This is a genomic window from Microcoleus sp. Pol7_B2, from assembly GCF_036701035.1.
In the GTDB taxonomy this organism is placed as follows: domain Bacteria; phylum Cyanobacteriota; class Cyanobacteriia; order Cyanobacteriales; family Microcoleaceae; genus Microcoleus.
The window spans coordinates 1-57,671 of record NZ_JAUBQB010000005.1; the positions used below are offsets into that span (position 1 = coordinate 1).

38 protein-coding genes, 20 tRNA genes and 1 pseudogene are annotated in these 57,671 nt (G+C 44.6%); 38 read left to right on the plus strand and 21 right to left on the minus strand.

Annotated elements, in window-relative coordinates; translation table 11 throughout:
- Nucleotides 1–126: 126 nt before the first annotated feature.
- The 5 genes from QUA57_RS03065 to recN all read right to left on the minus strand — a co-directional run bounded on the left by QUA57_RS03065 (nt 127) and on the right by recN (nt 9,793).
- Nucleotides 127–1,641: a serine/threonine-protein kinase gene (locus QUA57_RS03065; RefSeq protein ID WP_333059595.1), complete on the minus strand. Its 1,515-nt coding sequence runs from the start codon at nt 1,639–1,641 to the stop codon at nt 127–129.
- Nucleotides 1,642–1,784: 143 nt separating this feature from the next.
- Complete coding sequence (locus QUA57_RS03070) at nt 1,785–3,092, minus strand: serine/threonine-protein kinase (RefSeq protein ID WP_333059594.1); 1,308 nt, start codon at nt 3,090–3,092, stop codon at nt 1,785–1,787.
- Between the two features lie 158 nt (nt 3,093–3,250).
- Nucleotides 3,251–3,799: an inorganic pyrophosphatase gene (locus QUA57_RS03075; RefSeq protein ID WP_333040883.1), complete on the minus strand. Its 549-nt coding sequence runs from the start codon at nt 3,797–3,799 to the stop codon at nt 3,251–3,253.
- Nucleotides 3,800–4,252: 453 nt separating this feature from the next.
- A complete protein-coding gene (locus QUA57_RS03080; RefSeq protein WP_333059593.1) occupies nt 4,253–7,435 on the minus strand; it encodes a GAF domain-containing protein in 3,183 nt (1,060 codons plus the stop codon).
- Between the two features lie 600 nt (nt 7,436–8,035).
- Nucleotides 8,036–9,793, minus strand: a complete 1,758-nt coding sequence (recN, locus tag QUA57_RS03085; protein WP_333059600.1) for a DNA repair protein RecN — start codon at nt 9,791–9,793, stop codon at nt 8,036–8,038.
- A 186-nt stretch (nt 9,794–9,979) separates the two neighbouring features.
- Here recN and QUA57_RS03090 point away from each other — a divergent pair, with 186 nt between their 5' ends.
- Nucleotides 9,980–11,311 carry a TAXI family TRAP transporter solute-binding subunit gene (locus QUA57_RS03090; RefSeq protein WP_333059592.1) on the plus strand — a complete coding sequence of 444 codons (1,332 nt, stop codon included), beginning with the start codon at nt 9,980–9,982 and terminating at the stop codon, nt 11,309–11,311.
- A gap of 135 nt (nt 11,312–11,446) precedes the next feature.
- Here QUA57_RS03090 and ruvB read toward each other — a convergent pair whose 3' ends face one another.
- Complete coding sequence (ruvB, locus tag QUA57_RS03095; protein WP_333059590.1) at nt 11,447–12,544, minus strand: Holliday junction branch migration DNA helicase RuvB; 1,098 nt, start codon at nt 12,542–12,544, stop codon at nt 11,447–11,449.
- Nucleotides 12,545–12,615: 71 nt separating this feature from the next.
- Here ruvB and QUA57_RS03100 point away from each other — a divergent pair, with 71 nt between their 5' ends.
- From QUA57_RS03100 to QUA57_RS03130, 7 genes are all read left to right on the plus strand, one after another.
- On the plus strand, nt 12,616–13,155 hold the full coding sequence (locus tag QUA57_RS03100) for a hypothetical protein (RefSeq protein WP_333059589.1): 540 nt from the start codon (nt 12,616–12,618) through the stop codon (nt 13,153–13,155).
- A gap of 181 nt (nt 13,156–13,336) precedes the next feature.
- Nucleotides 13,337–14,188 carry an ABC transporter permease gene (locus QUA57_RS03105; protein WP_445304453.1) on the plus strand — a complete coding sequence of 284 codons (852 nt, stop codon included), beginning with the start codon at nt 13,337–13,339 and terminating at the stop codon, nt 14,186–14,188.
- A 179-nt stretch (nt 14,189–14,367) separates the two neighbouring features.
- Nucleotides 14,368–15,780 carry an ABC transporter ATP-binding protein gene (locus tag QUA57_RS03110; RefSeq protein ID WP_333059588.1) on the plus strand — a complete coding sequence of 471 codons (1,413 nt, stop codon included), beginning with the start codon at nt 14,368–14,370 and terminating at the stop codon, nt 15,778–15,780.
- Between the two features lie 15 nt (nt 15,781–15,795).
- A complete protein-coding gene (locus tag QUA57_RS03115; protein WP_333059587.1) occupies nt 15,796–17,295 on the plus strand; it encodes a methyltransferase in 1,500 nt (499 codons plus the stop codon).
- 48 nt (nt 17,296–17,343) lie between these two features.
- On the plus strand, nt 17,344–22,692 hold the full coding sequence (locus QUA57_RS03120) for a glycosyltransferase (protein WP_333059586.1): 5,349 nt from the start codon (nt 17,344–17,346) through the stop codon (nt 22,690–22,692).
- 27 nt (nt 22,693–22,719) lie between these two features.
- Complete coding sequence (locus QUA57_RS03125; RefSeq protein WP_333059585.1) at nt 22,720–24,372, plus strand: class I SAM-dependent methyltransferase; 1,653 nt, start codon at nt 22,720–22,722, stop codon at nt 24,370–24,372.
- A gap of 81 nt (nt 24,373–24,453) precedes the next feature.
- Nucleotides 24,454–25,734 (plus strand): glycosyltransferase family 4 protein, encoded by a 1,281-nt coding sequence (locus QUA57_RS03130; protein WP_333059584.1) that lies wholly within the window; start codon nt 24,454–24,456, stop codon nt 25,732–25,734.
- Nucleotides 25,735–26,070: 336 nt separating this feature from the next.
- Here QUA57_RS03130 and QUA57_RS03135 read toward each other — a convergent pair whose 3' ends face one another.
- Genes QUA57_RS03135 through QUA57_RS03145 form a run of 3 tightly spaced genes read right to left on the minus strand, consistent with a single transcriptional unit; the run spans nt 26,071 to nt 33,769 of the window.
- Entirely contained in the window at nt 26,071–26,259 is a 189-nt protein-coding gene (locus QUA57_RS03135) for a hypothetical protein (RefSeq protein WP_333059583.1), read from the minus strand.
- Nucleotides 26,260–26,298: 39 nt separating this feature from the next.
- On the minus strand, nt 26,299–27,843 hold the full coding sequence (locus QUA57_RS03140) for a response regulator (protein ID WP_333059582.1): 1,545 nt from the start codon (nt 27,841–27,843) through the stop codon (nt 26,299–26,301).
- Nucleotides 27,836–33,769, minus strand: a complete 5,934-nt coding sequence (locus QUA57_RS03145) for an AAA family ATPase (protein ID WP_333059581.1) — start codon at nt 33,767–33,769, stop codon at nt 27,836–27,838. The genes QUA57_RS03140 and QUA57_RS03145 overlap by 8 nt, the downstream gene beginning before the upstream one ends.
- 485 nt (nt 33,770–34,254) lie before the next feature.
- On the opposite strand from QUA57_RS03145, the gene QUA57_RS03150 reads away from it, so the two are divergent.
- Nucleotides 34,255–34,890: a DUF1802 family protein gene (locus QUA57_RS03150; RefSeq protein ID WP_333059580.1), complete on the plus strand. Its 636-nt coding sequence runs from the start codon at nt 34,255–34,257 to the stop codon at nt 34,888–34,890.
- Here the strand turns inward: QUA57_RS03150 and QUA57_RS03155 are convergent.
- The 3 genes from QUA57_RS03155 to QUA57_RS03165 form a co-directional block, all read right to left on the minus strand.
- A complete protein-coding gene (locus QUA57_RS03155) occupies nt 34,877–35,527 on the minus strand; it encodes an ABC transporter permease (RefSeq protein WP_333059579.1) in 651 nt (216 codons plus the stop codon). The two genes, QUA57_RS03150 and QUA57_RS03155, sit on opposite strands and share 14 nt — an antisense overlap.
- A 153-nt stretch (nt 35,528–35,680) precedes the next feature.
- Nucleotides 35,681–36,436, minus strand: a complete 756-nt coding sequence (locus tag QUA57_RS03160; RefSeq protein WP_333059577.1) for an ATP-binding cassette domain-containing protein — start codon at nt 36,434–36,436, stop codon at nt 35,681–35,683.
- Nucleotides 36,437–36,510: 74 nt separating this feature from the next.
- The gene (locus tag QUA57_RS03165; RefSeq protein WP_333059576.1) at nt 36,511–37,068 is read right to left on the minus strand and encodes an NUDIX hydrolase; all 558 of its coding nucleotides are present in this window, start codon (nt 37,066–37,068) and stop codon (nt 36,511–36,513) included.
- 255 nt (nt 37,069–37,323) lie between these two features.
- Here QUA57_RS03165 and QUA57_RS03170 point away from each other — a divergent pair, with 255 nt between their 5' ends.
- A complete protein-coding gene (locus tag QUA57_RS03170) occupies nt 37,324–37,596 on the plus strand; it encodes a hypothetical protein (RefSeq protein ID WP_333059574.1) in 273 nt (90 codons plus the stop codon).
- Between the two features lie 440 nt (nt 37,597–38,036).
- Here QUA57_RS03170 and QUA57_RS03175 read toward each other — a convergent pair whose 3' ends face one another.
- Nucleotides 38,037–38,468 carry a hypothetical protein gene (locus QUA57_RS03175; protein WP_333059573.1) on the minus strand — a complete coding sequence of 144 codons (432 nt, stop codon included), beginning with the start codon at nt 38,466–38,468 and terminating at the stop codon, nt 38,037–38,039.
- 509 nt (nt 38,469–38,977) lie between these two features.
- On the opposite strand from QUA57_RS03175, the gene era reads away from it, so the two are divergent.
- Nucleotides 38,978–39,889 (plus strand): GTPase Era, encoded by a 912-nt coding sequence (gene era, locus QUA57_RS03180; RefSeq protein ID WP_333059597.1) that lies wholly within the window; start codon nt 38,978–38,980, stop codon nt 39,887–39,889.
- 135 nt (nt 39,890–40,024) lie between these two features.
- Here era and QUA57_RS03185 read toward each other — a convergent pair whose 3' ends face one another.
- Entirely contained in the window at nt 40,025–40,279 is a 255-nt protein-coding gene (locus QUA57_RS03185) for a hypothetical protein (protein WP_333059571.1), read from the minus strand.
- Nucleotides 40,280–40,428: 149 nt separating this feature from the next.
- Nucleotides 40,429–40,962 carry a peptidoglycan-binding protein gene (locus QUA57_RS03190; RefSeq protein WP_333059570.1) on the minus strand — a complete coding sequence of 178 codons (534 nt, stop codon included), beginning with the start codon at nt 40,960–40,962 and terminating at the stop codon, nt 40,429–40,431.
- 149 nt (nt 40,963–41,111) lie between these two features.
- Here QUA57_RS03190 and QUA57_RS03195 point away from each other — a divergent pair.
- From QUA57_RS03195 to QUA57_RS03215, 5 genes and pseudogenes are all read left to right on the plus strand, one after another.
- Nucleotides 41,112–41,252: pseudogene (locus tag QUA57_RS03195) on the plus strand (GTPase Era); the annotation flags it as partial.
- Between the two features lie 182 nt (nt 41,253–41,434).
- Entirely contained in the window at nt 41,435–42,985 is a 1,551-nt protein-coding gene (locus tag QUA57_RS03200) for an ATP-binding protein (RefSeq protein WP_333059569.1), read from the plus strand.
- 337 nt (nt 42,986–43,322) lie between these two features.
- Nucleotides 43,323–43,844 (plus strand): HNH endonuclease signature motif containing protein, encoded by a 522-nt coding sequence (locus QUA57_RS03205; RefSeq protein WP_333059568.1) that lies wholly within the window; start codon nt 43,323–43,325, stop codon nt 43,842–43,844.
- 326 nt (nt 43,845–44,170) lie between these two features.
- The gene (locus tag QUA57_RS03210; protein WP_333059567.1) at nt 44,171–44,995 is read left to right on the plus strand and encodes a hypothetical protein; all 825 of its coding nucleotides are present in this window, start codon (nt 44,171–44,173) and stop codon (nt 44,993–44,995) included.
- Nucleotides 44,996–45,131: 136 nt separating this feature from the next.
- Nucleotides 45,132–45,392, plus strand: coding sequence for an ATP-binding protein (locus tag QUA57_RS03215; protein WP_333059565.1), 261 nt, complete (start codon nt 45,132–45,134; stop codon nt 45,390–45,392).
- 377 nt (nt 45,393–45,769) lie between these two features.
- Here QUA57_RS03215 and QUA57_RS03220 read toward each other — a convergent pair whose 3' ends face one another.
- From QUA57_RS03220 to petM, 3 genes are all read right to left on the minus strand, one after another.
- Complete coding sequence (locus tag QUA57_RS03220) at nt 45,770–46,687, minus strand: NAD(+) kinase (RefSeq protein ID WP_333059564.1); 918 nt, start codon at nt 46,685–46,687, stop codon at nt 45,770–45,772.
- 1 nt (nt 46,688) lies between these two features.
- Nucleotides 46,689–47,666, minus strand: a complete 978-nt coding sequence (locus tag QUA57_RS03225) for an NmrA family NAD(P)-binding protein (RefSeq protein WP_190657002.1) — start codon at nt 47,664–47,666, stop codon at nt 46,689–46,691.
- 197 nt (nt 47,667–47,863) lie between these two features.
- Complete coding sequence (gene petM, locus QUA57_RS03230; protein WP_015174328.1) at nt 47,864–47,998, minus strand: cytochrome b6-f complex subunit PetM; 135 nt, start codon at nt 47,996–47,998, stop codon at nt 47,864–47,866.
- Between the two features lie 40 nt (nt 47,999–48,038).
- Here petM and pdxA point away from each other — a divergent pair, with 40 nt between their 5' ends.
- Nucleotides 48,039–49,136, plus strand: coding sequence for a 4-hydroxythreonine-4-phosphate dehydrogenase PdxA (gene pdxA / locus QUA57_RS03235; RefSeq protein WP_333059563.1), 1,098 nt, complete (start codon nt 48,039–48,041; stop codon nt 49,134–49,136).
- A gap of 120 nt (nt 49,137–49,256) precedes the next feature.
- Nucleotides 49,257–52,868, plus strand: coding sequence for an OmpA family protein (locus QUA57_RS03240; protein ID WP_333059562.1), 3,612 nt, complete (start codon nt 49,257–49,259; stop codon nt 52,866–52,868).
- A gap of 315 nt (nt 52,869–53,183) precedes the next feature.
- Here QUA57_RS03240 and QUA57_RS03245 read toward each other — a convergent pair whose 3' ends face one another.
- The 3 genes from QUA57_RS03245 to QUA57_RS03255 form a co-directional block, all read right to left on the minus strand.
- The gene (locus QUA57_RS03245; protein ID WP_333059561.1) at nt 53,184–54,008 is read right to left on the minus strand and encodes a biotin--[acetyl-CoA-carboxylase] ligase; all 825 of its coding nucleotides are present in this window, start codon (nt 54,006–54,008) and stop codon (nt 53,184–53,186) included.
- Nucleotides 54,009–54,327: 319 nt separating this feature from the next.
- Nucleotides 54,328–54,990 (minus strand): glutathione S-transferase family protein, encoded by a 663-nt coding sequence (locus tag QUA57_RS03250; protein ID WP_333059560.1) that lies wholly within the window; start codon nt 54,988–54,990, stop codon nt 54,328–54,330.
- A gap of 254 nt (nt 54,991–55,244) precedes the next feature.
- The gene (locus tag QUA57_RS03255; protein ID WP_333059559.1) at nt 55,245–55,367 is read right to left on the minus strand and encodes a hypothetical protein; all 123 of its coding nucleotides are present in this window, start codon (nt 55,365–55,367) and stop codon (nt 55,245–55,247) included.
- A 6-nt stretch (nt 55,368–55,373) separates the two neighbouring features.
- Here QUA57_RS03255 and QUA57_RS03260 point away from each other — a divergent pair.
- From QUA57_RS03260 to QUA57_RS03355, 20 genes are all read left to right on the plus strand, one after another.
- Nucleotides 55,374–55,447 (plus strand) — tRNA-Asp (locus QUA57_RS03260).
- 132 nt (nt 55,448–55,579) lie between these two features.
- Nucleotides 55,580–55,654: transfer RNA gene (locus tag QUA57_RS03265), tRNA-Glu, on the plus strand.
- Nucleotides 55,655–55,728, plus strand: a tRNA-Cys gene (locus tag QUA57_RS03270). It abuts the tRNA gene before it with no gap.
- A 101-nt stretch (nt 55,729–55,829) separates the two neighbouring features.
- Nucleotides 55,830–55,904, plus strand: a tRNA-Met gene (locus QUA57_RS03275).
- A gap of 3 nt (nt 55,905–55,907) precedes the next feature.
- Nucleotides 55,908–55,982: transfer RNA gene (locus QUA57_RS03280), tRNA-Trp, on the plus strand.
- Nucleotides 55,983–55,988: 6 nt separating this feature from the next.
- Nucleotides 55,989–56,065: transfer RNA gene (locus tag QUA57_RS03285), tRNA-Glu, on the plus strand.
- An 8-nt stretch (nt 56,066–56,073) separates the two neighbouring features.
- A tRNA-Tyr gene (locus QUA57_RS03290) sits at nt 56,074–56,155 on the plus strand.
- A gap of 34 nt (nt 56,156–56,189) precedes the next feature.
- Nucleotides 56,190–56,263: transfer RNA gene (locus QUA57_RS03295), tRNA-Tyr, on the plus strand.
- A gap of 8 nt (nt 56,264–56,271) precedes the next feature.
- Nucleotides 56,272–56,358 (plus strand) — tRNA-Ser (locus QUA57_RS03300).
- 4 nt (nt 56,359–56,362) lie between these two features.
- A tRNA-Phe gene (locus QUA57_RS03305) sits at nt 56,363–56,435 on the plus strand.
- Between the two features lie 6 nt (nt 56,436–56,441).
- Nucleotides 56,442–56,513 (plus strand) — tRNA-Asn (locus tag QUA57_RS03310).
- Between the two features lie 13 nt (nt 56,514–56,526).
- A tRNA-Gln gene (locus QUA57_RS03315) sits at nt 56,527–56,605 on the plus strand.
- A gap of 5 nt (nt 56,606–56,610) precedes the next feature.
- Nucleotides 56,611–56,684, plus strand: a tRNA-Gln gene (locus QUA57_RS03320).
- A 29-nt stretch (nt 56,685–56,713) separates the two neighbouring features.
- Nucleotides 56,714–56,790 (plus strand) — tRNA-Leu (locus QUA57_RS03325).
- A gap of 23 nt (nt 56,791–56,813) precedes the next feature.
- Nucleotides 56,814–56,894, plus strand: a tRNA-Leu gene (locus QUA57_RS03330).
- A 4-nt stretch (nt 56,895–56,898) separates the two neighbouring features.
- A tRNA-Pro gene (locus tag QUA57_RS03335) sits at nt 56,899–56,971 on the plus strand.
- 131 nt (nt 56,972–57,102) lie between these two features.
- A tRNA-Leu gene (locus QUA57_RS03340) sits at nt 57,103–57,176 on the plus strand.
- A gap of 95 nt (nt 57,177–57,271) precedes the next feature.
- Nucleotides 57,272–57,343, plus strand: a tRNA-Thr gene (locus QUA57_RS03345).
- Nucleotides 57,344–57,349: 6 nt separating this feature from the next.
- Nucleotides 57,350–57,426: transfer RNA gene (locus QUA57_RS03350), tRNA-Thr, on the plus strand.
- Nucleotides 57,427–57,431: 5 nt separating this feature from the next.
- A tRNA-Gly gene (locus tag QUA57_RS03355) sits at nt 57,432–57,502 on the plus strand.
- Nucleotides 57,503–57,671: the final 169 nt, after the last annotated feature.

Here is a 57,671-nt window from a genome sequence, read left to right on the forward strand (position 1 = left end):
ATGGTCAAGCGGGATCCGCTAGGGGACGATCGCCCCTTCCATTATATAATCATCCGATCACAATAAATCCACCCTGCATCCCACAATTTGAGAGGGGAATGCTTTGTTTGGGCGAGGGAGATATTTTCACATCGCTCTCTTCTTTTGACCTTCTGTCAAAGTTCTTTGAATTTTCAATCTCAACCACTGGCTTAGTTCTGTTGCTAACCACTTGATTTCTGATTCACTTAGTCCCTCCTTCTCTCCTAACTGATATTTGTGCTTGCCTGCTTGAACTATCATCTGATAGACTTTCCCTAATTTCACTTCCGAGTGGCCCTCCTGCATAAGTAATGATGCCATTTGATATAACTCTCTAGGGATTGAAAAAGCAAAAATCATAACTTTTATAACTTTTATAACTTTTACACCAATACCGCTGTTTCTATATTCACGTTGTTGAATTTTCAACTGGCAAATCTCCTTCCTGGGAGATGGCTTGGCATGATTCCATCTCAACCCCAGCAGATTGCTTGTATGCGAGATTTGCAGCCGATCAATTCTGAGGCGCCTTTCCCTAAATAGTGCAAATATCAACTTTAGTCCTGCCATACATAACAAACTTCCTGATATTATTACAAAAAATTGGGGATTTATCTTTAACGCATCGCTCAACATATCCCTTGCTATAAATGAGACAGGACTCGCAGATACCACAGCCGAAAGCGTGGCAATTAAACCAAAACCGATGCCTGGTGGCGGAATTACAATTTCTATAAACTCCGAATTTTTTGTAAGTTTAATATCGCTGCCTTGTGGCTGCAGCACCACCATAGGACTTTTGTTGATAAGGCGGGGATTTTTAAGCCCTCGCCATGCTTCCCTAGCCGAAGATAACCGTTTGGACAAACTTGGTTCTGTCATCCACTCCAGCCAATCTATTAAATTAGGATTGACCTGCGGTACCAGATCGGAAAATTGAATTTTCAAATCCTGCTGCGACAGTTCGGTGGGATGCAAACCCGTTACCAAATAAATTAAAGTTGCACCTAAACCGTAGAGGTCAGAAGCCGGAACCGAGCGCCCGCCAAATTGTTCCGGTGCCATATATCCGTAAGTTCCCACTACTGTAATTGTGCCGCCAAATTTTGCAGCTTGGTTTTGCACCGAACCGAAATCAACTAAATAAACTTGTCCAACCGAGTTACCTGATCTGCTATGCAGTAAAATATTGCTAGGTTTAATATCGCGGTGAATAACAGGCGGATTTTGCTCGTGCAAATAATTCAAAATTGCTAACAGCGATTTAGTTAATTCTTTCACTTCGCTTTCGCTAAAAGTACGCCCCGATCGCAAATGCTCTTGCAAAGTTTTTCCCTCTACATAAGTCTGTACCAGGGCAAAGCTTTTACTGTTTAGTTCGTCAATTTCCAGGTAGTCGAGGTAGCGCGGAATTGCTGGGTGAGAAAGTGCTTTTAAAGTTTCCGCTTCCCGTTCAAATAGCTTGAGGTCTTGCCATTCAAAATCGCTGCCGAGGAATAGCTGTTTGATAACAACTAATTCGTGAGTTTGTAAGTCACGAGCTAGCAGCGTTTGGCGACCAGTTTGTTTTCCTAGTTGCCGCTGCACTTCGTAGCGTTCTGCTAATATTTTGCTAGTCATATTTTTTTACATGAATTTGAGTGTGAGGGGAACGTCGGGGTTCAGAAACCGGGTTTTTTAGCGAGTCTGGCGGTTCTAACGCGTCTTTTCGTAAAAACCCGGTTTCTAGGAGTCGGAGTGCGTCCAGAACTGTAAATTTTAGATTACAGTCCACTTTCTTTTTGATACCACCGGGCAATAGACTTGCTACTTGCCCCCATTGACAGTCCTGCAATTAGCGACGGTGCTAGCACGAAAATAATCTCAAAACTCAAATCGTTTAGCTTATTCCAATCCATTATCCGAAAGTAGACGATGCTTATCGAGGTACAGAGTACAATACTAATTGCAGTTAAAACCTGTCGGTGAAGTTTGGGATTAGTTAGGGGAAAAAACCACAAGCGGGTCACAATTCCTACGATTATTCCGTTCCCCAACCCCAGCAGCAAGCCCAGAAAAAGACCGATAAATCCTCCGAGAATTGTCGCCACTACCGGCAAAAGAAAGGTGCCGTAAATTGCTGCACAAGCTCCTACACCTAGAGTGCCCATCCAAGTGCTGCGCCCGATCGCATTCTTGAACAACCTAGAGGTATCTAGCGTTTTTCCCAGTCTCAATGTCTGGGAATATTTATTTATTTCCTGTGGTTTTTCTAGAACTTCTTTTGCTATTTGGACTGAGGCGGGACGGCATTCTAAACTCGAATGCGTCATCCACTTCAGCCAATTGGTAAAACCGGGACTGAGTTTGGTCAATTGCTCGAACTCGATCTGCAAATCTTGCTGTGGCAAGTCGGCAGGATGCTGCTTGGTAATTAAGGCGATTAATGTTGCTCCCACGCTGTACAAATCGGAAGCTGGAACTGCTCTGCCACCAAATTGTTCTGGTGGCATATAGCCATAAGTTCCGACAACGGTGACTGTTTTTCCTTGTTGGGTTGCTAGGGTTTGAACAGCACCGAAATCAACTAGGTAAACTTCCCCGACGCTGTTGCCCGATCGATTCTTGAGTAAAATATTGCTAGGTTTAATGTCGCGGTGAATCACCGGGGGCTGTCGCTGGTGCAGGTATGCGAGGATGTCTAATAATGCTGTTGCTAATTGTTTGACTTCGCTTTCGCTGAAGGTGCGGCCGTCTGAGAGATATTCTTGTAGGGATTTGGCTGCGATGTAAGTCTGAACTAGGGCGAATCCTTTGCGCTTGGGCGTGTCGATTTCAAAGGAGTCGAGATATCGGGGAATTGCGGGATGGGATAGGGATTTTAAGGTTTCGACTTCTCGCTGGAACAGTTTTAAGTCTTCCCAGTTAAAGTCGCTGCTGAATGACAGGAGTTTGACTACTACTTGCTTTTGGGTTTTTAAGTCGCGGGCGAGTAAGGTTTGCCTTCCTGCTTGCTTGCCGAGCCGCCGATCGCACTGATAGCGATCGGCTAATATTTCTTTTGACAAATCGCCGATGTTTTGTCCGCTCATGTTCTTTTGCCCTAGAACCGATTAAACCTAGTGTAGTTGACAAAAGCGCAATAATCGGAAATGTTCGGGCTACTGCAAAAAAAATTTTCTGTCACAGAGCAACCGCCTTTAAGAGCCAGCGATCGCACGATCAAGACCCGCCTGAGTTAAGCTTAAATTTAATTTTGGATTTGCTTGTAAAGTGACTGCACTACGTCGAGCAGACTCAAGACTTGCTGCCATTCGGGGGCATCGGGGTTGTAGCTTTTGGCGCGCTGAGTTTTCAAACTGTGGTGCAAGAGGGAAAGCAGCTCGTCTGGAGACTGTAAGGAATTTTCATCTTCATCTGCTGGGGTTTGGGCTGCATTTTCTTCGATATCTTCTTTAATTTTTTGTGCTCTATCGGCGAGGGCTAAAGATCTGCCTGCAAGGTTTTCCGGCATTTTTGGCTGTTCCGACAAAGACGCACTGGTTAGTTCTACCAATAGTTGACAGACTCGATCGACCCATTCGTGATCGTTTACTGAAAAGGAACCAGATTTGAACACTTGCCCGTCAGGTCTTTGCTGAATGCTTTGTACCTTCTGGATCAGAGGGATAGCCTTAACAGTGATGTTTTCCGGGATTCTGGGGATATCTGACAGGGAGCTCCGAGCAATCTCCAGCAATAGTTGGTAAACCTGATCTACCCACTCAACATCTCCCGATTGCGAATTCCAATTATTCATAACTGACGCTAGTGGTTTTCTATATCTAAGACTAGAACATTGATTATCTGCGAAGGAAGCTCTTTTTAGGAGCCACTAACGCTATTAAGACTTACGTGGGCGGGGTGAGAAACCCGGTTTTTGAGCGGATGTTTCGTCGGCTTTCTCCAAGATTTTTCTCAGAAACCGGGTAACGCTGCTGCCAGTCCTAACTATTTTTAAGCGCTTCAAATAATAGAAGTGCTAAGTTTGTTGCGGTAGGTAGTGCGACCGAAACACCTAGGGCGAAACCCCGGCATCTCGCTTGCAAATTCAAATCCGGTTATATAACCATAATACCTGTTGGAGCTTATTTACGATTACCTCAATAGGATATTTAGGTTAATTTGTGGTGGGATGGGAGGCGCACCCCCGATCGCGATCGCCCCCGCCCCGAACCCTGACGCCACGGCCAGCATTTGCTGTGGGCTACTGCTATTTTTCTGTGAGATTCCACACACCATCCCAGTTGAGTACGTCTGAAAACCCATGTTGAAATAACATACAGCGATCGATGTGCAATTTAGCTGCCTTGTTTTTCGGGTCAACTTTCAGAACGGCGTCAAATTCGCGTTCAGCGTCTTTAAAGGCTTGCTTGGCTTTTGGTTCTAAGGCTTTCTTAAACTCGCTCAGCAGTTTTTTCACCCGATCGAGTCCCAGGTTTTCAAATTCCTCATCTAACATTTCTGCAACTGTCTCGGAGGCCCGACTTTTAATTTTCGCCTGCAATAGCTGCCTGATCTCTGCAGGTTTCAGCCGCTTGATTTGGGGATTTGATGGTTCTAAGATGTCTGCTTCCAACAGCTTTTTGACTTCGCCTTCTTGCAAGTATTTAATATCGTCTGCTGATAGGGGCTTGATTTTTGCTTGCAGCAGCATTTTGGCTTCGTCTTCCGAGAGGTTTTTCATTCCTTCCAATTTCAGCAGTTGGATTTCTGGATGCAACAGTACGATGAGTTTGTCTGCTTCCGACAGGTTTTTCGGGTCATACTCTGACAGCTTTTTCAGTTGATATAACAGGTTCCTTAGTTCGTGTTCCAACTGTTGCTCTAGATTGTAGGACAGTTTCTTAATCTCTGCCTCTGGCATTTCGGCGACATCCTTTAAGATGTTTTTCACCTCACTTTCTGAGAGTCTTTGGGTGACTGGAGCTTTGTAATGTTCGCGCCCCTTGGTGTAATGTTCTATAATTTGTTGCTGTGTTTCGGTTAGTGACTTGCCCACTGGCGAGTATCCCTCGCGGATGCCGACGAGTTCGTAAACGATTACGGGTTCGCTTTTGCCTTTGACAGTAATAAAGTCGAGTTCTCGCACGTACAGCCGATCGGCATAATATCTGTAAGTATTGTCGCTGATGATCAAGTCGGTGCCGTACTGCTTGCTGGCGCCTTCTAAGCGAGAGGCGAGGTTTACGCCGTCTCCGATCGAAGTCAATTCCATGCGTTTGCTACTACCGATGTTGCCGCTGACAACTTCATCGGAATGTACGCCCATACCGATGCCGATCGGCAATTCCCCATGTGCCACGCGATCTCGATTAAACTCAGCCAGTTTTTCCCGCATTTTAACTGCCGTTTGCATGGCGCACCAAGCATGATCCTCTAAGGGTGCTGGAGAGCCAAAAACTGCCATCAGAGCGTCGCCGATGTATTTGTCGAGAGTCCCACCGTACTCGAATACGACATCTACCATCACTTCAAAATATTTGTTGAGCATCACTACCACTTCTTCGGCTTGCAATTTTTCCGTAAGTGTGGTATAGCTGCGAATGTCTGAGAACAGCACCGAAACGTTTTTGCGCTTACCGCCCAATCCAGTATCCCCTGAAGCTAACAAAGCTTCGGCTACTTCTGGAGTCATGTAACGGTACATCAAGTTTTTGATTTGCTTGGCGCTGCTAATATCTTCCATGACGACTAACGCGCCGTTGACCTTGTTGGGGTCGGTAGCATCAGTCATTGAATTAATTGAGAGATTGATACTCTGCGCTTCTCCTTCAAAGGAAAGCAAAACTTGATCTGGGTAATACTGCTGGCGGTCCTGATTGTCTTCGGGAGACAAAGACGCATCAAACCATTTGGCAAAATCGCCTTTTTCTAACTTAATTAACTCGCGCAAAGATTGACCTTCGGCTAATTCTGCATCGCTGACACCCAGTAATTTTTTGGCACTGGGATTGGTCGCTACTATATTGCCTTTTTTATCTGTAGAAATCACGCCGTTAGTCAGGGCGTGCAGCATATCTTTTTGTCTTTGTTCTTGCTGTTTGACTTCTGCAAACAGTTTGGCGTTTTGCAGCGCCACTCCTGCTTGGATGTTAAACGCCTTCATAAATTCCATGTCATTGCGATTGAAACTCGCTTTCCACTGATCGGGGGCGTGCGGCCAATCTTCCGGGTTGTAGGGCGGGAATTCTCCTTGTCGTTTTTTATTCACTAATTGGGTGACGCCAATCAATTTTTTGTCCGAGTTAAATACTGGCATACAAAGCATACTGCAAGTGCGGTAGCCAGTTTTTTTGTCTGTTTCTTTGGAAGTTTCGGCGCGGGGGTCGTCGTACACGTCAAAGGGAATCAGCAGCGGTTGGCCGGATTGGGCAACAATACCTGCAAAACCAGCCGTTCTGGGTATGTGAACGTCTTGAAGTTTACCCCCAATGAGCATTTTTGTCCAGAGTTGATTTCTGTCTTCATCGATCAGCCACAAGGTGCTGCGATCGGCTTGCATCAGTTCTTTAGCCTGATCCATCACCCGCTTGAGGGTATCTTCTAAGTCTAAACTGCTCTGAGAAAGAGCGTTGACGGCGTTCATCAGCGCTGTCGCGGCCCGCTGTCTTTGAGTTGCTGCGTAGAAAGATTTGGACGATTCTAGAATTAGGCGAATCGACGGGGCAAATTCTCGAAAAACTTGTTCGTCTTCTTGAGTAAATCCTGCCTTATCAATCTGTGATTCTAAAGTACCATAATGTTCGTGATTGGGTTTGAGTTTATTAATCAGTTGAACTACTGCTACTAACTCTCCTGTTTCTTCGTTGATCAGGGGCATCGCCAGCATTGTATAAGTGCGATATCCTGTTTCTTTGTCAGTTTTTTTTGCGTTAGTCGAGCGGGGGTCGTTATAAAAATCATAAGGAATGTTCACCACTTTTTTTTCAGTGGCTACTTCTCCCGCAATGCCCACATGGGCGGGAAATCGGAGCTCTAGACTTTTGCCATTTTCGTCTTTAGCGACGATCGCCCAGAGTTCATTCTTTTCTTCGTCTAATAAAAATATAGTGCTGCGAGCGGCATTCAGCAATTCCCCTGTTTTGAGGGTAATCGACTGCAACATCTCGTTGAGGATGGCATCAAATCCCTCGCTCTCCAGGATATTGTCGAGCATTCCCAGGGTTTGATTGACAACCTTAAGTTTGTCTTCTACTTCCTTAACTACTACTGTGAAACTTTGCTTATTTAGAAGGTCGAGAATGCCGGATAGGTTTCCTTGGCGGGGGATAATTGCATTGCTCCTAATTTCCGGGGCAGGATAGCGTTCCTGATGATGATTTTCACCGCCGACAACAGTGACATCAATCACGTTGTCCAGAGAAGAGTAATTGGTGGAAGATGCAGATTTCATAGACCTTTACAGAAGCTTAAGTGTAAGGGTTAGTCTCTAAGCGAAGAGAGTGGGGAAGTTGATTAGTGAGTCACCTGTCGCACAAGACTCAAGTATGTGTGAAAGTATTTCCCAGTTTACAGAACTCCGGCCACAAGGCAAGGGAAATTCAGTTGGCCTTGCTGCTTAACGGAGGGTGGGAGAGTAACAAGGCGGTGGGAGTGCTGCAATCTTTTTAGAGATCGCGAATCTTGTTTAAATGGTTTATTAACTGATTTTGACATTGTGTGTGCCTGGTTTAAGTAAGTTCTGCCGATCTTTGAGCCGATCGCCCGCAGGAACATGAAGGCGTACTGGCGGGAAAACTGCTGAAAGAGGGGTGGCCTTGTGGGACTAGCAGCAATTGTGACACTACCAGTTGCTAGTGATGTGTGCCCTTCTCTACACAATTGTGGTTTTTAACTAGAATTTCTCTCTATTGTGCTGCTCTTAGCTTTGAGCCCACTAAATTCACGGGGTTTTCAGCTTTTTTTTGTAAAATTTGCGGTTGATATTTTTAGTGTAACCTCCGACTCGGAAAAAACTCCGCCTTTTGGCCCCCCGATCGGCTTGAGGGTTCGATCAGGGTTGGGCCGACGACTGAGTTTGGCGCAATCCGGCGGCTTCGACAAGCAGGGATTCGGCGAAGGCGATGGCTTCTGTTGCCGAGCGGCCGCTGGCGAGTTGGGCGAGTTCTTCCCGCCGCTGCTCACTGTTGAGAGCGGCAACTCTGACTACTGTACGTTCCATTGGTTCGGAGTTGGCTGCGGGTTCGTCGATACTTGGTTCTGCTTCGATCGTCTGTTTGTTGACGCGAAAATGAAAATCAGCCATCGCGGCGATCAGCGGCTGGTGGGTGACGCAGAGAACTTGGTGTTTGTCGGAAAGTTGGTAGAGTTTTTTGGCGATCGCCCCGGCGACTCTCCCGGAGACTCCGGCGTCGATTTCGTCAAAAATCAGCGTACCCGCACTTTCTATTTGGGAAAAACAAGCTTTGATGGCGAGTAGAAAGCGGCTCATTTCTCCGCCGGAGGCGATCGCGCCCAGAGGTTGCAGGGGTTCGCCCGGATTGGGGCTGAAACAAAAGGCGATTTGGTCGGCACCGGTGGCGGTTGGGGTACAAGGCGAGATTTCGACTTGAAACTGCACTTTTTCCATTGCTAACGGCTTAAGTTCTCCTACGAGGTGCGTTTCTAGTTTGAGGGCTGCTTCGCGCCGCAGGGTGGTGAGGTGGCTGCAAGCGTCTTTTAATTGCTCTAAAGCGGTCTGATATGCGAGTTCTAAGGCTTCCATTGACTCGCCTCCTTCTAAAAGTTCGTTTAGTTCGTTTTGAATGCTTTGGTAGTAGGCGATCGCTTCTTTAAGTGGCCCGTATTTGCGGCAAATTTGTTTGAGTTCCCGAATCCGATCTTCTACTTCTTCGAGTCTTTCGGGATCTGCTTCTAATTGTTCGCCGTAGCTGCTAATTTGCCGGCTGGCTTCTGTGGCTTGAGCTAAAGCATCGCTGACCATTTCTAGGATTGGTTGCAACTGCACATCGTAAACCGCCATGTCGCTTAAAATTACTTCGGCTTTGCTCAACAAGTCGGCGGCTGATGCGCTGTCGCCGTCGTTTTGGTACAGGGCTTGGTGGACTTGGTAACTCTGCTGCTGCAATTCGACGACGTGGCCCAGCCGGATTGATTCTTGTTCTAGCTGTTCGAGTTCGTCGGCGTCTTCGATATGGGCTTCGCCGAGTTCTCGGACTTGGTATTCTAACAAATCAAGTCTTTGCAGTCGCTGCTGTTCCGACTGACGCCTGCGTTTGAGGGCTGTTTTGGCGTTGTTGGCTCCCAGCCACGCGGAGGCGATGATCGATCGCGCTTCAGTAAGCTTTTTGCCGCCGTATAAATCAAGCCATTCTCGCTGGAGGGTTTCTTGTCCGAGGTGGACGGTTTGGCCTTGGGCGGTAATTTCGACCAGCCGATCGCGCAGTTGATCCATTAACTGGCGGTTGACGAGAATTCCGTTCAAGCGCGATCTGGTGCGTAGAGCACCGCTTGATGCGTTAATTTCCCGGCTGCAAACGGCTAAATTTCCGTCTATGGGTTCGATTTCTTGCTCGCCCAGCCACAAAGCTGCGGCTTTGTCCAATTCAAAGGTAGCTTCCAATATTGCCCGCGCTGCTCCGGTGCGAATCGATCGGCGATCGACCTTGCCGCCCAACACTGCATCTATCGCATCTAGGATAATCGATTTGCCGGCCCCGGTTTCCCCTGTAAATACGTTCAAACTCGGGCCAAATTCTAGATCCAGGCAGTCAATTAAGGCAAAGTTTTCTATTCTGAGGGATATTAACATGGGAATTGGGAATTGGGAATTGGGAATTGGGAATTGGGAATTGGGAATTGGCCATCGGGCATTGGCCAAACAGGGCATCGGGCATTGGCTCCTCCACTATCGGGCGCGTCGAATTTCCCGAGTCCAATTTTCATTTTTAACTAGAATACTTTTGATTTTGCCATTATTGATGGAGTCTCAACCTTAATGCAAAATAAATTTCTGTTTCCCATTGCTCTATTAAGTGTTGTCTTGATTGGAGCTTTTGGGTGGAATCTGTACCAAGACAAGCAGCGAGTCCATGAATTAACCCTTGCGACTGGAACGAAAAGCGGGAATTATTATCCTTTCGGGCAGGCAATTGCTGAGGTAGTTACGCAACAAAATCCGCGTTTGCGAATTCGAGTTATTGAGAGTCAAGGTGCTGAGGAAAATATGGGCCTGCTTCAGGCAAATCAGGTGCAGTTAGCGATCGTGCAGAACAATACAGAGGGGGGACCCTCGGCGAGGGTAGTGGCTGCTTTGTTTAAGGAGGTTTTTCACTTAATTGTTTCGGAAAAGTCGGGTATTCAAAATGTTGCTGATTTGCAGGGAAAAAATATTGCGCTGATGGCTGAAGGCAGCGGTTCTTACACTTCTTTTTGGTTGGTAAGCAAACATTACGGTTTGAAAAAAAGCGATTTTAAATTTACTGCTGGCTCTTGGGATGATGCTACTAAGTTGTTTGCTAGCGGCGAGGTTGATGCTATTTTTAGGGTGCTACCTCCGGGGAGCGATGTTGTTAGGGATTTGTTGCAAAATACCCGGGGCAAGTTGGTGCCGATTGACCAAGGAGCTGCGATGAGAATTAAAGTACCTTATCTGGAAGCTGATGTGATTCCTAAAGGTACTTACAAGGCAGATCCTGCGGTTCCCGATGCGGATTTACCTAGCGTTGGAGTGCAGGCTAATCTGCTGGCTGGGGAGGATCTAGATCCGATAATCGTCAAGGAAATTACGCGAATTTTGTTCGAGCACCGCCGCAACTTGGTAGCTGCTAATTCCCTGGGAGCTATGATTAGTCAGCCGGGAGGCAGCGGGAGTTTGTCTTTGCCCGTTCATGAGGGGGCTCAGGCTTATTACGATCGCGAAAAGCCGGATTTTGTTGCTGCTAATTCTGATGCTATCGGTTTGTTTTTGTCTATCGGCACTCTTTTGGCTTCTTGGCTTTGGCAGTTGCGATCGCGCTTTTTGCAGAAACAAAAAAATCGAGCTGATAAATTTAATTTGGATATTTTAAGTTTAATCCAACAAATTCGCCAAGCGAAAGCTTTGGAAGAAATCGATCGGTTGCAGGCAGAGTTATTTGATATTTTTAATCAAGTGATTGTGGACTTGGATGAAGATCGGATTGATTCGGAATCTTTTCAATCTTTTACTTTTACTTGGGAAACTGCGATTAAGATTGCCAGCGAGCGAGAAAAAATGCTGCGGAATGTGCAGTTTGTTTCCAATAGTTTAGAATCTGAGGCCACTCTTATCAAAGATCGGGAGATTTAATTTATATTCCTCGTTCGCACTTGTGCTTGAGCGCCTGGAGGTTCGTAGTTGCGATCTTTGTGGCCCAAAGTTTGTAGTTGAGATTAAGTCCTAAAGCGCAACTACAAACGGAATGGCTGCGTAATTCAGCAATTTCTACTCCTTTGAGCCAATGAAGCCTAAGTGTTTCCAAGCAGCGGCTGTGGCAATTCGGCCCCGACTTGTGCGCTGCAAAAATCCAATTTGCATTAAGTACGGTTCGTATACATCCTCAATTGTTTGAGTGTCTTCTCCTGTGGAAGCTGCAAGAGTTTCTAAGCCAACCGGGCCGCCGTTAAAGTTTTCGATCATTGCTGTCAAAAGACATCGATCAGTCCAATCCAAACCTAGCGGATCGACGTTGAACAGTTCGAGGGCGACTGATGCAATTTCGGCATTAATTGGCTTTAAATTTTTGACTTCGCTGTAGTCTCTAACTCGCCGCAGCAAGCGGTTAGCTATCCGGGGGGTTCCGCGGGCTCGGCGAGCAATTTCTGTGGCTCCTTCTGGGGTGATTTGAGTGTCGAGAACTTGGGCACTTCTTTGGACAATTAGACTGAGTTCGTCTATTTCGTAGTAGCGCAATCTTTGGATCAAGCCGAAGCGATCGCGCAATGGAGATGTCAGCGATCCGACTTTTGTGGTTGCTCCTACTAAAGTAAAGGGTTTCAGGGGAATGCTGCGGATTTTGGCGCTTTTGCCTTGACCGATCGTAATATCTAACCGACAGTCTTCCATCGCCGGATAGAGGATTTCTTCTGTAACTTTAGATAAGCGGTGAATTTCGTCTATAAACAGCACGTCGCCTGCTTTGAGGTTGATCAGCAATCCGACAATATCTCGCGGTTTTTCTAAAGCTGGGGCGGTGGTGATTTTGCATTCAACTTCCATTTCTGCTGCTAGAATTAGCGACATTGTGGTTTTTCCCAACCCTGGAGGCCCGTAGAGTAACAGGTGATCCATAGGTTCGCCGCGAGATTTGGCTGCTGCAATTGCGATCGCCAAAACTTCTCTCAAGTCTTTTTGTCCGATGTATTCAGCTAAACGCTGGGGTCGGATTTTGTCGTCTTGTTTGCTGTTGATTTCGTCGGGTAGTTCTTGCGATTCTAGCAAAGATTCCGCCTGGGGTTTGGCGACTTTTTTGCGACGGGCTGGGGCTATGTCTTCGGGTAGATTTGGGTCGGGGGGCTGTTGTTTGGAGGAGATAATAGCCATATTTATTTGCGATCGGGCAGCGGGAAGTGTTTACAATTGTTAGCAGAATCTTTAAAATTATTGAGTTCGTTATGAGTATTCCATCTTCTTTATTAGCATCGGAAAGCATAACTTTTGAGGGGGCGATCGAGCTGACTCAATCTTTACTGTCGTTCATTGAGGCTAATCGACTTTTACAAGCCGACATCCAGCAAGCTGTTACATCTCTGGTGAAAACACAGAACGGTGCTAGGGGGTTTTTTGTCACCTATCTAACGGACGATCGACAGGAGGCAGATCACCCGTCACCCGGAGTAGTCGAGGCGCTGCGATCGGCTCCTGAGATCGTAGCAGAACTGCTGGTGAAAAATTTGGCGATGTCGGCGGCAATGGCTGTACATCATTCGCGCCAGCAAAAGGAGGAAATGGCGGCCGATTCTGCTAGAGTGCAGGAGCGATCGCGCAATTTAATTCAAATCCTGCAAATGCCAGCCTGTCAAACTATAGCGTCGCAAATGCTAGAAAGTTTGCACAGTGCCAATGGCGAGTATGAAAAATTTTTCCAGCGGTGGGGCTACGACGACGAGCAAAAACTAGCGATCGATTCGGCAGTTCGATCGGCGATCGGCTAAAATAACCTCCGAAGGAAGAGGAAAGAAGAAAGAAAGAAGAAGCCGAAGCTAGGGTGGCAGATCCTTGATCAAAGCGGCGGGGCTGTGGAATAATTGCGGTTTAACAAAAGCTGCACAATTGTAGCTTGAGTTGATTTAGGTGTGAAGCTAGTGAACGAGGGCGAAAAAATTGCTGAGAACGGTGAAAGGAGTTGCCCAAAAAGCCCGAAGGGTGGGCGGCAGGCTGCCCGCAATTACGCCCCGGCGGTGGGCGAAGCTGAATCTGCTGGCAACATTGGTGCGCCGGGACTTGGAAGCTCAATACAAAGGCTCGATTCTGGGCAATTTGTGGCCGCTGCTGAATCAGCTATCGCAATTGGTGATTTACACATACGTATTTTCGATCGTCCTCAAGGTAAAGCTCAGCCTTGCAGGCTTCCCGGAAAACAGCGACATTACATTTGGAGTCTGGCTGTTTGCAGGTTTGTTGCCTTGGAGTGCCTTCACCAGCGGTTTGATCAAGTCGGGAGTATCGGTGGTGGGGCAGCCGAATTTAGTGAAAAAAGTGGTATTTCCTCTCGGTTTGCTGCCGCTAGTGCCGATTTTTACAGCTTTTATTGAAAGTTCTCTGGGTTTAGCAGCTTTGATTGTGATAGTAGTAGTGTCGTCGCAAAAGCTCAACGCTACTTTATGCTTGCTACCGCTGGTGTGGGTGCCTCAGTTGCTAATCACAGCGGGTTTGGGGTATTTGACAGCGGGCTTGACTGTATTTTTGCGAGACATTCCTCAGACATTAGGTGTTATTCTAAATTTTTGGTTTTATTTGACGCCGATCGTCTACCCAGCATCAATAATCCCCCAAGAGTGGCGGGCGTGGATATTTTGGCTGAATCCAATGGCCGCCATCGCGGAGGTTTATCGAGACCTCATACTGCTTGGAGAAGTTAAGCATTGGGGCGAATGGGGTGTCGCCACGCTAATTTCTGCTGCTATATTTTGTGGAGGTTTGGCGGTTTACCGGCGTTTGCGTCCCGCTTTTGCTGACGTGCTGTAAATTTGTTTGAGATCTACAGTCAATCTAAAATCTAAAATCCAGGGTGCTGTAAGTTTGTTTGAGATCTACAATCAATCTAAAATCTAAAATCTAAAATCGATTGTGCTGTAAATATGTTTGAGATTTCAAGTCAATCTAAAATCTAAAATCTAAAATCTAAAATCGATTGACTGCCGCCAATGACAGAAAATGTAATTTCACTAAAAAATGTTTCCAAATGCTTTAAGCGGTACGATCGTCCAGGAGACCGCTTAAAGGAAATTATTTACCCCAGCAAAAAACTGGCTGACGAATTTTGGGCCCTACACGACATCAATCTGGAAATTCCTCAAGGACAAACTCTCGGAATCGTCGGTCGCAACGGTTCGGGAAAAAGCACTCTCCTGCAAATAATTGTGGGGACGCTAACGCCTACCGCAGGAAGCGTGGAGGTTAAAGGGCGAGTCTCCGCTTTGTTGGAACTCGGAAGCGGGTTTAACCCAGAATTTACCGGGCGGCAAAATGTGTTTTTTAACGCTCAGTTACTGGGATTCAATCAAAAACAAACTGAAGAAAAGTTTGACGATATAGCTGCTTTTGCTGATATTGGGGATTTCATCGAACAGCCAGTCAAAACTTATTCTAGCGGTATGTTTGTCAGGCTAGCTTTTGCTGTTGCGACTAGCGTCGAGCCAGATATTTTGGTGGTTGACGAGGCGCTTTCGGTGGGCGACGAAGCTTTTCAACGCAAGTGTTTTGCTCGCTTGCAAAGCATTCAGGAAGGTGGCGGAACGATTTTATTTGTTTCTCACGCTGCTACTTCTGTGGTGCAACTTTGTACGTCGGCTATTTTAATGGATAGCGGTGAATTGCTGCTGGCTCACACGCCGAAGGTGGTAATTTCTAAGTATCAAAAGCTGATTTATGCCGATCCGGATCAGGTGTTGGGGTTGAAGTCAGATATTCGAGCTCTGAACCAACTGACAAAACAGGAAAGTCAAGACCACCTTCAGGAGGCTAATTTAGAAAGCACAAAGAGGGAAGTTAAACCGGAGCAACATCTGTCTAAACCCAAGGAATATTACGATGAATTTTACGATCCGGGGATGGTACCGTCGAATACGGTAAGGTATCCGTCTCGCGGAGCGGAAATTATCAACCCCCACATCGAGACGCTGAAGGGAAATGTGGTAAATCACTTGATCGGTCGTCAAGATTATATTTATACTTACTCGGTCACTTTCTCCCGGTCCACTTCCAAAGTTAGGTTTGGAATGTTGATTAAAACGATTAGCGGTTTTGAGTTGGCGGGTGCTTCTTTGAAGGCTTCTACTCAGTCAGTTAGGTATGTAGAAGCGGGAACGAAAATTGTAGTGAAGTTTCATTTTAAATGTTTGCTGAATCCCGGTGTTTATTTTCTGAATGCTGGGGTTGTGGGAACGGTTGATGGAGATTTAACTTATCTGGATCGCTGCGTTGATGTGGCGATGTTTAGAGTTCAGTCTTGTACTGAGTCCTGCGGGAACGGCATCGTTGACTTGCTGATCGAACCGTGTTTAACTGTTGTTAATGCTGATTCTATAGTGAAAGAGCAGTCAACAGAGGTTATCTAAAATTCTGTAAAAACAATGAACGATATCAATTTAGATTTAGTTGAAAATCCCGTAATCAAAGCATTTATTCAAGATCAAACTAAGTTACCTGAAAAATTTAAACTGAATATCTGCCAAGACGATGAAATGTATTTGTTCAGTTTGAACAACGTCAAAGACGATCGCGATCGGGCTTTGGTGCGCTATTATTCGATCGGGCGTCGCATCTTGGATACGGTTAAACAAGTTGTGGAATGGCATTTTGGCAGTTTTGAAAATGTACCGTCTTTTCTAGATTTTGCCTGCGGTTACGGTAGATTTACGCGGTTTTTGATTCAGGAAATGCCGCCGGAACGAATTTGGGTTTCTGATATTTATGCTAACGCGGTCAAGTTTCAAACTGAATACTTGGGCGTCAGCGGTATTGTCTCGACGGGAAAACCAGAAAATTATTTAATTGACCGAAAGTTTGACTGCATTCTGGCTAATTCTTTTTTCAGCCATATGCCGGAAAGAACTTTTACGAGTTGGCTGCAAAACTTGTACAATTTGTTGACTGCTAAGGGCATTTTGATGTTTAGCGTTCACGATGAGTGTTTGCGGGCCCCTCATGTAGAAATGCCGGCCAACGGTATTTTGTTCAGGGCCAACAGCGAAAGCCAGTCTTTAGATAAGGAGGAATACGGCACAACTTATGTAACTGAAAAGTTTGTGAGAGAATGTGTCGAGCGAGTTAGCGGAGGCAAAGCTTTTGTTCACCGCATCAAAAAAGGCATCTGCAGATTTCAGGATTTGTATGTTGTCACAAATAAGCTAGTTAGAGATTTTTCGGAGTTGAAATTCACTCATCACCCGGAAGGATATATTGATGTTGCTGCTTTTACGAATAAGGAAAATTTGTATCTAGAAGGATGGGTAGCTGATGTGAATCTCGACGGTCGAGTTGAGGAGCTGCAAATGCTGGTAAACGGCGAGGTTGTACAGAGGTGCGAACCTTTTTACGATCGCCCGGATGTTGCTGGATATTTTCAAACTGATGGGGCTTTGCAGTCGGGTTGGAGGTGTTATTTACCAAAAAACACCGTGGCGCTGGAGGATGTGTTAATAGTTAAAGCTATCAATAAATACGGTTTGGAATGGATTCTGGAAACTTGCACTGTTAAATCGCTGGTTAACCAAAGGCAATCGCAGTCTTTGTTGGGGTCTACTCAGACAAAACTCAAATTACTCGAAACTCAGTTAGCTTCGGCTAAGATAGAATGGGAGCAAAGCCAAAGTAAGTTAATGATTACTCAAACGAAGTTGGAAGAAACTCAAACTGAATTAGTTTTAGCTCAAACGCAGTTGGAGCAAACTCAAAACCAGTTAGTATCTGTGCAAACACAGTTGGAGAAAACAGAAAATCAGCTAATTAATCTCCAGCAAGAACTAGAGCAAGCGAAGTGTCGGGTTTTGGCAATGGAAAGCAGCAAGTTCTGGAAGATCCGAAGCGCGTGGTTTCAAGTCAGGCGATCCCTGGGCTTAGCGGGAGAGTAGGGAGAGCAAGTAATTTGGGTGTGGGAATTAGGGCAAGGGAGAGAAATTGTGAGTACACATGACAGCAAACCGTCGGTTTTTATTGTTACCGGAATGCACCGTTCCGGTACGTCTTTAACAGCTTCTTTGTTTCAGAAAGTCGGGGTTGATATTGGCAAAAAGTTAGTGGGTCCGGCCGACGGAAATGTGAAAGGTCATTTCGAGAATGTTGATTTTGTGGAGTTTCACAAAAGTGTTTTGCGATCGCACGGTATTGATGAACTCGGATGTACGTTTGAAAAAACGATTCCGGTAGCAGCAGAATACGTAGAAATCGCCAAAAGGGCGATCGACCAAAATCAACAAACTCACAAACATTGGGGTTGGAAAGACCCGCGAACAGCCCTTTTTTGGGATTTTTGGCTGACGTTACTCCCCGAAGCTAATTTTATCTGTGTTTATCGATCGCCCTGGGAAGTAGTCGATTCCCTTTACCGCCGGGGAACCGATGTCAGCTTGCTGCAAAATCCCGAAAAGGCAGTAAAAATGTGGATTCACTACAATCAAAAAGTTTTAGAACTTTACGAACGTTTCCCCCATCGCTGTCTCCTCGCCAACGTTTACCCCATCGGCAACACTCCTGAACTTTTCCTCGATCGAGTCAACGAAAAATTTAATGTTAACTTAGGTGCGATACCGGGCGACAATTTTGAAGAATCTTTATTAGTCAACGATATTGTCAAAAGTCACAGACCGAGTTTAATAGAAAAATATTTTCCCGAAGCATTAGAACTATATGAACTTTTGGAAACCCAAGCTGGCAATCTGAGCAGCGAATCGAAAGATGCGATCGATCAAGTTATTCATTTCCCAGCATCTCCAGTCTGGCCATTTGAAGATTGGCTAAAAATCCGCTTGCTGGAAAAACAGCAAAAAACGAGTTCTTCCGAACTCAAACAGTGGCAAGAACAATTTCACCAGGCACAGGCGAAAGTGTTGGGATTAGAGACAGAATTAGGAGCAACTCAAGTACAGCTTGCAGGCAAAGAATCAAATTTTCAAGAAGCTTTAGCAAAACTCCTCGGATTAGAAACAGAATTAGGACAAACTCAGGTACAGCTTGCAGGCAAAGAATCGCAATTTCAAGAAGCTTTAACAAAAGTCTTAAAATTAGAAGCAGAATTAGGGCAAACTCAGGTACAGCTTGCAGGCAAAGAATCGCAATTTCAAGAAGCGTTAGCGAAACTCCTCGGATTAGAAACAGAATTAGGACAAACTCAGGTACAGCTTGCAGGCAAAGAATCGCAATTTCAAACAGCTTTAGCGAAAGTATTAGAGTTAGAATCAGAATTAGGGCAAACTCAGGTACAATTTGAAGAGACTGAATTTATATTGCAGCAAAAGTTAGCTGAATTACTTCAGTTAGAAACAGCACAAAGTCAAAATCAGGAAAGATTAAAGGATACTCAGGAAAAATTAGAACACTCCCGCCAGGAAAATGAAAATTTTCGGGCAGAACTCGCTCTAATCAAGTCTTCAATAGGGTGGCAAGTGAGAGAAAAGTTAGGGGAAGTTCAGCGCAAAATCCGCGACTTGTTCCCTAAATTTATTTTTTCGTTAGATCAACCCACAACTTGGCAAGTTTGTGATTCTAACCTGCTAATTGTGGGGTGGGTTTTTAACCAGAAAAGAGAGATTGCAGCAGTCCGCTGCAGAATTAAAGACCAGAGTTTTGCAGGCGTTTACGGCATAGATAGAAGTGATATAGCGCTCGCACACTCTAATATTCCGGATGCGAAGAAATCAGGTTTTACAATTCAATTGGAAGCGCCTGCCGGACGGCACGAAGTGCTACTGGAAGCGCAAGATGATCGAGGTAAATGGCATTTGTTGGCAGCTTATCCGTTGTTAGTTTCAACGATTCAAGCATCGTTAGATGTACCGGTGGTGTGGGAACAGCGTCAGGGCCAAATTTTGTTTGCAGGTTGGTGCTGCCACCACGATCGCAAAATTGCTAAATTAAGCTTGTTGTGCGGCGATACTTCTGTAGAATGCGCCTACGGTTTACGGCGAAAAGATGTCGGCGAAGTGTTTCCCGACTGGGTTAACAGTTCGGAAAGTGGTTTTGAGGCCCTTGTCGATTTGCCGCCAGGGGAATGGCACGTTTCTCTGCAAGCTGAGTTAGAAAGCGGGGAAATTTTGTCTTTTCAAGCGCCTAAAAAATTGACTGTGCGGCGCTACCATATTTGGCAACGAAGTGCTGATAAATTTGAGGAGTTATCAAGGTTTACAGCCGCAATCCAGCAGCGGGCGAGGGAAAGAAAACAGCGTCTGGGCAGGATTGTGCCGATGCCTTGGGAAATTGTGAAAGTGATCCGCCAGTTGGGGAAGATTTATCGGCAGCAAAAACAGTTTACTGCGCCGGGAGATTTGCTGCCGCCTGCGGGTTTTATCGTGCCTAAACCTATTGATAGGTATGACGCATGGCTGGAGGTGAATCAGTGGAACGATCGCGCGCGCGATTACTTGATTTCTCGGTTAAAATCGTGCCGGGAACCCCTGCCTAAAATTTCGGTAGTAATGCCAGTTTACAATCCGCAGATAGATTTTCTCGAAAGTGCGATCGACAGCGTAATCAATCAAGTTTATCCAAACTGGGAACTCTGCATTGCTGATGATTGCAGCACCGATTTCACTGTTGCTGAAAATTTGAAAAGCTGGGTTCAAAAGGACGATCGTATCCGCATCACATTTCGCACAGAAAACGGCAACATCAGCGCAGCAACTAACAGCGCCGCCGCCCTCGCAACAGGCCACATCATCCTGTTTTTAGACAACGACGACGAACTCACTCCCGATGCATTAGGCGAAGTCGCCTTATATTTTGCCTCGCATCCAGCCACCGATTTTCTATATTCCGACGACGACAAAATCGACACTAAAGGTCGCCGATTCGCCCCGCAATTCAAACCGGAATGGTCGCCGGAACTGCTGCTTTCCTATATGTATCTCGGTCATTTATGTGCCGTGAGAAGACACATTTTTGAACAAATAGGCGGTTTACGGATAGGTTTTGAAGGCTCCCAAGATTACGATTTTGCCTTGAGAGCCACCGAAATTTCTCGCCACGTTGCCCACCTGCCGTTAGTGCTGTATCACTGGCGAACCGCACCCGGTTCTACGGCCATATCTGGGGCCGCGAAACCCGCCAGTTTTTCCGCCGGTCAAAAAGCCATTCAAGATGCACTCAATCGCCGCCAAATTAACGGCAATGTCGCTCAGCACGCATGGGCGATCAAAGAAAATCTGGGCATATTTGCCCAGGATTTCCCGGATAACGGCCCATCAGTAACGATAATTATTCCTACTAAAAATCAGCTAAAGTTGCTGAAAGCCTGTCTGGATTCTCTAGAAACTACAACATACAAAAATTATCAAGTTGCCGTTATCGACAACGAAAGCGACGACCCTAAAACTTTGGAATACTTAAAGGAATTAAAGTGCAAAGTTTTGCCTATAAAAAATCCTGGGGGCAAGTTTAGTTTTGCAGCCATTAACAACCGTGCTGCCGAACAAGTTGACAGCGAATATGTGTTGTTTTTGAACAACGATACAGAAGTAATTAACCCGCGCTGGCTGAGTCAAATGGTGGGATACGCTCAAATTCCCGCTGTGGGTGCAGTCGGCGCGCGGCTGTTATATCCAGACGGCAGAATTCAGCACGCGGGCGTAATTCACGGTCTCCATCACGGTTTGGCGGGTCACGCTTTTAAGCTGATGAACAGCGAAAATCGAGGCTATCTTTCTCAAGCGATGGTAACGCGAAATTACTCTGCGGTAACAGCGGCTTGCATGATTACTCCACGTCAATTGTTCTTAGAATTGGGCGGTTTTGATGAGGAGAATTTTGCTGTTGCTTACAATGATGCAGATTACGGATACCGACTGTTAGAACGGGGTTATCGGTGCGTATATTGTCCCGATGCGGAATTGTTGCACAAAGAGGGAACTTCTAGGGGTTTTACCGACAATCCTCAAGAAGTGGCAGCTTTTAGGCGCAAGTATGCGGGTAAAAATGACAGTTTTTACAGTCCTCACTTGTCTTTAGAAGATGAGTATTTCCATATTCAACCTCGCCGGGTTTTTATGAAGGAAGAAGGTTCGGCAACGGATTTTGTAACGGATGTAACGGATGTAACCGAGAAGGAAAAACTAAAATTTAATGATTCTGGTTTGTTGGTAGCAGAAGCGGGGAATCTGATTCATCGTGTTAGGGTTTTGATGTGCAGCAATTCGCTGGATTTTACTGGGGCGCCGCTACATCAGTACGAAATTGCAGTGAAATTAGCGGCTGAGGGTGTGATTAAGCCGATCGTACTTTGCGTAACAGACGGGCCCCTACGTCAAGCTTACGAACAGCAGGGAATTGAAGTAATTGTGCGTGACAATCCTCTCGAACACATCTATCAGCGCGATGCTTATGATGAAGCCATCCGCAGTTTTAGCAAAGAAATTAGAAGTTTAAAAGTAGATGCAATTTATGCCAATACTTTAGAAAACTTTTTTGTAGTTGATGCGGCGCGGCAAATCGGAACTCCTACAGTGTGGAACGTGCACGAAAGCGAACCTTGGCAAACTTATTTTAACAGGTTTGGTTCGGAGATTGCGGCGAGAGCTTTAGAGTGTTTTCGCTTTCCTTACAAAGTTATTTTTGTGGCAGATGCAACGCGGGACAGGTATTTGCCTCTCAACAGCCACCACAATTTTACGGTGATTCACAACGGTTTAGATTTGAGCAAACTGGAAAATTCGGATCACTCTGAATTAGCTAGAAAAACTTTAGGTGTTGCAGCGGAAGATGTGGTAATTTTGCTGCTGGGAACGGTATGCGAACGCAAAGGACAGCAGGATTTAGTTAAAGCACTTTCTCTTTTACCTGACAAATGGCACAATAAGATTAGATGTTTTATTGTGGGCGATCGTCCGAGTATTTACAGCAATAAATTAGCCGATTTGGTGCAGGAATTGCCCAAAGAGTTGCGGCAAAGGGTGACTGTAGTCCCTGAAACTGGGGAGACGGGAAAATACTACAAAGCGGCTGATATTTTTGTTTGCACTTCTCGCGTCGAAAGTTTCCCAAGAGTGATTTTGGAGGCGATGACCTGCGATTTGCCAATTGTTACATCGCCGGTTTTTGGGATTAAAGAACAAGTGCGGCCGGGAATTAATGGTTTGTTTTATACGCCCGATCGCCCGGACGAATTAGTTGCAGCTTTGATTAGTTTATTGGATGATAAATCATTACGGCAGCAGTTAGCTGAAAACGCTAAATATGTGTTAAAGTCATTGAATACTTTTGAAGAAATGACTCAAGCTTACGGTCAAATTTTTCGCGAAGCTTATTTAACTAAAAAGTAACCGTTCAAGATTAAGGCGTGAAAAAGTATGGAGTCAAATTTCGAGTCTATGGAAGATAAATCCTTTGATATATTAACAGCTAAGAATTATTGGGAGAATAATCCAACTGCCGCAATTGCGAAGCAAGGCTACTGGTTGTCTAATCCAATTATTGAAAAAGCTATAAACCATCGGTTGTCAGGTGGTCAGACTAATGATTATTGGCTACAGTGGTTAGTCAAAAATTATTTCAAAAATCGACGGTTCGATCGTCTTTTGTCGATTGGTTGCGGTGTGGGGAATCACGAGATTGCGATGGCTAAATTAGGATTAGTTACTCAAATTGATGCCTTTGACTTTTCTGAAAGTTCTTTAGAAATTGCTAGAAAAGATGCCGCAGCAGCGGGAGTAGAGATTAATTTTTATCAAGATGACTTTAATTTGTTTACGATTGATGATAATAAAAAATACGATCTAGTTTTTTGCTCTGGTTCGCTGCATCACGTCAGAGAACTAGAACGATGTTTATCAATTATTCGGAAATGTTTAAAACCCGAGGGATATTTTATTGTAAATGAATATATAGGAGATTGCTACAATATATACAATCAAAATCAAGTAAATTTGATTAATAGCATTTACAAATGTTTTCACTACACGCTACGATCGGGAACAACTGAAATATTTGCTAGTCCAAGTATTGAGAGAGTATTGGCGAAAGACCCTTCAGAAGCAGTTCGGTCAAAGCTGATACTTCCGTTTTTAGAATTCTACTTTGATGTGGAAGTCTTGAATTCAGCCGGTGGGGGGTTGCTTCACGAACTTTACCCTTTGTTAGATCACTATCAACTTTCAGACGGAGAACCCAAGAGTGAAACGATCATCCAGTTATTGCTTGAGATTGAACAAATCTTAATGGCTGTGTCCGGAGGACTATCAAGCGATTTTTGTTTATGTATTCTGAGACAGAAAAAACCAAAAACAATGGAAATAATACCGCCTAAAATAGACTACGAAGGGGCTTGGGACAGCTACGCGCAAGAATGGAAAGACAATAATCCTGAACTCGCTTACTTGGGCGATGAATGGGTGGGGAAAGGTGCCGGTGCCGCTAACTCGCTAGCAGAATACGAAGCGCTGATAGAACAGCAATTTATTGCACCGTACATCAAAAAAGAACATACGGTTTTAGAAATCGGTATCGGCGGCGGAAAAACTGGTTCCCTGCTGCTGAAATATTGCGATCAACTAATTTGTGCCGACATTTCCAGTCAAATGCTGCAAGCGGCCCGATCGCGCTTGGGAACCGATCGCGTTTCTTACGTCAAGCTCGACGGTTTAACATTAGACGGCATTGCTCCAGATTCAGCCGATGTCTGCTTTTGTTACGATACAATGGTACACGTAGAGCCGGTAGATATATTTAACTACCTGACTCGAATTCCCAAACTGCTGCGGGGCGATCGAATTTGCGTCTTTCACCATGGGAATATTCTCAGCGAATTAGGGTGGCAAAAATTCGCCAGCGAGTGGGACAAAAACCTGCTCGGACGCAGAGACGGCACTGCATTTTCAGTTATGACTGATACAATTATGGAAAAATTTCTCCATCATTTAAACTATGAAATCATTCTGAAAAATACATCTTCTGTACCGCGAGATTGTGTCTGGATCTGCAAAGCGCCAACCCCCAATGAATAAAATCAAAGCTTTTTAGCCGCCTCACAATATTTTCTTCCAACTAACAACAGTCAACAGTCAACAGTCAACAGACAACTGACAATGAAAGCATTATTTCTCCATCCCAACTTCCCCGCCCAATACCGCCACATTATCACGGCTTTAGGCGCAGATCCCAAAAATCAAATTGTTTTCGGCACTAAAAACGAGCGCCCAGAGTGGAACATTCCCGGCGTTCGCAAAGCAGCATTTACCCCCAGCCGGGAACCCCACGCGCAGACTCACCAATACGTCCGCCCTTTAGAAAGTGCCGTCATCTACGGACAAGCCGTATTTAGAATGGCAGAACAACTCAAAGCAGACGGTTTCGTACCCGATATTATCTGCGGACATTCCGGTTGGGGGCCTACATTATTTGTCAAAGAAGCTTTTCCAAATACGCCGCTTTTGTGTTATTTCGAGTGGTTTTATCATGCTATTGGTTCCGACGCAGATTTTGACCCAGCGGAACCTTTAACAGTTGACGATATGGCCAGAATTAGAATCAAAAATGCGCCGATTCTGATCGATTTATATTCTTGCGATTGGGGTTTATCACCAACTTATTGGCAGCGATCGCAATTTCCGCCAGAATTACAACAAAAATTATCCACACTCCACGACGGTGTAGATACCGATTACTTCAAACCAGACCCCGGTGCTAAACTGGTTTTGCCTAACTTAGACTTGTCTGGGGTTGATGAAATTGTCACCTACGTATCGCGGGGAATGGAACCTTACCGGGGTTTTCCCGAATTCATTGAGTCGATCGCCTATGTACAAGAACGCCGCCCCAACTGTCACGTCGTAATCGTTGGTTCCGAAAGAGTTTGTTACGGGCGTTCTTTACCCAACGGCGAGTCTTACAAAGACTATATGCTCAAAAAAGTACCCCTAGATTTGTCGCGAGTTCACTTTGTCGGGCCGCTACCTTACGGACTGTATTTAAAAGTAATTCAAGCATCCGACGTACACGTTTATTTGACCAGACCTTTTGTGTTGTCTTGGTCTATGATTGAATCTCTATCAACCGGATGTTTAGTAATCGGTTCCGACACAGGGCCAGTCAGAGAAGTTATCCGCGACGGAGAAAACGGTTTGCTAGTCGATTACTTCTCACCCAAACAAGTAGCCGATCGCATTGATGAAGTTTTAGACCATCCTACCCGCATGGCAGAAGTTCGCATCAAAGCCCGTCAAACTGCCCTCGAACGCTACAGTTTAGCTAAAATGCTGCCTCAACATTTACAACTGATCGAGCAAGTAGCCAATCGTTCCATGCCGCCTACAGTTGGTATGGAACCCGAACGGGAATTAGCAGCATCTTTTGCAGTGAGAATTTAGCAATAAAGTTGGTCAGCACTAAACCTCTGATCATAAGCTCTCCTGTGCGACTACACCGCACAGGAGACTCCACCCACTAGAGAATAAACATCGGAACATCTGGACGTTTTAGTTGCCAAATTAAATAGTTTGATAGCAGTCCGTTAATCCCTTCTAGGCTAGTCGCAAACTAGCTTCGAGAGCAATAATTTAGGCGTTGCATAATAGCGGGATGATTGGGATTTTTTTGTGGGATGGGCGTCCCGCCCGTCCCGTGTATTTTCGGGCGTTGCATAATGGAAATATGAACTGTCCTAAATGTGAATCTGCCTCCATCAGCAATAGCAATGGAGCATCTCATATTTGTAAAAATACTTCTTCTCCTTCCTTCGTTTCTTCCTTCCTTCTGCCTCCTGCCTCAAAACTCCAATTTCTAGCTTGGCTGCAAAAGTGAGATGCTACCGAAGGCTTCTCTCCGTTTCTTACTTCATTACCTAAAGTATGGGAATATCCCCCTGCCCGATCGATTTTGATATAGTTGTGCAACCCTTAAAATTTCTTGAACTCCCCTTCAGTTAAAATCAACTAAGAAATACCCAAAGCTCTTTCAGACATCGTAATTAAATTATTAGCAAAAATTTTCTGGTGAATAGGAATATCAATAATAAAGATTGCCCCCTGATTAGGAGCTGAAATACAATTGAGCTGGCCGCCGTGTTTATCCACTACAATCTGATGGGAAATTGACAGCCCAATACCAGTACCCTTCCCGATAGGCTTAGTAGTAAAAAATGGCTCAAATAGGTGTTGGCTAATTTCTTCGGTCATCCCAGGGCCGTTATCCTTAATATGAATTAACACCCGATTAGATTCCGTGACCTCAGTGCGAATGAAAATCTTAGGAGGATTAGCTTTCATTTCACTTAACGATCGCGTCGTATTATAATCATCTATGGCATCAATAGCATTAGCAACAAGATTCATAAACACCTGGTTAAGCTGACCCGCATAACACTCTACCAGAGGCAGATTGCCGAATTCTTTGACCACCTCAATTGCAGGTCGATCGCCCCTTCCTTTAACGCGGTTATGCAAAATTAACAGAGTGCTATCAATACCCTGGTGAATATCCACTGGTTTCATCTCAGATTCATCCAATCGCGAGAAGATTCGCAGCGACTGAACAATTTCGCGAATCCGGTCTACACCTACCTTCATTGAAGTTAGCAATTTAGGTAAGTCTTCAACCAAAAAATCTAGTTCTATTTCGTCTATTTTATCTTCAATTATTTGCTTAGTCGCCGGGAATTCTTGGTGATAAAGATTGACTAGCTCAATCAAATTTTTGGTATAATCATGGGCATAAGAAAGATTCCCAAAAATAAAATTAACGGGATTATTGATTTCATGGGCTACACCTGCAACAAGCTGACCGAGAGAAGACATTTTTTCGCTCTGCACAAGTTTAGTTTGGGTCAATTGCAATTCACGAAAAGCTTTTTCTAAACATTGAGCTTGGGTTCGCAATTGAGCTTCCGATTCTTGCAATCCCGCCTCTGCTTGCAGACGCTCTTGAATCTCCTGTTTGAGCAATTGATTGGATAGAAAAAGTTCAGCCGTCCTTTCGTCAACTCGCCTTTCCAACTCCGATGCTAGCTTCAAGAGCGAAGATTCCGCTTTGACACGCTGTTCGATTTCTGCTTCCAAGCACACATTTTTCTCTAGGAGCTTTTTCGACAGGTTGCGGAGCTTCATGTGGACATTAACACGAGCTAAAACCTCTTCATGCTGAAGAGGCTTAGTGATATAATCCACTGCACCCAGACTCAAACCTTTAACCTTATCCACCGTATCAGCAAGAGCCGTCATAAAAATCACGGGAATGTCTCTCGTTAAATCATTCGCTTTCAAACGACGACAAGTTTCAAACCCATCTATTCCCGGCATAAGCACATCCAACAGGATCAGGTCGGGCGCAGCATATGCGACCTTCTGGAGAGCACTTTGACCATCCCTAGCTACCAATACTTTAAAGCCAAAATCAGCCAAAAAATCGAACAGGACACCTAAATTAGTCGGGGTGTCATCTACGATTAAAATGGTGCTTGGTTCGGCAAGTTCACTACTCATTGGCTGTCGTCCTATATTGTTTAATAAACTCTAGGATTTGTTGTTCTTCAAATCCTTTCGCTAACTGGCGCAGATGGGTAGCAAAGGGAACCCATTGCTCATTGAGTTGTTCGAGTTTTGCAGCTCGCTCCGCAATCCCTCGGAGATCGCCCATCATCGCTAGATCGAATAGAACGGCGATTTCCTCATCGGGGGGAGCTACAATTTCAGAACTTAGAGATTTTTTTTCTCCTTCTGCTTTCCTAATCTCTTCTTGGTTTTCTTCATAAATCCATTCTAACCCTAAATGAGTACGTAATTTTTCTAAAAGCTCCTCGATTCGTATGGGTTTGGGAATAAAATCATTGCAACCTACCTCGACACTTTGTTGTCGATCGAAATCAAAAACGCTGGCAGAAGTAGCAATCACCACTAACTTAGTCTGACCTAGTGATTTGCGAATCCGGCGCGTTGCTTCTAAGCCACTCATTACTGGCATCATCAAGTCCATTAAAATACAGTCGGGTTTAAACTCTGCCACCTTGTTTAAACAGTCCTGACCCTCCGTTGCTTCCACAATTTCAAATCCTAACGGCTGAAGCATTCCTGCCATGATCGAGCGATTCTGCCACTTGTCGTCAGCTATGAGAATTTTTCGTTTTCCGCCTTTGAAACCAACGATTGTGTGGGCATTGGCTTTGGCTGCATTAGTCGCCCATTCCGATACCTCTGGCAAATCTAAATCGAAGAAGAAAATGCTCCCTTGTCCTAATGTACTCTTCACCTTTATTTCACCGCCCATCATCTGGACTAATTGGCGGCTAATTGCCAGTCCCAACCCGGTTCCTTCAACCTTGCGGTTGGCATCCCCTACTTGGTGAAAAGGCAAAAATATATCTTGCAATTGCTCTGGTGCCATACCAACTCCGGTATCTTCCACTTGAAACCGGATTTTGCCATCCTGATATCCTACTTTGAATGCCACCCCACCTTTTTCGGTAAACTTAATCGCATTGCCGAGTAAGTTGATTAAAACTTGCCGCAACCTTTTTTCATCACCTTGGACGGCAACAGGTAGTTCGGTAATTGCCTCGTAAATCAGGGAGATTCCCTTTTGTTCTGCCCGAATCTTGCAAATTTCAGCCAGGCCTTCCAAAAATTCTGATAAATGGAAATTACTCAGGTGGATTTCCATTTTTCGGGCTTCGATTTTAGAGAGGTCTAAAATATCGTTAATCAGGGTTAAGAGGTGATCGCCGCACTGACTAATGACGTTCAAACCATCTTTTTGCTGGTCAGCCAAGTTTTTTTGTCGTTTGAGGATTTGCGTGTAACCCAAAATGCCATTAAGTGGGGTTCGGAGCTCGTGGCTCATATTAGCAAGAAACTCACTCTTGGCAGAGTTGGCGGCTTTCGCTGATTTTTCTGCTTTTTGTAAATGGATATTTTTTTCTTGTAACTGTTGCGTTCTTTCTGCCACCTTCGCTTCTAAAGTAGCGTTGGCTGCTTCTAAATCGTTATAAAGACGGGCATTTTCAATCGAGATAGCTGCTTGAGAAGATAAAAGCTGTAAAACTTCTAAACGCTCGGGAGTAAAAGCACCAGTTGTGAGATTATTTTCTAAATACAGAATCCCAGTAAGTTTTCCTTGATGAACGATTGGAGTACATAATACTGACTTTGGTTTTTGGTTTACGATATAAGTATCCGCTGTGAAGGTTCCCTCACAACTCGCATCGCTTAATACAACATTTTCCTGAGTTCGGGCAACATAGTTAATCAAAGATATGGGTAGTTGCTGACTATTTTCCACTGGTATTGTTTGCAGCACTTCTACATCGCTATCTACGGTTCCATAGGCTTCTATTAGTAAACTTCCCGCTTTGTCTAAAATAAAAATGCCACTTTGAGCGCCCGCATTCTCGATCGCAATTTTCATCAATTTTGCCAACAGCTTACTCAGTACAATTTCACCAGAAAGAGCTTGGGATGCTTTGATCACAGTAGCTAAATCTAGAGATCCTGCACTTCCTCCACTCGTCGAGCTAGTGAGCATCGTGACCGGGCTACCTTGACTTTCGGGCTTGGCTATCCGGGAAAATATTTGAGGATATCTGGCTTCCAAATCTTTGACTATAGCTTTAGCTCCCCAGCGAATATATCCGTAGCGAGCATCGGTTAAATAAATCCGAGCAATTTTATCTTTAGAACGGGAAAAATAAAAGTCTCCTGCTAATTCGTTGGCTAATGCTTCTTCTTGGATATATCCCTGTTCTTTGGCTCCGGCTATGGCGCGATCGTAATAATCACCCGCTTCTAAAGGTTGTCCCAAAATCCGCGCTTTTTCTGCTTCTACTAACTCATACTTGTGCTGAAAATTGCACGGCGCATGGAACGCCCAAATCTTCATTCTTTCTTGGTTAGCTGCTACTACACTTAGATATTTTTCTTTCTCTTTTGGCGAGGCTTTTGGATACAATGCTAGGAGGGAAAGAGAATGGTAAAAGTTGTCGATACTCATGTGCATTAATCCTGCACCCATGCTGGCGTATTTTAATGCTAAATGAGCAATTATCACTGTTTGATTAAACTCTTTAAATAAATAAAATAGCATCATTTTGCCGGCATAATAGGCATAGAGCAAAGTCCCATTGTTAGAAGCTATAATTCCTGGCAGTAGTTCTTCTTCATTAAAACTTGCACCTAGTAAATGGTATTTGTCTGAGGTTTTGTCCAGTAAATTGTCAACTATTTGCTGGTGAACTTTCACAAATAAAGTATCATATTCTTGTTTGAGCTGAATAGTCATAGCAACATATTTTGCCTGTTCTTGCTCAACTTTTTGTAGTTCTCCCCCGCTAAGAAATAAGTGATTGCAATAATTTGCTATACTGTGACAAGCATATTCTATATCTCCCGTTTCTATACCACTTTGAATTGCATCAATCAAGGATTCTAGCGTTGCATTAAGCGGATCTTTCCAAAACCTAGCCAGACAATTAAATATACAAATAATTTTTGACTTAAGGGTAATAGCGTTAAATTTGTCTAGTAAAAAAATCGCTAATTTACCAAATCGATATCCAGAATCTATGTCTCCTAATCCTCCACAGAGTAACACTCCATACCAAACATAAGCAAAAGCCGATTCAGGCGAATTCCCATACTTAATAGACAAGGCTATTTTTGTATAAAGAATTTGCGGAAACATCGCAGGATTTACAATAAAAGCTGGTGTTATAATAAGATTTAATATTCGCATAGCTGCGAGTTGATCTGGAGCTGTCATTGTCGGCAAGTTAGCTAAATCATCAACTATCAGTTCTTGAGGTGCTTCTTGCTCTAGGCTAATCCCGAACATTTCCAGAACGGCGAGTCCATTATCTATAGCTGATATTCTCCGATTTTGAGACATCTCTAATTGAATTCTAAGTTCGTAGACCTTGCCTTTTTCCAGAAGGGTTTTCGCTTGTGTCAGGCTCGTCTCACAAAGCTGTTGAGATCGCTCATAATTAGTGTTTATATATTCAGTTTCTGCTGCTTCCAGATGCAGGTTAAACGTCAGCTCATATTGACTCTCCCAGCTATTCTCCGCGAGTAATCCTAAACCCACATTCAAATATTTGACAGCCGACTCATAAGCTGTGGCAGCTTTGGCTTTCTGTCCGGCGATCAGATTCAGTTCTGCCAACTCATATCTTTCCCACTCTAAAGTGATTAAATCCGTTCCATAATTTAGTTGGTTAACCAGTCCAAAAATATTTTCTTTTCGTTCTTCAGGGGTTGTGGAATTCAGCAGTAGTTGACCAATTTTTCGGTGAGTTTCTTTTTTCTGATCGTCGGGTATCAGAGAATAAGACGCCTGTTGCACTCGGTCATGCAAAAACTTGTAGGTGACATTAAACTGCTCCGTTGAGTTTTCTGTAGATATTTCCGATTCAAATAGCAGGGGGATTTTGTAGGAATTATTTAGTGGTAGAACGAAACCAGCTTGTAGCGCTTCCCATAAATCCCTTGCCGTCTCTGACTGAGATTTTTTATTAGCAATTGCCAAAACGTCTAAACTAAATTTATCTCCTATACAGGCAGCTAATTTTAAGACATTCTGCGTCGGGGAGGATAGCTTTTGAATTTGGCTGACCATCAATTCGACGACATTATCGCTGATATCAATGCCTTGAAGCAGTTGGATATCCCATTGCCAACAAACTAGATCGAAATCAAAGGATAGAAGTTTGTCTAGATAAAGGGATTTGAGCAGTTGAGTTAAGAAGAAGGGATTTCCCTGGGTTTTCTTAAAAACTAACTCAGCCAGGGATAAAACTTCGGAAATGTGACTGCGAAGAGTTTCGCTCACTAATTGGTTAACATGAGAGAGTTCTAAAGATTGGAGGATAATATTATTTACTCTTGCCCTGGTATTTTGAATTTGCTCTAACGTATAAATTAAGGGATGAGTGGCACTGACTTCATTATCTCGATAAGCCCCAATTAATAGCAGATATTTACTATCTGGAGCGGTCATAATTAGCTGGATAAGCTTGAGGGAAGCCGAATCTGCCCACTGCAAGTCATCCAAAAATATGACTAGGGGGTGTTCGGGTTTACTAAACACCTGTATAAATTTTTGAAACACTCGATTAAATCGGTTTTGAGATTCAGTGGGTCCCAAAGTCGGAACCGCAGGCTGTGGATCAATAATCTTTTCTACTTCGGGAATAACCTCAATAATAATTGACCCATTGGCACCAAGTGCTTCGAGAATTTTAGCTTTCCAAATTGCTATTTGAGCAGAATTTTCAGTGAGCAGTTGCCGCATCAATCCTTGAAATGCTTGAATTAAAGCAGCATAAGGAATATTCCGCTTAAATTGGTCAAATTTACCCGAAATAAAATACCCTCGTGCTCCGACTATAGGTTTATCAACTTCGTTAACTAAGGAAGATTTGCCAATACCTGAATAACCGGAAACTAGCATCATTTCCGTTGTCCCACCACTGACGCGAGCGAAGGCTTCTAGCAAACTAGCAACTTCTCTTTCCCGTCCATAGAGTTTTTGCGGAATCATAAATTGGCTGTAGGAATCTAGTTGACCTATCATAAAGGGGAAAATCTCTCCAGCAGAAAGCATCTGCTGGCAGGTTTCCAAGTCAATTTTTATTCCGAAAGCACTTTGATATCTATCTTCAGCAGTTTTAGATAATAATTTCATTACAATTTCAGAAACTGCATCCGGGATTTCTGGATTCAGCTTTTTAGGTGGTATGGGTGCTTTAGCTATATGGCAATGAACGAGTTCTAGGGGGTCTTTTGCGGAAAAAGGTAGCTTACCCGTCAGCATTTCATAAAATGTAATACCAAGGGAGTAAAAGTCGGTACGGTAGTCCACTGACCGGTTCATTCTGCCGGTTTGTTCCGGCGACATATAAGCAAGAGTTCCTTCTAATAAGTTTGGATTTGTGACAGTTTGATTTTCTCGCTCTAAAAGAGAAGCAATGCTAAAATCAATAATTTTTACTTCTTTTGTCTCTGAATTAATTAGGATATTTGAGGGTTTAATGTCTTTATGAATTACATTCCTGTGATGAATTTCTCCCAACGTTTTTGTCAACTGAATTCCGATTTTTAGAAAGGTGTTTATCGCCAAGGGTTGATTGTTAAGAAAATCTTTCAAAGATTGACCGCTAAAATTTTCTACTATCAGGGCTAAACCGTTATGATAGTTTTCTAAGGCTATGGGTTTGACTATTCCTTGACTGTCTAAATGTCGGAGTATTTTATGTTCGTGTCTTAATCGGGAAATTTCTTCGATTGTCGGATGCTCATCTTTGAATGTTTTGATAATTGCTGAGGTTCTATCACTCTCTTTGATGCCGCGATAAATAATAGTATTGACACTTTCGTAAATAGCTGCGCTTAGGTTGTAACCCAAAATAGTAATGCTCATGTGCGTAATTTCACTAATAACAAGTTGAAGAGCAGGCGGTATTTCAGTAGGTCTACTGATATTTATGACCGAACAGAATTAATAAAGAATTTTCAATGCACTATCAATAAGTATAATCAAAACTTTTTGAATAATATTTAAATTTTAACAAATCTCAATATGGTTGTTTGCTAGCTAATATGCGAGAATATTAAAATTTTATTAAATGTTTAAGTAAAGTCCTGAAAAAATTAACGACAAAATTGCTGAATATACCGATGTGATAGTACAGGATAGCTGGGACACAGAAGAGACGATTATTTTATCGGCTAGAGTAATAAAGAAAACAGCAGTTGGCTCACGATGTAGTCCAACCAATTATTGTCTTTATCAAAATAAGGTAGTCCAACATAGTCACGACTACCTTATTTTAACAGGAAAAAATGGCTGTACTTGCTTGAAACTACCGATTTTTGTTATTATTGTTAAAACTCAACTAAATTCCTATGAAATCAACTACTAGGGCGCTGAAAGAATGGAATGTAGCAGTTAATGCTTTGGAACAAGGTCAAACGATTGTGCTGTTGCGGAAGGGAGGAATTCGCGAGCAAGCAGGACAGTTCAATGTCACTGACAAACAGGTTTTGCTGTATCCAACTTTTGAACACCAACAGCCGGATTTATTAAAGCCGGAGTTTGCACATCAAGTCAAGACTGTCGAATCTGGTTGGCATCCAGAAGTTATTAGAATTGGCAGTTGGGCTGAGATTACTGATGTTTTTTTGGTAGCTTGGGAACCGGCAATTACTGCGCTATTTCCGTACCATATTTGGAATGAACATTTTGTCAGCGATCGCCTGAAATGGAAACAAACTCAGCCAATTTATATTTTATTGCTGCGGGCTTATCGCCTTGCAGAAAGCCGCGAAATTCCCTACATTCCTGAATACGGCGGTTGTCGTTCTTGGATCGATTTGGCAGAGGCTATTTCGCTGGAGGGAAGCCAAGCTGTTTTGAGCGATCGCGAGTACATTGAACGCTCAAATGAAATCCGCAATCTGATAGCAAATCCTGCGAATGCTTCTGGTTCGCAGAGAGTGACAACGCTGACGGAAGGTAGCCAGGATTTTAGTCGTCATTAATAGTTTTTAAGGTACTTTTAGAGAGGCGCGCTTCTACCAAACCCAGCCCAAAATCCGCAGCTAATGCCATTAAAGCGGCCGGAATTGCCCCAGCCAAAAGTAACTGATTGTTGACGGTAGCAACGCCGCGAAAAATAAACACCCCCAAGCCACCCGCGCCAATTGCAGCGGCGATTGTAGCAAGTCCGATCGCAATTACTGCGGCAACTCGCACGCCCGCCAGAATCACGCCCAGTGCCAGGGGAATTTCCACTTGCCATAACAGTTGCATATCCGTCATCCCCATGCCTCTTCCGGCTTCCGTAATCGCTGGATCGACGCCGACAATACCAGTATAAGTATTGCGGATAATTGGCAGTAAAGAATACAGAGTGAGGGCGATAATTGCCGTGTGATCGCCTATTCCACCCACTACTGGCACCGGGATTAGCAAGCCAAACAAAGCTAAACTGGGAATTGTTTGCATAATATTAGCAAATCCCAAAATTGGCTTTTTCAATTTTGGTTTTCTGGTGACTAAAATTCCTAGGGGAATCCCTACAATAATAGCGATAAAAATTGCCACAGTTACTAAATATAAGTGTTCACTGGCGCGCTTAATTATCTCAGCGCCATACCGATTGATAAATTGCATCATGTGGAAATTAGTAATTAGGAATTCAGAATTGTAAATTTTACTATAATAGAATATCTCGTAGGAGTCGGTTCACCAATATCTTTAATTTCCCGCCATCAGCTTCAAAAACCGATCGATAGCCATAAACGAATGATGCGATCGCACATCATATTATTACCCAGTCCCGGGTAATTGCAAACATTCAAGAAATGCCCGAGCTTCTGGATGGTGAGATTTCAGAAAATCATCGGGGTATGCCAATTCAATCAACCGCCCATCTTGCATCAAACCTATTCTAGAAGCTAACAAAAAAGCTTCTTGAATGCCGTGAGTCACAAAAATCACAGTTTTACCCAGTTGCTGCTGCAATTGACCGAATTCCCGCTGCAATTCCAGACGAGTAATCGGGTCTAAAGCACCAAACGGTTCGTCCATTAACAATATTGGAGGGTCAGCCGCCAGTGCTCTAGCGACGCCTACCCGCTGCCGCTGTCCGCCGGATAACTGATGGGGATAGCGTTTGGCGAAGTGCTGGGGGTCGAGGTTGACTAATTCTAACAGTTGCCGGACGCGAGATTTAATACGATCGCCCTCCCAACCTTCTAATTTTGGCACTAAACCGACGTTTTGCTCGACGGTAAAATGGGGAAACAAACCAATTTCTTGAATCACATAGCCAATTTTTCGGCGTAGTTGAATTGGGTTCCACTGAGTTGTCGGTTTTCCCATGACAAGAACTTCGCCGCTGCTTGGCGTTAGTAAATTGTTAATCAATTTCATGGTAGTAGTTTTGCCGCTCCCGCTGCGTCCCAGCAATACTAAAACTTCTCCTTGCAGCACTTTGAAATTGAGTTTGTCTACTAAATGCCTGCGGTTGAGGCGATATGTCACGTCGAGGCATTCGACAGCAACTTCATTATTGAGAGGCATGATTAGTCTGGGTGATTTGGGTTTTCAGCAACTTAAAAGTGGCGAGGATCGGAAAAAATTTCCTCATCTCAAATCTAAACTCTCAAATTCACTTGATTTTGCCATTCTAGCAGTAAGGCTCGACATTGGAGGCAAGTTAATTTTTTGAGTAAGTCGCGAATTCCGTCTGGGGTGACAGGATATTCAGCACCGATCAGTTCGGGGTTTACTGTTGCTGTAGGGTGTAATTCTGCAACAAAACCGTAGAGTTTTTGATTGGAGAAGGAACTGTTTATTTCCCAGCCGACGGTGTTAATCGGTTCGATGCGGGCGATCACGCTTTCTGTTACGCCTAGCTCTTTTTTGAGTATCGCTGAAACTTCCGCTGCTGGTGTGGCTTCCGCTTCTACGCGACCGCCGGGAAAATCCAGGGTTGCTTCTGCCACGCCGGGGCGATACATCGGTGGGGGAAACAGCAATTTGTCAGCTTGAATGGTCAAGATTACAACTGAATCTGCTCTTTCTACTCGCCAATATTCTACTGTTTTTCCTTCTGTTGTTTCGAGATGTTCCGCGATTAGTTTTACCCAACGAGAGTTGATTTCTACAAAGCGGTCTAGAGTTTTCCACTGGGATTTTGCAGTTTGGTTCATGTCGGAATTTTTTAAATAAATCAGATGTTGCTTGCTATGGTAGGCGATCGTTGCCGAGCGCAACAATAGCCGATCGACCTTTTCAGCTTTGAACCAGTTTTTTCCTCTCGATTGTAAATTTTTGCTACAACCTTACACATTCGCCTAGATAATTCGGTAACATAGACTACAGAATCAGAAAAGTTTATCTGCGCCTTCGCTCTGCGTTGTTTCAACCGCGCCCTGGTGCAGACTCTTAGCTAAAAAGGAGTAGTTATGCAACTGCAAACAGATATTCGTACTTGGCAATCCCAAGCAACGCCAGGAAACTTCGCCAGTGCCCGCGACTGGGAAAAATTTGGCTGCGCCGTACCTGCACCAAAATTGGCTCCTTCTATGTGGGTTAAATTGTTCAATCCGCCAACAGCATTCAGCTTTGACGAAGCGTGGCTGTTGTGTGAATGTTCTGATGACAAGTGGCTAGCTTGGATTCCTGATTATGGCGAAATTTTACTGAGTACACATGAATTTTGCGCTACTAAATCCTGAATTACGCAGACAAACTTTCATAAACCAGGTGTTAAAATTTATATCCCTCGGGTTCCACGGGATTTTTTGGAAAAAAGCTGGTTTCTGCGTAATTATGTCGTTTGCAGTGAGGAATGCAAGTCCTCAGACTTTGATAAGGACTTGCATTCCTCACTACAAACCTCTTATATGATCTCGTTCCAGCCGAGTTCATATAAGTCCTAATAGATATTAATTTAAATTTTGCCAACAAAAAGAGCAATAGGTTTTCTATTGCTCTTTTTGTTCAAAAACACTCTCTAGTTTTTATCTGTAGATAGCGGAACTTATATCAAGTGGTCTCGATTGACCCCAATATCGCTGCGGTGACGGGTTTACTGTATCGATGCTTGCATGGGAGATATTGGTGAACCCGCCCTTACAGCAATTACGGTCAATTTAGCCGTCATGATATTGCTGGTTTATTTGCAAACTGCACGGTTATTTACGTTTCTAACAATCGTGCCTACTCTGCCATTAATCCGAACCGGGTTCTTAGTGCTGGCTCGAATCAAGAGAGGCTGTTTGGCGAGACATTCTCTGATTGATGTTGCCCAGGCGGTGAGAGCTCCGGTGTATTCTGTACGACCCGCTGGGGCGCGAAACTGATCGGTAATTAGGAAATCCGAGGTGATGCTAGTGTCAGTACCAACATTGGTAACAATTGGAAAGTCAAAGGCTCTGGGCAATGTTCTGTCCTGGATTCTGCCCGGTAGCAACTGGTATTTCATTGAGCCACCCTTGTAGTCAAACTCTGCTTGAGGGCTTGTAGGAGGGCTTGTTTGAGCCAACACAGGAACAGGCAGGCTGGCTACCAAAACGGTGCAGCAACTCCAAAATAATTTCGATTTCATCTGATTCATCTCCTCAACTTTATGACGATTAGCACTAATTTAGGTATGCTCAAAAGACACTAGCTTTTATTGAGAAAGCGCCTGATGATATTGAGCTTTTGAGTTCGAGTTCAACTTACCTAATTTATTACCAAACATCTTCAAAAATGTTAAAACTGGTTGGCCTGACAAACTGTAGAAAAGTTTCAGTTGAGTTACATATTTACACATCTGAAGTTGTTACAGCATTGGGGAGTCGGTTTTACCAGAATGATTCATTTTTGAGCGATGTCATTGGAACTTTATCAAATTTTGTCTCACATATCAAGTTTTGCCGATCGCGTATCACGTTTTAACACTCGTTTGCGGCTCGATCGAGCTTTGACTGTTGCAAGGTATACCAAAGCGAGAAAGATGCTAGAGTGCACCAATGGGCGTTTGAGTATTTTCAGGCGACAATAGACAGAGAAGGGGCTTGAAAATAGGTGATTTTGGTGGAAGATAGTAAATTTATCGACGTATCCGACATTATGGGGGTTCCCGCAGCTCCGGCGGGTTACAAATCGGGCTTTGTGGGTATTGTCGGACGCCCGAATGTCGGCAAATCAACGCTGATGAATCAGTTGGTGGGGCAGAAAATTGCGATTACTTCGCCGGTATCTCAGACGACTCGCAACAGGCTGCGGGGCATCCTAACGACACCGGAAGCACAAATTATTTTTGTAGATACTCCCGGAATTCACAAGCCACATCACGAATTGGGCAAGGTTTTGGTGCAGAATGCCCGCACAGCGATTCAGTCGGTGGATGTGGTGCTGTTTGTGGTGGATGGTTCGGTGGAATCGGGAGGGGGCGATCGATATATTGTCGAAATTCTCAGCAATATCGGCATTCCGGTGATTTTTGGGATGAATAAGTTGGACGAACAACCGGAGGATTCCGTGTTGATCGATCGCACTTACGAGCAAATTGTCAATCCTGAGTGGCCTGTAGTGAAATTTTCGGCTCTCACGGGCGAGGGCGTCGAGCCGCTGCAACAATTGTTAATCGAACATTTGGACGTTGGGCCTTATTATTATCCGCCAGATTTGGTGACTGACCAGCCGGAACGCTTTATTATGGGCGAATTGATTCGGGAACAGATTTTGCTGCTGACGCGGGAAGAAGTGCCGCATTCCGTAGCAATCGCGATCGATATAGTTCAAGAAGAAGCAAAAATTACCCGCATTCTGGCGACAATTCACGTCGAACGGGATTCCCAAAAAGGTATTTTAATCGGTAAAAGCGGCAGTATGCTCAAGTCGATCGGCAGTGCGGCCCGGGAACAGATTCAAAAGTTAATTGAAGGCAAAGTGTATTTGGAGTTATTTGTCAAGGTGCAGCCGAAGTGGCGGCAGTCGCGTACTCGTTTGGCGGAATTGGGCTATCGCGTGGAAGAATAAAGCGAACTGATGGAGCAAATAAGGGCGATCGTTGAGAGATTTTACAACTGAACTTCCCCTCGTAGGCAGAAGTTCAGTTTAAATAATTGTCCTAAAAACTCCGCCCGCAACTGTCAACTGTCAACTGTCAACTCTTTAAGGACGTTCTGCAAATTTTTGAACAGCTTTTGGTGCAAAAGCAGCAACTAAAAAAGAAGTTGTAATGTATTTGCCATCAGCATTCTTGCTAGTTATTGTGATTGTGCCAAACACAATTGCTGCAATCAGTGCAATAAAACTCATCGCTCGCATTGCCGAGTAGTGTCCATTATCTTCCTGCAAAAATTCAGCCAGCTCTTGTCCGTGTTCTGCAGAATTTGCTGTAGCTTCAAGGATAGCAGAATGTGTCATTTGATTAACCTCATAAATGATTAAAGCTTAACTAACAGGACTTACGCAATAACTGAGAAACTACACTATCTGTAGTTTTAAGGTGCGCGTTTCGCACCCTACAATTAGAGTCGGCACGTAAGTCCTATACCAGTGAGATATACCGTTGTTTAGTGCGGTAACTTGCTCAAAGCGTGCCAAGTTCTCGGCCCGACAATTCCATCGGCTGGTAAACCCTTAATCGTTTGGAACTGGATCGCCGCTACTTTGGTCATAACCCCGAAGTATCCGTCAACAAAACCGAAATAGTATCCATTCAATTTCAAGACATTCTGAACAATTTTGACAGCATTACCTGAACTACCAATCATTAGAGTCGGCATATTCACAGGTGCACCAGAGTATAGTGCTTGCCAGGTTAGAGGACTGACAATCCCATCTTCAGGTAAAAAGACGCGGTGTTGATAGTCTTTTACGGCGTCTTCAACATAGGTGTCGAAAATACCATCGATCGAAAAACCGTAATAATATCCCCAATGATATAAAAGCTGTTGCAGTTCTTTGACGGCTTGACCAGTAGAACCCCGTTTTAAAGTGGGTTTCATGAGTCCAGACGCTTCAGCAACTGCAAGAGTTGATTGAGAAGTAGTATCGGCGACGACAGCGATAGCTTGATTATTGAGAGTTTTTTCTTCTGTAAACATGATGGGAATCCTCTGTGCATTCGAGTGTTTTCATTTGATATTTCAGGTATAACTGCTGTCTTCGGTGGCTTCACAGTCGCTTTTTATAGTGACGCTTTTGTGAGTTCACACATTGGAGTGTCACTCATTTGAGTTATATGTTTCCGCTTACAGTCGGCAGTGCGGCGCGAGAACAGATTCAAAAGTTAATTGAGGGCAAAGTATATTTGGAGTTATTTGTCAAAGTGCAGCCGAAATGGTGGCAGTCTCGCACTCGTTTAGCGGAATTGGGCTATCGCGTGGAAGAGTGAAACTTTGGCAGTTGGCAGTTGGGGTTCTTCCGTTCTATGAATCAAGAATCGAGCACGACTTTCGCTCTGAGAGAGTTTCATCGGGGCCGGAGAGTCGATACAAACCCCCGCTTAACAACTAGAACGCCATTCCAACAACAGTACACTAAACTGAGAGCAGCCCCATTCGCCCCAGTTGACCTATGCCGCGTTGGTTCAATACTGCCGGCCCTTGCCGCGATGACATCCACTATCAGCTTCCTGCCACCCGTCGCCTCCCAAATTTAGAGCGACTGATTGCTCAGCAAAGCTATTTCGTCATCCATGCACCCCGGCAAGTGGGGAAAACCACCGCTATGCTGGCGTTAGCCAAACAACTCACCGAAAGCGGACAATACACCGCCGTCATGGTTTCGGCTGAAGTCGGCGCACCCTTCAGTCAAGATATCGGCGGTGCAGAAGAGGCCATTCTGGGCGCTTGGCGAGACAACATTTCCTTCCGCCTCCCACCCGAACTGCAACCGCCAGACTGGACAAGCATACAGTCGGGACAGAAAATTCGGGCTGCTTTACAAGCTTGGGCACAATTTTCATCTCGTCCTTTGGTTATTTTTATCGACGAAATTGACGCATTGCAAGACCAAGCGTTGATTTCTATTTTGCGCCAACTGCGCGATGGTTATCCCAATCGCCCGACAGCGTTTCCTCAGTCTATTGGCTTAATTGGTTTGCGGGATGTTCGCGATTACAAAGTGGCTGCGGGGGGAAGCGATCGACTCCATACATCCAGTCCGTTTAATATTAAAGTGCGATCGATTACTCTCAGAGATTTTAATGCCTCAGAAGTCGGGGAACTCTACGGGCAACATACCCAAGATACCGGACAAGTTTTTAAACCTGAAGCCGTAGCCTTAGCTTTTGAACTCACTCAGGGACAACCTTGGTTAGTGAATGCTTTAGCTAAGGAAATTGTAGAAGAATTAGTGACAGATGAATCTATAGAAATTACCACAGAACATATTTTATCAGCTAAAGAAATTCTCATCAAACGACAAGATACCCATTTGGATAGTTTGGCAGAACGGCTTAGAGAAAATCGAGTCAAAGCCATTATCGAACCGATGTTGGCGGGTTTGGAATTGGGAAATATCCCCAATGATGATATTCAGTTTTTAATCGATTTGGGTTTGTGTAAGATGGATGTTCAGGGTGGATTGACGATCGCCAACCCAATTTATCGCGAAGTTTTGCCGCGCGTGCTCACCGTAACGCCAATGGCTTCTCTGCCACAAATTGCACCGAGTTGGTTAACGGCCCAGGGGACATTAGACACCCAAGCGTTACTCAAAACTTTTCTCGTGTTTTGGCTACAGCATGGCGAACCGTTACTCAAAAGTGCGTCTTATCCCGAAATTGCCCCTCATTTAGTGTTGATGGCGTTTCTGCATCGGGTGATTAATGGTGGGGGAACGTTGGAGCGAGAATATGCCATCGGACGCGACAGAATGGATTTATGCCTGCGTTATGGTGAGGTAACATTGGGAATTGAACTGAAGGTTTGGCGAACTCGGAAAGTCGATCCGTTGAGTAAAGGTTTGGAACAGTTAGATGGGTATTTGGCTCGATTGGGAGAAGATGAAGGGTGGTTGGTGATATTCGATCGGCGCGAGAATGCGCTCGAATTAGAAGAACGACTGAATACTGAAATTCATCTGACACCAATGGGGCGAACCGTTACAGTTATTCGTGCGTGAAGAAGTTCTGATGAATGTCTTGATTTTTGCGATAGCCGAAAGTGTGCGATCGACTCTAAATGCTCTCTAATCTAAAATCTAATAAAGATAGCTTTTTTCAGTGCAACGGCTTAAGTGATTGAGTCGAATCGTGCGACGAACTCGATCGAGGAAAGGAGATTCCGATAGGGAGTAAGAACGGGTTGACATACATCCTTGAGCTGCGGTATTATTCGACTATATCCAGTATTGTACCGCAACTGCGATACAATTATAAGTTAGCCCGTCGCGCGCAGCTTTGCTTGTGGCAAAAAGCCGATTTTCGTATCATTATTGGTATGGAGTTGTGGAGAAGCAAATGCAACGAAATTCTGTTCCTGCCGCAATCAAACGCGCTGTCTTAGTGGAAGCTGGGCATCGTTGTGCTATCCCAACGTGCAGAGCAACTACTACAGAAATCGCACACATCGTTCCTTGGGCAGAGTCGCAGGACGATTCATTTGAGAATTTAATAGCGCTTTGCCCCAATTGCCACACGCGGTTCGATCAGAAGAAGGAAATTGATCGACTATCAATCAAGATGTACAAGCATAACTTGGGCGTTTTGAACAATCGCTATGGTGAGTTCGAGAGACGCCTCTTTGAGATACTTGCCAAGTCAGGAGAAAGGGTTTTTGTCTTGGGAGCAGCCGGCGACCTGCTTGTCGCAAATGCAGTGAAAGACGGTTTCTTCGAGGACAAACACGTTGAAGGAATAGGGCTGGAAGTGCGCGGTAGCAACGGGTTTTCTAAGAATTTCCCAATGACATTTACCTTCTGGGTTACGGATGCTGGGGTTGAGTTCATCAAACGCTATGCGGAAGGAGCCGATATTGCGTAGGAGAACGAATTAACAGTCAATAACAACGGGCTAACAAGGCGCTGCACCCGATCGCCTACAGCCTGCGCTCGTTCCTCGCTTCGGCTTCCGGCGGGTGATCTTAGTCGTTATCTCGCAAACGCTGTCTGACTTTGGAGATGATTCGGAAGCTCGATCGAGAGCTTTACCGAAAGAAAATTGGTAGAATAAATAGATACGCTTCATCGCGCACCATACAACAAGCTCGTAAATCCAATCTTTTCACCAAACCTCAAACTAGGAGATTCTCAAAAATTCCAACTATGAACTACCGAAACTACAGATGCCATGTGAGGGAAACTATATAAATGCCCAATAAATTAAGAAATACCCGATCTGGTACTGCTGGCGAAATGAATGTCATAGCAGTTTTGTCGCGATGCGGATTCAATATTGATAAACCTGTACAAATTGATGACGAGATTGATGTAAACTTCAGAGTAAAAATTGGAAAACTTAATATTACAATTCCTATACAAGTTAAATCGGTTCAATTTCCAGAAAAAATAAATATAAAACATAATTTTATTCAGGGATTAAAGAAAAAATATTTAGAACGTCAACCACACTTATGTCTTGCCATTTACCGTCCTGAAACAAATGAAATATGGTTTATAAACGGCAGCAAAAAAATACAAGAAGTCTATCATTCACAAGAATCTTGGAACGCAAAGCATCGTCCATATAATAACTTGTCTTTGGATGCTGACATACGCATTGCTCTACCTTGCAAAGATATATTATTTAATCAAAAATGGAAAATTCCTGCTGATCCTTGCAATTATCTAAACAGTCGTTTTCAAGAATTAATATCTGAGATTGAAAAAAATATTGTTCCCTCAGACGAAATTATTTCATCTATCACTACCATTGAAAGTAAATGTGCAGTAGTAGTAGAAGTATTGGACATTAGCGGTCAAGTCGTTATGAAGAAATATCGACTTGAAGATACAATAGAGGAATTAATATCCTCAGCAATTTCTATATTAGAAGAGTTTATTATTCCTAATTTCTCACCTCTGATTCACCAAGAGCGCATCTCTATCATGCTGCTTCGCGAATTATTAGTAAATGCGATAGTACATCGCGCATACGATCGAGCTAATGATGTAGTTATTAAGAGGATGTTTTAAAAGTCGGCGAAGGTATAATTTAGCCCTTCTGATTGGGCTTAGCTGAGACGATAAATCAAGGTTTGGGCCCCTACTTAGATGTTTCTTTGTGCCCACTATGAGGTAAAACGACGCTTTTAAAACATCCTCTAAGGTTATGCCAACTTCGATTCAGGTAAAAAATCCTGGAAGGTTATTGCCTCCTCTAAGTCTTAGTAACAATCAAATTTCGGGAGGATACGTTGTAATAAGGAATGAAGAATTAGCATTGCAGCTTCGACAAAAAGGGCTTGTTGAGTTAGTTGGTAGTGGGTTGTTATGGGTAAAAAAAATGCTAAAGCATCAAAATCTTTCTCCAGCAATTTTTACGCAAGATGCAACATCATTCTCAGTGACAATAAGCTATGAGAATGTCTAGGTGACCTTGATGCCTAACAACGCCCATGCACACCGACTGTCGAAAGGTAATTTGTTATGATAGAAAGGTTGTTGGCGGCGGGTGATGGGCAACGTTATCTCGCAAACGCTGCCTGACCTTGGAGATGATTCGGAAGCTCGATCGAGAATTAAAGATTCCGGTGGATAAATGTCGCTCTACATTACCAACACTAATTGCTGCTTTATTCTAGGATTTATCAACAGATAAAGAAATCAAAATCCCTTCAATCGGTGAAAAACGGGAACGGGAATTGCGCTCTCCTACAGCTAGGACTTGATATGATATCTACGAGCAAGCCAACTGGTTGAGCCAACAATCCCCGTACCTTGATAGTCGGGGAGTGTCAACAACAACTATCAAGGCAACTCAACGGAACTCGGTTTAGCAATGTGAGGCAAACCCCAGCCCAATTTTTCCCGCAAAATGTGGAAAAACTCAAAAGATTGCACCCGAATAAAGCGGGCTGGGTACGGAGCTCGCTCGACTTGCACCCAATCCTCCGGCAGAACATAACATCCGCCGTTCCCGTCTACCACCATTACCAGGCGGTTGGGACTCGCCGGCAAAATCTTGACCGGCTCAGTGTTGGAAAACACCAAAGCCCGCGAAGCCATTGAATGCGGGCAAATAGGCAGCAACTGCAGCACCGGCACTCCGGGAATGATGACAGCGCCACCTGCAGAAAGGGCGTAAGCTGTCGATCCTGTGGGAGTTGCGATGATGACTCCATCTGCAGCAATGTCAATAGAGGCGTGCTGACCGATCGCCACTTCAAAATGACACATACAAGTCAGCGGTTCCCGGTGCAGCACCATTTCATTGAGACAAAGGGCTTCCCAGAGGCAGTCGTTTTCTCGAAACAGCCGCACCGCCAGCATCGATCTTTCTTCTATTTCGTATTCTCCGGCGATTACCTTTTCCAAAGCTTGCGGCAGCAAGTTCAGGTAAGTTTCTGTTAAAAAGCCCATGTGACCGGTATTGACAGTCAGCAGCGGCACTCCAATCGGAGCGACTTGGCGAAATGCCGACAGCACCGTACCGTCGCCGCCCAAAACCACTGCAAACTCCATGTCGCTGTCAAAACCGGGGGGGACGAGTTGTTCGATCGGATTGTGGCACATCGGGCGATCGGGGCTAGAATAGCCCAGAATTCCTCCGGAACCAGAAACCGAGCAAACCTCCCAGCCGCGGGCAGTCAGCTTGTCTTCCAACTCTGCGGCGATGCGACAAGCCACAGGTTTAACGTCGTTGTATATAATCCCAGCTTTCGGCACTTTAAAAAGTAAAGGGCATTTTTTGTTTACTCCGTTTTTTAGTTTTAAGCTGCTCGTACTCTATTTCCTTGAGCTTCTTCATAATCAGATTAAAGTATTCTTCGAGATAAGACTCCAAAGTAGTAGTTTCTTTGGGGTCGATTCCGAAGACACTGTAAACATCATCCATCGGAGCTTTCAAGGGTTTTCCGGCTGCCAAAACTTCTGAAAAAGCCAATCTGTCAGCTACGTTCCAACTCCACTGAAAGAACTTAGCAAATTGACGAGTAGCCTTCAACAAGGCGTCTGGGGTGCGCGTAATTTTGGCTTGCTTCCCTGACAGCCGTTCGCACAACCGCACGATTTCGTCAGCATCCCAAGCGCGATTTCCCACCACCGGAAAGCTTTTTTTCTCGGTTTCAGGAACTGAAAGGGCCCGGACGGCAAATTTAGCAACGTCCTGAGTGTTCATGTAGGCAAGGGCCGATGGCTTGTTGGGCAGCCAGACTGCCTGATTGTCCAAAATCGGCATTGCATACAGGCTCAGCAGTCCTTGCAAAAAGCCGCAAGGTCTCAAGATTGTGTAGTCTAGACCGGATTCTGCTAAAAACAGTTCGGTACAGCGCTTGATTTCCAACAAGGGGACTTGGGGATATTTCTCAGCGTCGAGAAAGGAAAAGAATATGTAACGCTTGATGCCTGCTGCTGCTGCTGCTTGGATCAGCGATACTTTTCCGTCCCAGTCCACTCTTTTAATGCTGACAGAATCGGCTGCACTGGCTGTTGCTGCATCGATAATAGCACTGACGCCTTCTAGGGCCGGAGGCAGACTGTCTGGCTGGCAAAGGTTCCCCGGTACGAGTTCAGCGCCCCATTCTTTCAAAAATGCAGCTTTTCTGTAACTTCTGACTAAACAGCGCACCTGGTAGCCCTCGTCTAGGGCGCGGCGGGCTATCTGGCGGCCGAGAGTGCCGGTGGCACCTAAAATCAATAAAGTCATCTAGGGATTAATTATGAATCTTAAACTTTCAATAAGATGGTATCAGGTTTTTGTTAAGTTTTTTATAAAAACTTAACAAAAACCGGAAATTTTCTCATTTTAGGCTTGAGATATTCGGCACAAGGCTGACTTTCGGCAGCAAGTAGACTCTAGAAGGCAGAAGGTAGAAGGCTTCTGAAGGATTGGTTGAAAAAAACTTATTCTTCGCGGCCTTGCAATTTGAGCAGGAGGAAGCCTCCACCTATACCCACGAAAATTAGGGAAAAGGACAAAAAGGCTGCATTGAAAATTTCAGGATTCATGATTTGATAAGTCCCATTGGGCGATCGCATTAAATAAAGATAATATAATTTGGGGCAACCAGGTACATGAATGCTAAAATTTCAGTGCCGAAATTGCTGTATTTTGTTGGAGAAAACTGCCTTGAGTCTCGATCGGGAATCACAACTAGCTGTAACTCTCGGAGATCCGGCGGGAATTGGGCCGGAAGTGATTCTCAAGGCATTAGCCGATACCGCTGCTGGTTTGAGGGTAACGGTTATAGGTTCTAAGATAGTTTTGCAGCAAACTTACGATAAGTTGCGATCGAGCAATCCAGCAGCAGAAGCGGCAAATCCCGAAACATTAAACATTATTGATATCGAACCAGACAGCAAGTGGGGCGAAATTGTCCCCGGTGTCGGAAATGCAGCTAGCGGGGCGGCTAGCTTTGCTTACATGGAAAGCGCGATCGCCCGTACCATCGCCGGCGAATTCTCCGCCATCGTGACAGGCCCGATTTCCAAAACTTGCTGGCAGGCGGCCGGTTACAATTATCCCGGACAAACAGAACTCCTGGCAGAAAGAGCAAAATCGCAGCGATTCGGAATGCTGTTTGCCGCCACATCTCCCCACAGTGGCTGGACGCTCGTAACTTTACTGGCGACCACACATATTTCCCTGCGTCAAGTCCCCGATGCGTTGAGTCCCGAATTACTGAGTGAAAAACTAGAATTACTGATAGACTGTTTGCGGGAAGATTTTGGGCTGGAAAGACCGAAAATTGCGATTTCTGGCTTAAATCCTCACAGCGGCGAAAACGGCAAACTGGGAAATGAAGAGCAAGACTGGATGATACCTTGGTTGGAAACGCAGCGCGATCGCTTTCCTCAAGTGCAGTTAGACGGGCCAGTCCCCCCCGATACCCTGTGGGTAAAACCGGCTAAAGTTTGGTACGGTTTAGCCAAGGAAGCTCACGACGGTTACTTGGCAATGTACCACGACCAGGGGTTGATTCCAGTAAAATTGATGGCTTTCGATAAAGCAGTCAACACTACAATTGGCTTGCCTTTTGTCCGCACCTCTCCGGATCACGGTACAGCTTTTGATATTGTAGGTCAAGGGCTTGCGGATGCCTCCAGCATGAAGGCAGCATTGCAGTTGGCGGCTCAGTTGGCTAGTCGCAGAACAGCAGTTAAAATAGGGCGATAGCTTTAGTACGCCTGACGCTTGGAAAAATTGTGTCATTCCTATTGATTGTCGCTGGGGTGAGGCGGCAAGCAAGCTGGTAATTTCCTTCGGTCGATCAAAATCACGTTTGGGTAGGGCAGTATGGCAGCATCAAATGACAATTCAGGGAAAATATATCAGTCAGAAAAAGAGGTTTCTGATGCAACTATAGCAAGTTCTAAAGCTGGAGAGCAACTTCAGGAATTGCTAACCATACTGACTGAATTCCAGTTATTAAAGAAATCAAAAAAAGAACCGAGCGAGCTGAAGTTACCGCTTGCTGAAAAGTCTATTCAGCGATTGGAGAATGAGGAAAATCGGCGCAAACAATTGTCTTTTCGGATCGAATCACCGAGTATTGTACCCGAAGTATTAACTAACGAGGAAGAGATCCCATCTCAAAGACGAGAAAACAATAATGAGGAACCAGATTTATCTATAGCCCGGAAGATAGCAAAAAAAAATCCACCGTCTGAGGAAGAGTTAGAACAAGCAGTAGAGGAGTTTAAGCGGTTGCAGCAACTGCTGTTTGAAAGGGATTTACCGGAATTTTACAGTAATGTTTTGAGCGTGGAACAAAGGTTAGAAAATTTTGAGAAGTTGATGTCTGAACCCCAAGAGTTGATGACTTTACTGAAGCCGTTAATTCCTGAGTTGATGAGAGATGAATTAGAGGGGTTGAAGTCGGAATTAAAAAAGGCGAGCGAACTCGCTAGCAGCGATCAAATTAATCAGCTCGAATTGCAGACCAAAATAGCTGATTTGGAAAATAAAATTGCTAACTTTAACCAGCAGCAACTGCCGAATTCAGAACAGTTAATGCAACGGGTGATGTTGGTGGTGGGCGAGCTGCTGAAGCGTAAGGTAGAGGAGTCTAAGTTAGAGGTAGCTTCGGCGATCGCACCGACAGTCAATCAAGTAATTCACAATCAAAACGGACTTGAAGAACAGGTAGTAAGAATTGAAGATAGAGTTGCGAATATTCAGCAGCGTTACCAGCAGCAACCGGAAGACTTAATCAAGCAGCTAGTACCAGTAGTTACCGAATTGCTGAACCGCAAAATTAGTGAATTAAAATCAGAGATTGTAGAAGCTATCACCCCCTCAGTACAGGTAAGAATAGCTTGGGTAGAAATAGAAGAAAAAGTATTGAGCATCATCGAACGGCGACTGGCTACACAACAGTCGCCACTTCAGAAGCCAGAAGAGATAATGGCGATGCTAATGCCGGCCATAACTGATTTGCTGAATCAGAAAATCGATGAATCAAAATTACAAGTAGCAGCGACTATCGAACCTTTGATACAATCAGCAATTCTTCAAAGAGAAGTTCAAGGAAAATTGAGCGATGTAGAAAGTAGACTAAATAATCTCCAGCGACAGCAAAAAACTCAGCCAGAAGATATAATGGCAAGGTTAATGCCGTTAATGATTGAGTCGCTGAACCGGAAAATTGAGGAGACAAAGTTAGAGGTGAGAGAGGCGATCGCGCCCGGTGTCAACACGGCTATTCAAAACAGCGGTATTGCAGCACAAATATTAAATAACGAAACTAAGATTGTCGAAGTTCAGCAGCAAGTTTTAGGCGAGATAGAAGGGTTGATGGCAAGAATAATGCCAGTGATTGTAGAAATGCTGTCTCGAAACATCGGGGAAGCAAAGCTAGAGATAGAATCTGCGATCGCCCCCGCTGTCGATGCCATCATTCAGAATAATAGGATCGATCAAAGACTCGCGAAAATCGAACAAAAGATTGTGGCGATCGAACACCGGATTTATGAATCGACAGACTTGTTTACAGATTTACTGAAACCTTTGATTGACGAGCTGATGGTTAGCCATCACGCCCAACTAGAAAAGTCTGTCATAGAATCTATTTTACCATTGTTAGATGAAGTGGTAAATTATAATTACAGACTCAACGATAAAGTAGGCGAACTCGATCGCAAAATTACTGATGCGGAATGGGGTGGCAATCGGGAAGAATTACTTGCGAGAATTAAAATCATGTTTCCCGAAATGATGCTCCAAACGATTAATGAGTCGAGAAAATCATTTGCCGAAACCATAACTCCAATAATTGATGAAGTAATTAATACCAAAACCCGAGAAAACAGGCAATCAATGGGAGTAGCCATATCGCCTGCTCTTCCTGTAGGAATCAGCCACAGAATCAGTGAATCGCCAGATGAAATTGCAATGGCGATCGCGCCGGAAATGGCCACCGCTATCAAACAGCAAATTCATCTCAAGCGAGAAGCAATGTCGGATGCACTTTATCCGATCATCGGCAGCACGATTTTAAAATACATCGCCGAGATGATGCGGGAGATTAATGAAAAACTCGAATCAGCTTTAAGTCCAGAGGGAATTAGTCGTAAAATTAAAGCCAAATTACAGGGCATTTCTGAAGCCGAACTGCTGATGAAAGAAACAACACCCCTGAGTGTTAAAGCTGTTTTTTTAATTCAAACAGAATCGGGCTTAGTAATTTCAGCAGTGCAGAAGTCTGAACGCGAACAGCTAGAATCCGAGATGGTAGCGGGGATGCTGACTGCTATTCGCGCTTTTGTCAACGATTGCATATCTCAGTCTGGAAATATTGCAGAAATTGATGCAATAGAATACGGCACATCTACGATCGTATTGGAAGTAGCGGGTTCGTGTTATCTAGCAGTAGTGATGCAAGGAGAAACCCGCCAGTGGTTTAAGTACAAAATGCGAGCGATATTCAACAATATTGTTCAAGAATACGGAGATCAAATTCGGTCATTTAACGGCGATCCAGCAACTGTAGCACCAGAAGTAAACTCGAAATTGCAAAAATTAATCGATACAGATGTAAAAGTTAAATCTTCTAAACTTCCCATTTTACCAATTATCGGTTTGGCAGCGTTAGGTTTAATTGGCGTACCTTGGGGAATTCATCAATACCGCAGCGCAGTTGAAGCGAGCTTAGAAGCAGATACGAATTTAGCATTACAATCTGCTCCAGAGTTATCGGTTTATCGTATCGCGGCAGATGTTAAAGATAAATTATTGCAGATTTCGGGACGAGTGCCGAATCAAAATCTGCGATTGAAAGCGGAAAAAATCGCTCAGCAAGTGGCTCCACAATCAAGAATTGAAAATAAAATTATAGCCGTTGAAGTACCTCCCGATCCGGTTTTAGTCGAAGCCGATGTCAAGCGGACGGCAGCTCTTTTGAATAAAGTAGAAAGCATTAATATCTCAGCTCGCTATGCAGAGGGAAAAGTCGCCGTTGCAGGCAGCGTAAGCAAAGTGCCAGATGCTCAGAAAATAACTCAAGCTTTTGAGAAAATTCCGGGGGTAAAGTCCGTAACAAATACAGTGATAATAGGAACTCCACCGCCGCCAAAGATAATAATGCCAGTTCGCGTGTATTTCGGTGCAGGTTCGGCAAGTTTGGAGGCGAAAGATGTGGCACAAAAGCTTAGTAAAGTCAAGGAATATATGGAGAAAAACCGCACGAAGAATTTAAGGATAGTTGGCTACAGCGATTTTAAAAGCACTCCGGTAGAAAATCAAAAGTTGGCAATAGAAAGGGCGACTAATGTGAAAAATATTTTGGTTAGACAAGGGATAAATGGCAATAGAATACAAATTGCTTCTACTAAGAGTCGCCCGGAAGGTGTGGAGGCAAATCAACCGCTGTGGCTGAGCAGATTGGTAGTATTTGAGGTGATAAATTAAAATTGGGAATTGGGCATCGGGCATCGGGCATCGGGCATCGGGCATCGGGCATCGGGAATTGGGCATTGTTAATTGGGAATTTTCCCTAATGACTAATGACTTATTTCTCTTAATTTATAGTAACTGGCAAGAAGGTTAGGACATTTTTTATCGCTGAAAATATTGCTCTGACTGCATTTCCTTTCTTCCTTCTTCCTGACATCCGTTAATCCGTTACATCCGTTACAGAATCCGTTGCCGAACTTCCTTCTTCCTGACATCCGTTACATCCGTTACATCCGTTACAGAATCCGTTGCCGAACTGCCTTCTTCCTCTTAAATTAATCGAACTCGCCCAGAGGTAAAGGCTTGTATTCGATCGCCCGCCAAGCATACTAACAAGCAGCCGCTTCCGTCAATGCCGGCGGCTTCTCCGCAGATGGTTTCTGACGCAAGTTCGATCGCCACCGGGCAGCCAATCAACGCATCGCGGCGGCGCAATTCGGGCAAAAGTAGCGCTAAACCGGACTTGGAGGCTGGCTTGTCTGTGGTAGAAAACATATCGGCTAGTTCGAGTAAATAGTGCCGCAGTCGATCGAGCAAACACAGCTCATCTGGTACTTTACTAGCAATAGAATGCAAGCTTACCGCATTGCCGAGATCCCTTTCATCCAATCCCGCAGCCCCGAAATCTACGCAGCGGTTGAGTCCAATTCCCACAACGGCGCGAGTTTTGCCCAAAGCATTGCCGGAAGTGGCTTCGCAGAGAATTCCGGCTAATTTGTGGCGATCGATCCAGACATCGTTTGGCCATTTCAGGCGCAGCATATCGCGACAGTCGGGAACCAAATCTTCGATCGCGTAAATCACCGCTAAACCGGCTGCTAAACTGAGCCCGGGCAACAGAGTGGGGTTGAGGTTGTCGAGTACAAAACTAACAGTCAAGACACCGGTTGGGGCGTGCCAGGTGCGCCCGTGTTGGCCGCGCCCGCTGGTTTGTCGCTGGGTAAATACTGCATCTCCGTGGTGGAGTTGGGCCGCGCGGGCGATCGCCCAACTGTTGGTACTCGGACAGGTATCCAAGGAGTGTAGCCAGTGAGGGAGGTTTGGGCGATCGGGTTCTGGGGTTGCGGGCACGGGAGTTAAGGGCAATTCAGACAAGGTTTGATTTGTAGTATTTGATATCTAAAAGCTGATTATCGCAGGGCGATTAATCTTTTGTGCGTGTTTGGGCTATCGGCATTTTCGTCAGTGTTAATTCTTGCGGTTGCGATCGAAGTTTTCTATAAATATGTCTCACCGGGGATTGACCGCGATCGAATGCGGGGATTAAATGAGCGCCTACACAGACAAAACCCGCAAGCCAAGGGTTAAGAGTTTATTGAGTCCAGGGAGTTTGAATCGCCCGGTATATTTAGCTTTGTTGTGTAGGATCGATTTCTAATCACCCGGTATTTTTATTTGAAGCTCGATCGCTCTTTTAAAGCCTTGCCGCCAGTAAATTCTTAATAATTGGGATTTTGGCCGCAACTTCGGCTTGAGATACCTCGGTTTCCTGCCAACTCGATCGCCCTGCAAGTCGATCGGCCCACTGCTGCAACTTCGGATACTCATCAAAAGATATGCCAAACATCCCCAGCGAAGGCACAGCAGTGCCCGCCACCACTTCGGCGAAAGTAAACTGTTCCCCAGCAAAATAAGTGCGATCGTCCGCCAGCAAGCCCTCAAAATACCTCAGCAGCGTTACTATCTGCTGTTTTGACTGTTCCAACTTCTCTGCAGTGTCTCCCGCTACACCCAGCATTTGACGTGTTAATGGAAACATAGCCGGCAACAGTTCATTTAACGTCAGCATTTCCACCATCCGTACAATTCCCAACGCTTTCGCCTCTGTCGGTAGCAGTGGAGGGGTGGGGTATTTCGCCTCCAGATAATCGAGAATTGCCAGCGACTCCACCAAAGTCAAATCTCCATCCACTAAAACCGGTATGCGGTGGAACGGGTTAATTGCCAGAAAATCCGGCTTAAATTGGTCGCCGTCGAGGTTAAGTGCTAGAGGCTCAAACGCAATCTGTTTTTCCAGAAGTGCCACCCACACACGGCGAGAATTCAGAGAAATTGGAGTGTAGTACAGTTTTAGCATCAGATTTACCTTAGGCAACAACATCAGTTTAGCAGCAAAATTTCTTGATTTATAAGGGTTTTGAGGAACGCAAAGTGTTGGTGGGAGCGATCGACACCCCTTTAAAAAACCCAATTTCAAAAAAAGTTGTATTACCCCCTTGACAGTTTTGTAATACGTAATGTAGTATAAATGTATGGCGAAGGGGAAAGAGCTTCAAAGCCTTCCCCCACCAGCAATATGAACCTTGAAAACAGAATAGGAAGTTAATCGTGTCACATAATTGTGGACATCGGCGGTGTAGACTCCGGCAACAATAGCCCGATCGGGTTGTAGTACGCGGAATCAACCGCCACCCCGTCCCAACTTGAGTAATTCAAGGACAGAAAATTGTTCATTTTCGCGGGGGTATAGCTCAATCGGTCAGAGCAATCGCCTGTCGAGCGAAAGGTTGCGAGTTCAAGTCTCGTTACTCCCGTCAGTCGATTTTAGATTGTAGATTTTAGATTTTAGATTTACTCCAAAGGAGAAGAATCTGGGAACTGGAACTTTGGTCTAAAATCCACACCTCCTGTCGGAAAGCAAGTATCCGTTTTTCGGCGGGGGTCAAAGTCCCGTAGGCAAAAGTCAAGCCGTCTCCCCCTCAAGGAGAAGATTGCGAGTGCAAACCTCGTCGGGACTCCCAGGTTAGGTGGTCGAGTGGTTGAAGGCGTCGGTCTGCAAAACCGATTTTCGCGGGTTCAAATCCCGCCCTAACCTCTGTTCCAATCAGAAATTAAAAATTAGAAATTAAAAGATTAAATTAAAAGTCTTTTAATTAATTTTTTTAACTGTGAAAAGGAACTAAGCGAAAGTGACATTGCAGCGTAGCTTAATGGTAAAGCGCCAAGTTCATACCTTGGTCAATGCGGGTTCAAGTTCGGCCGCTGCCACCAAAAGCAGGGATGGTGTAACTGGCAACACTCTGGTCTCCAAAACCAGCATTCTGAGTTCAAATCTCAGTTCCTGTGCCAATTTATAGTGCTGTAGGCAAATGGTTTAAGCCGCTTGGATTTCACCCAAGTGATTGCGGGTTCAACTCCCGTCAGCACTTCCAAAATTTCTGGGTCGGCCCTCCTATTGGCGTGGGTAGCTGTCTGTAAAACAGTAGCTTAAAGCGTTGCTGGTTCAATTCCAGCCCGACCCATTTGTAACTGCATTTAATCCGCAGTTGCAATTTTGAGAACGTGGTGTAGCCGGATAACATCTCAGTTAATAAAACTGAAGATTGAGGGTTCAAATCCCTCCGTTCTCGCTCGCTGTGGAGAGGTGGCCGAGTGGCTTAAGGCGCTTTCCTGCTAAGAAAGAGCGGTTTAACAGCCGTCGAGGGTTCAAATCCCTCCTTCTCCGTTTTCCCCCGATAGCTCAGTTGGTAGAGCGCTTGTCTGAAGAGCAGGAGGTCGTCAGTTCGATACTGACTTGGGGGATTGCGTTGCCTTATAGCTCCATGGTAGAGCAAGCGGTTGTTAACCGCTAGGTTGTAGGTTCGAGTCCTACTGGGGCAGCCTTTTTTTTAATTGCCGGGTAGACAAATTGGTAAAGTCGCCTATCTCTGAAATAGGAGTTTTTGTAGGTTCAAAGCCTACCCCGGCACCCAATTATTGGGAAGTCGCCTAATCGGTATGGCACCGCTCTTTGAAAGCGGCAAAATGCAGGTTCGATCCCTGCCTTCCCAGTTCTGCTATTACCAAAGCAGATCGATTACACTCCTGTAGCCCAATTGGCAGAGGCCGCAATTTCAAAAATTGTGTTGTGTGAGTTCAAATCTCACCAGGAGTACCAAATTTTTAACTAAGTTTCTACTTGCTCCTGTGGCGGAATTGGCAGACGCGGCAGACTTAAAATCTGTTTTATTTTGAGTGTGAGTTCGAGTCTCACTAGGAGCATGAACGGGATGTAATTCAGCGGCCAGAAGCCATGCTTTGGGAGCATGGAGTCGTTGGTTCAAATCCAACCATCCCGACTTTACCCCTGTGATGTAATTGGAAAACATCACTCGCTCAGAACGAGTGTTTTTTGCAGGTTCGAGGCCTGTCAGGGGTATGAGGTTTTATTCACTCTCAAATCTCAAATCTCAAACCTCAAATCGGTTTTGCCCCTGTAGCCCAATTGGTAGAGGCGCTAGATTTAGGATCTAGTTAGTGCTGGTTCGATGCCAGTCAGGGGTATTTGGTGACATCGCGGGTGAAGTAGCCTGGGTAGGCTTGGAGGTCTCATAAGCCTCTTAATAGCAGGTTCAACTCCTGCCCCCGCCACCAAAAATGCAGGTGTGATGTAATTGGCAACATGAGGTTCTTGTAAAGCTTTCTTGCGAGTTCAAATCTCGCCATCTGCTTGGCGTGCTGGTGTAGCTCAATTAGGCAGAGCAACTGATTTGTAATCAGTCGGTTGTAGGTTCAATTCCTATCACCAGCCCCACAATTGCGGATATGGTGTAACGGTAGCATTCGAGTCTTCCAAACTCTAGGCACGAGTTCGAGCCTCGTTATCCGCTTAGGGAAACAAGAAGTTTGTTAAATCTCACATCTTGCACCCTTCTCCAGAACAGGCATCTTGCCTGTTCCACAAAGAGTAGATTTTCTTGTGGAACGGGCATCTTGGCAGTTCATAAAAGGCTTATTAACAATGGTGCAACATCTCAGTTAAATCCAAAATTTCAAATC

Bases quoted from the DNA above. Each gene is read 5' to 3' on its own strand.
- QUA57_RS03065 (WP_333059595.1), bottom strand. From the start codon at position 1,641: ATGACTAGCAAAATATTAGCAGAACGCTACGAAGTGCAGCGGCAACTA.
- QUA57_RS03070 (WP_333059594.1), bottom strand. From the start codon at position 3,092: ATGAGCGGACAAAACATCGGCGATTTGTCAAAAGAAATATTAGCCGAT.
- QUA57_RS03075 (WP_333040883.1), bottom strand. From the start codon at position 3,799: ATGAATAATTGGAATTCGCAATCGGGAGATGTTGAGTGGGTAGATCAG.
- QUA57_RS03080 (WP_333059593.1), bottom strand. From the start codon at position 7,435: ATGAAATCTGCATCTTCCACCAATTACTCTTCTCTGGACAACGTGATT.
- recN (WP_333059600.1), bottom strand. From the start codon at position 9,793: ATGTTAATATCCCTCAGAATAGAAAACTTTGCCTTAATTGACTGCCTG.
- QUA57_RS03090 (WP_333059592.1), top strand. From the start codon at position 9,980: ATGCAAAATAAATTTCTGTTTCCCATTGCTCTATTAAGTGTTGTCTTG.
- ruvB (WP_333059590.1), bottom strand. From the start codon at position 12,544: ATGGCTATTATCTCCTCCAAACAACAGCCCCCCGACCCAAATCTACCC.
- QUA57_RS03100 (WP_333059589.1), top strand. From the start codon at position 12,616: ATGAGTATTCCATCTTCTTTATTAGCATCGGAAAGCATAACTTTTGAG.
- QUA57_RS03110 (WP_333059588.1), top strand. From the start codon at position 14,368: ATGACAGAAAATGTAATTTCACTAAAAAATGTTTCCAAATGCTTTAAG.
- QUA57_RS03115 (WP_333059587.1), top strand. From the start codon at position 15,796: ATGAACGATATCAATTTAGATTTAGTTGAAAATCCCGTAATCAAAGCA.
- QUA57_RS03125 (WP_333059585.1), top strand. From the start codon at position 22,720: ATGGAGTCAAATTTCGAGTCTATGGAAGATAAATCCTTTGATATATTA.
- QUA57_RS03130 (WP_333059584.1), top strand. From the start codon at position 24,454: ATGAAAGCATTATTTCTCCATCCCAACTTCCCCGCCCAATACCGCCAC.
- QUA57_RS03140 (WP_333059582.1), bottom strand. From the start codon at position 27,843: ATGAGTAGTGAACTTGCCGAACCAAGCACCATTTTAATCGTAGATGAC.
- QUA57_RS03145 (WP_333059581.1), bottom strand. From the start codon at position 33,769: ATGAGCATTACTATTTTGGGTTACAACCTAAGCGCAGCTATTTACGAA.
- QUA57_RS03150 (WP_333059580.1), top strand. From the start codon at position 34,255: ATGAAATCAACTACTAGGGCGCTGAAAGAATGGAATGTAGCAGTTAAT.
- QUA57_RS03155 (WP_333059579.1), bottom strand. From the start codon at position 35,527: ATGATGCAATTTATCAATCGGTATGGCGCTGAGATAATTAAGCGCGCC.
- QUA57_RS03160 (WP_333059577.1), bottom strand. From the start codon at position 36,436: ATGCCTCTCAATAATGAAGTTGCTGTCGAATGCCTCGACGTGACATAT.
- QUA57_RS03165 (WP_333059576.1), bottom strand. From the start codon at position 37,068: ATGAACCAAACTGCAAAATCCCAGTGGAAAACTCTAGACCGCTTTGTA.
- QUA57_RS03170 (WP_333059574.1), top strand. From the start codon at position 37,324: ATGCAACTGCAAACAGATATTCGTACTTGGCAATCCCAAGCAACGCCA.
- QUA57_RS03175 (WP_333059573.1), bottom strand. From the start codon at position 38,468: ATGAAATCGAAATTATTTTGGAGTTGCTGCACCGTTTTGGTAGCCAGC.
- era (WP_333059597.1), top strand. From the start codon at position 38,978: ATGGGGGTTCCCGCAGCTCCGGCGGGTTACAAATCGGGCTTTGTGGGT.
- QUA57_RS03185 (WP_333059571.1), bottom strand. From the start codon at position 40,279: ATGACACATTCTGCTATCCTTGAAGCTACAGCAAATTCTGCAGAACAC.
- QUA57_RS03190 (WP_333059570.1), bottom strand. From the start codon at position 40,962: ATGTTTACAGAAGAAAAAACTCTCAATAATCAAGCTATCGCTGTCGTC.
- QUA57_RS03200 (WP_333059569.1), top strand. From the start codon at position 41,435: ATGCCGCGTTGGTTCAATACTGCCGGCCCTTGCCGCGATGACATCCAC.
- QUA57_RS03205 (WP_333059568.1), top strand. From the start codon at position 43,323: ATGCAACGAAATTCTGTTCCTGCCGCAATCAAACGCGCTGTCTTAGTG.
- QUA57_RS03210 (WP_333059567.1), top strand. From the start codon at position 44,171: ATGCCCAATAAATTAAGAAATACCCGATCTGGTACTGCTGGCGAAATG.
- QUA57_RS03215 (WP_333059565.1), top strand. From the start codon at position 45,132: ATGCCAACTTCGATTCAGGTAAAAAATCCTGGAAGGTTATTGCCTCCT.
- QUA57_RS03225 (WP_190657002.1), bottom strand. From the start codon at position 47,666: ATGACTTTATTGATTTTAGGTGCCACCGGCACTCTCGGCCGCCAGATA.
- petM (WP_015174328.1), bottom strand. From the start codon at position 47,998: ATGCGATCGCCCAATGGGACTTATCAAATCATGAATCCTGAAATTTTC.
- pdxA (WP_333059563.1), top strand. From the start codon at position 48,039: ATGCTAAAATTTCAGTGCCGAAATTGCTGTATTTTGTTGGAGAAAACT.
- QUA57_RS03240 (WP_333059562.1), top strand. From the start codon at position 49,257: ATGGCAGCATCAAATGACAATTCAGGGAAAATATATCAGTCAGAAAAA.
- QUA57_RS03250 (WP_333059560.1), bottom strand. From the start codon at position 54,990: ATGCTAAAACTGTACTACACTCCAATTTCTCTGAATTCTCGCCGTGTG.
- QUA57_RS03255 (WP_333059559.1), bottom strand. From the start codon at position 55,367: ATGAACAATTTTCTGTCCTTGAATTACTCAAGTTGGGACGGGGTGGCG.